At 59.8% G+C, this 55460-nt stretch carries 55 protein-coding genes and 1 pseudogene; 25 read left to right on the top strand and 31 right to left on the bottom strand.

From position 1 onward, the window contains the following. From ACIONG_RS03720 to ACIONG_RS03735, 4 genes are all read left to right on the top strand, one after another. A partial coding sequence (locus ACIONG_RS03720; protein ID WP_401296815.1) for a glutamine synthetase family protein occupies positions 1–768 on the top strand: 768 nt, incomplete at its 5' end. Positions 769–946: 178 nt separating this feature from the next. After that, positions 947–2437, top strand: coding sequence for an aldehyde dehydrogenase (locus tag ACIONG_RS03725; protein ID WP_401296817.1), 1491 nt, complete (start codon positions 947–949; stop codon positions 2435–2437). A gap of 51 nt (positions 2438–2488) precedes the next feature. Then, positions 2489–3772: an NAD(P)/FAD-dependent oxidoreductase gene (locus tag ACIONG_RS03730; RefSeq protein ID WP_401296819.1), complete on the top strand. Its 1284-nt coding sequence runs from the start codon at positions 2489–2491 to the stop codon at positions 3770–3772. A 424-nt stretch (positions 3773–4196) separates the two neighbouring features. Beyond that, positions 4197–4745: a cupin domain-containing protein gene (locus ACIONG_RS03735; RefSeq protein ID WP_007950154.1), complete on the top strand. Its 549-nt coding sequence runs from the start codon at positions 4197–4199 to the stop codon at positions 4743–4745. A 60-nt stretch (positions 4746–4805) separates the two neighbouring features. Here ACIONG_RS03735 and ACIONG_RS03740 read toward each other — a convergent pair whose 3' ends face one another. Continuing rightward, positions 4806–5270: a hypothetical protein gene (locus ACIONG_RS03740; RefSeq protein ID WP_401296821.1), complete on the bottom strand. Its 465-nt coding sequence runs from the start codon at positions 5268–5270 to the stop codon at positions 4806–4808. A 533-nt stretch (positions 5271–5803) separates the two neighbouring features. On the opposite strand from ACIONG_RS03740, the gene ACIONG_RS03745 reads away from it, so the two are divergent. Next, complete coding sequence (locus tag ACIONG_RS03745) at positions 5804–6223, top strand: hypothetical protein (protein ID WP_401296823.1); 420 nt, start codon at positions 5804–5806, stop codon at positions 6221–6223. A 5-nt stretch (positions 6224–6228) separates the two neighbouring features. Here the strand turns inward: ACIONG_RS03745 and ACIONG_RS03750 are convergent, their stop codons facing one another. The 3 genes from ACIONG_RS03750 to ACIONG_RS03760 all read right to left on the bottom strand — a co-directional run bounded on the left by ACIONG_RS03750 (position 6229) and on the right by ACIONG_RS03760 (position 7890). After that, positions 6229–6927 (bottom strand): DUF4225 domain-containing protein, encoded by a 699-nt coding sequence (locus ACIONG_RS03750; RefSeq protein ID WP_401296825.1) that lies wholly within the window; start codon positions 6925–6927, stop codon positions 6229–6231. Continuing rightward, positions 6920–7420 carry an Hcp family type VI secretion system effector gene (locus ACIONG_RS03755; RefSeq protein WP_103305924.1) on the bottom strand — a complete coding sequence of 167 codons (501 nt, stop codon included), beginning with the start codon at positions 7418–7420 and terminating at the stop codon, positions 6920–6922. Before ACIONG_RS03755 ends, ACIONG_RS03750 begins: the two co-directional genes overlap by 8 nt. A gap of 215 nt (positions 7421–7635) precedes the next feature. Beyond that, positions 7636–7890 carry a hypothetical protein gene (locus ACIONG_RS03760; RefSeq protein ID WP_401296827.1) on the bottom strand — a complete coding sequence of 85 codons (255 nt, stop codon included), beginning with the start codon at positions 7888–7890 and terminating at the stop codon, positions 7636–7638. Between the two features lie 202 nt (positions 7891–8092). Between ACIONG_RS03760 and ACIONG_RS03765 the strand changes: the two genes are divergently transcribed. Further along, a complete protein-coding gene (locus ACIONG_RS03765) occupies positions 8093–8506 on the top strand; it encodes a hypothetical protein (protein ID WP_212809276.1) in 414 nt (137 codons plus the stop codon). A 135-nt stretch (positions 8507–8641) separates the two neighbouring features. Here the strand turns inward: ACIONG_RS03765 and ACIONG_RS03770 are convergent, their stop codons facing one another. From ACIONG_RS03770 to ACIONG_RS03785, 4 genes are all read right to left on the bottom strand, one after another. Beyond that, positions 8642–9781, bottom strand: coding sequence for a merozoite surface protein 3b (locus ACIONG_RS03770; RefSeq protein WP_401296830.1), 1140 nt, complete (start codon positions 9779–9781; stop codon positions 8642–8644). Positions 9782–9833: 52 nt separating this feature from the next. Next, the gene (locus tag ACIONG_RS03775) at positions 9834–10154 is read right to left on the bottom strand and encodes a hypothetical protein (protein WP_212809274.1); all 321 of its coding nucleotides are present in this window, start codon (positions 10152–10154) and stop codon (positions 9834–9836) included. A 103-nt stretch (positions 10155–10257) separates the two neighbouring features. Next, positions 10258–11178 (bottom strand): DUF6384 family protein, encoded by a 921-nt coding sequence (locus ACIONG_RS03780; protein WP_401296832.1) that lies wholly within the window; start codon positions 11176–11178, stop codon positions 10258–10260. Between the two features lie 22 nt (positions 11179–11200). After that, positions 11201–12325: a DUF6384 family protein gene (locus ACIONG_RS03785; RefSeq protein WP_401296834.1), complete on the bottom strand. Its 1125-nt coding sequence runs from the start codon at positions 12323–12325 to the stop codon at positions 11201–11203. Between the two features lie 534 nt (positions 12326–12859). Between ACIONG_RS03785 and ACIONG_RS03790 the strand changes: the two genes are divergently transcribed. From ACIONG_RS03790 to ACIONG_RS03805, 4 genes are all read left to right on the top strand, one after another. Continuing rightward, the gene (locus tag ACIONG_RS03790) at positions 12860–13249 is read left to right on the top strand and encodes a hypothetical protein (protein ID WP_123528973.1); all 390 of its coding nucleotides are present in this window, start codon (positions 12860–12862) and stop codon (positions 13247–13249) included. A gap of 15 nt (positions 13250–13264) precedes the next feature. After that, positions 13265–13687: an HD domain-containing protein gene (locus tag ACIONG_RS03795; RefSeq protein ID WP_212809271.1), complete on the top strand. Its 423-nt coding sequence runs from the start codon at positions 13265–13267 to the stop codon at positions 13685–13687. Between the two features lie 27 nt (positions 13688–13714). Continuing rightward, positions 13715–14734, top strand: coding sequence for an AbrB family transcriptional regulator (locus tag ACIONG_RS03800; RefSeq protein ID WP_401296836.1), 1020 nt, complete (start codon positions 13715–13717; stop codon positions 14732–14734). Positions 14735–14858: 124 nt separating this feature from the next. Beyond that, positions 14859–15305, top strand: a complete 447-nt coding sequence (locus ACIONG_RS03805) for a hypothetical protein (RefSeq protein ID WP_401296838.1) — start codon at positions 14859–14861, stop codon at positions 15303–15305. Here ACIONG_RS03805 and ACIONG_RS03810 read toward each other — a convergent pair. From ACIONG_RS03810 to ACIONG_RS03820, 3 genes are read right to left on the bottom strand one after another with little or no spacing between them, the layout of a single operon-like run. After that, positions 15290–16315, bottom strand: a complete 1026-nt coding sequence (locus ACIONG_RS03810) for a DUF2955 domain-containing protein (protein WP_401296840.1) — start codon at positions 16313–16315, stop codon at positions 15290–15292. The genes ACIONG_RS03805 and ACIONG_RS03810 overlap by 16 nt on opposite strands. Then, positions 16305–17429 carry an HlyD family secretion protein gene (locus tag ACIONG_RS03815; protein WP_401296842.1) on the bottom strand — a complete coding sequence of 375 codons (1125 nt, stop codon included), beginning with the start codon at positions 17427–17429 and terminating at the stop codon, positions 16305–16307. The genes ACIONG_RS03810 and ACIONG_RS03815 overlap by 11 nt, the downstream gene beginning before the upstream one ends. After that, positions 17422–18975 (bottom strand): efflux transporter outer membrane subunit, encoded by a 1554-nt coding sequence (locus tag ACIONG_RS03820; RefSeq protein WP_401296844.1) that lies wholly within the window; start codon positions 18973–18975, stop codon positions 17422–17424. The genes ACIONG_RS03815 and ACIONG_RS03820 overlap by 8 nt, the downstream gene beginning before the upstream one ends. 120 nt (positions 18976–19095) lie before the next feature. Here ACIONG_RS03820 and ACIONG_RS03825 point away from each other — a divergent pair, with 120 nt between their 5' ends. Then, entirely contained in the window at positions 19096–19617 is a 522-nt protein-coding gene (locus tag ACIONG_RS03825) for a transporter suffix domain-containing protein (protein ID WP_103305705.1), read from the top strand. 87 nt (positions 19618–19704) lie between these two features. On the opposite strand, the gene ACIONG_RS03830 is transcribed toward ACIONG_RS03825, so the two are convergent. Next, entirely contained in the window at positions 19705–20481 is a 777-nt protein-coding gene (locus ACIONG_RS03830) for an NAD(P)H-dependent oxidoreductase (RefSeq protein WP_401296846.1), read from the bottom strand. Between the two features lie 84 nt (positions 20482–20565). Between ACIONG_RS03830 and ACIONG_RS03835 the strand changes: the two genes are divergently transcribed. Both ACIONG_RS03835 and ACIONG_RS03840 read left to right on the top strand, forming a co-directional pair. Next, a complete protein-coding gene (locus tag ACIONG_RS03835; RefSeq protein ID WP_212809264.1) occupies positions 20566–21459 on the top strand; it encodes a LysR family transcriptional regulator in 894 nt (297 codons plus the stop codon). Positions 21460–21712: 253 nt separating this feature from the next. Beyond that, positions 21713–22498, top strand: coding sequence for a DeoR/GlpR family DNA-binding transcription regulator (locus tag ACIONG_RS03840; protein WP_103305708.1), 786 nt, complete (start codon positions 21713–21715; stop codon positions 22496–22498). Between the two features lie 130 nt (positions 22499–22628). Here ACIONG_RS03840 and ACIONG_RS03845 read toward each other — a convergent pair whose 3' ends face one another. The 6 genes from ACIONG_RS03845 to ACIONG_RS03870 all read right to left on the bottom strand — a co-directional run bounded on the left by ACIONG_RS03845 (position 22629) and on the right by ACIONG_RS03870 (position 30338). Beyond that, entirely contained in the window at positions 22629–23912 is a 1284-nt protein-coding gene (locus ACIONG_RS03845; protein WP_401296849.1) for an NAD(P)/FAD-dependent oxidoreductase, read from the bottom strand. 148 nt (positions 23913–24060) lie between these two features. Next, positions 24061–25425 carry a glutamine synthetase family protein gene (locus tag ACIONG_RS03850; protein WP_401296850.1) on the bottom strand — a complete coding sequence of 455 codons (1365 nt, stop codon included), beginning with the start codon at positions 25423–25425 and terminating at the stop codon, positions 24061–24063. Between the two features lie 513 nt (positions 25426–25938). After that, positions 25939–27282: a chromate efflux transporter gene (gene chrA / locus ACIONG_RS03855; protein WP_401296852.1), complete on the bottom strand. Its 1344-nt coding sequence runs from the start codon at positions 27280–27282 to the stop codon at positions 25939–25941. A 92-nt stretch (positions 27283–27374) separates the two neighbouring features. Continuing rightward, positions 27375–28274: a bestrophin family protein gene (locus tag ACIONG_RS03860; RefSeq protein ID WP_103305712.1), complete on the bottom strand. Its 900-nt coding sequence runs from the start codon at positions 28272–28274 to the stop codon at positions 27375–27377. A gap of 35 nt (positions 28275–28309) precedes the next feature. Beyond that, complete coding sequence (moaA, locus tag ACIONG_RS03865; RefSeq protein ID WP_103305713.1) at positions 28310–29308, bottom strand: GTP 3',8-cyclase MoaA; 999 nt, start codon at positions 29306–29308, stop codon at positions 28310–28312. Between the two features lie 178 nt (positions 29309–29486). Further along, positions 29487–30338 (bottom strand): CAP domain-containing protein, encoded by an 852-nt coding sequence (locus ACIONG_RS03870; RefSeq protein ID WP_401296855.1) that lies wholly within the window; start codon positions 30336–30338, stop codon positions 29487–29489. A 199-nt stretch (positions 30339–30537) separates the two neighbouring features. Between ACIONG_RS03870 and ACIONG_RS03875 the strand changes: the two genes are divergently transcribed. After that, on the top strand, positions 30538–31158 hold the full coding sequence (locus ACIONG_RS03875) for a cell wall hydrolase (RefSeq protein WP_103305715.1): 621 nt from the start codon (positions 30538–30540) through the stop codon (positions 31156–31158). Here ACIONG_RS03875 and ACIONG_RS03880 read toward each other — a convergent pair. Beyond that, positions 31155–32042, bottom strand: coding sequence for a LysR family transcriptional regulator (locus ACIONG_RS03880; protein WP_401296857.1), 888 nt, complete (start codon positions 32040–32042; stop codon positions 31155–31157). The genes ACIONG_RS03875 and ACIONG_RS03880 overlap by 4 nt on opposite strands. 102 nt (positions 32043–32144) lie before the next feature. On the opposite strand from ACIONG_RS03880, the gene ACIONG_RS03885 reads away from it, so the two are divergent. Continuing rightward, on the top strand, positions 32145–33557 hold the full coding sequence (locus tag ACIONG_RS03885) for an MFS transporter (protein WP_315447280.1): 1413 nt from the start codon (positions 32145–32147) through the stop codon (positions 33555–33557). A 312-nt stretch (positions 33558–33869) separates the two neighbouring features. On the opposite strand, the gene ACIONG_RS03890 is transcribed toward ACIONG_RS03885, so the two are convergent. Further along, the gene (locus ACIONG_RS03890) at positions 33870–34583 is read right to left on the bottom strand and encodes a murein L,D-transpeptidase catalytic domain family protein (RefSeq protein WP_103305718.1); all 714 of its coding nucleotides are present in this window, start codon (positions 34581–34583) and stop codon (positions 33870–33872) included. 150 nt (positions 34584–34733) lie between these two features. Here ACIONG_RS03890 and ACIONG_RS03895 point away from each other — a divergent pair, with 150 nt between their 5' ends. After that, positions 34734–36350 (top strand): murein L,D-transpeptidase, encoded by a 1617-nt coding sequence (locus tag ACIONG_RS03895; RefSeq protein WP_401296859.1) that lies wholly within the window; start codon positions 34734–34736, stop codon positions 36348–36350. A 3-nt stretch (positions 36351–36353) separates the two neighbouring features. Here the strand turns inward: ACIONG_RS03895 and ACIONG_RS03900 are convergent, their stop codons facing one another. Then, positions 36354–36869: a DoxX family protein gene (locus ACIONG_RS03900; RefSeq protein WP_401296861.1), complete on the bottom strand. Its 516-nt coding sequence runs from the start codon at positions 36867–36869 to the stop codon at positions 36354–36356. A 199-nt stretch (positions 36870–37068) separates the two neighbouring features. On the opposite strand from ACIONG_RS03900, the gene ACIONG_RS03905 reads away from it, so the two are divergent. From ACIONG_RS03905 to ACIONG_RS03915, 3 genes are all read left to right on the top strand, one after another. Then, positions 37069–37953 carry a LysR substrate-binding domain-containing protein gene (locus ACIONG_RS03905; protein ID WP_401296863.1) on the top strand — a complete coding sequence of 295 codons (885 nt, stop codon included), beginning with the start codon at positions 37069–37071 and terminating at the stop codon, positions 37951–37953. A gap of 99 nt (positions 37954–38052) precedes the next feature. Further along, the gene (gene aguA / locus ACIONG_RS03910; RefSeq protein ID WP_315447684.1) at positions 38053–39177 is read left to right on the top strand and encodes an agmatine deiminase; all 1125 of its coding nucleotides are present in this window, start codon (positions 38053–38055) and stop codon (positions 39175–39177) included. Between the two features lie 2 nt (positions 39178–39179). Beyond that, positions 39180–40277: an extracellular solute-binding protein gene (locus tag ACIONG_RS03915; RefSeq protein WP_103305723.1), complete on the top strand. Its 1098-nt coding sequence runs from the start codon at positions 39180–39182 to the stop codon at positions 40275–40277. A 367-nt stretch (positions 40278–40644) separates the two neighbouring features. On the opposite strand, the gene ACIONG_RS03920 is transcribed toward ACIONG_RS03915, so the two are convergent. Genes ACIONG_RS03920 through ACIONG_RS03930 form a run of 3 tightly spaced genes read right to left on the bottom strand, consistent with a single transcriptional unit; the run spans position 40645 to position 43176 of the window. After that, positions 40645–41262: a DNA-3-methyladenine glycosylase family protein gene (locus ACIONG_RS03920; RefSeq protein WP_401296866.1), complete on the bottom strand. Its 618-nt coding sequence runs from the start codon at positions 41260–41262 to the stop codon at positions 40645–40647. A 1-nt stretch (position 41263) separates the two neighbouring features. Continuing rightward, positions 41264–42061 carry an isocitrate lyase/phosphoenolpyruvate mutase family protein gene (locus ACIONG_RS03925; RefSeq protein WP_401296868.1) on the bottom strand — a complete coding sequence of 266 codons (798 nt, stop codon included), beginning with the start codon at positions 42059–42061 and terminating at the stop codon, positions 41264–41266. A 32-nt stretch (positions 42062–42093) separates the two neighbouring features. Next, positions 42094–43176: a bifunctional transcriptional activator/DNA repair enzyme AdaA gene (locus ACIONG_RS03930; RefSeq protein ID WP_401296870.1), complete on the bottom strand. Its 1083-nt coding sequence runs from the start codon at positions 43174–43176 to the stop codon at positions 42094–42096. A gap of 112 nt (positions 43177–43288) precedes the next feature. Here ACIONG_RS03930 and ACIONG_RS03935 point away from each other — a divergent pair, with 112 nt between their 5' ends. After that, entirely contained in the window at positions 43289–43702 is a 414-nt protein-coding gene (locus ACIONG_RS03935) for a VOC family protein (RefSeq protein WP_401296872.1), read from the top strand. On the opposite strand, the gene ACIONG_RS03940 is transcribed toward ACIONG_RS03935, so the two are convergent. Beyond that, the gene (locus ACIONG_RS03940) at positions 43699–44319 is read right to left on the bottom strand and encodes a LysE family translocator (RefSeq protein ID WP_401296874.1); all 621 of its coding nucleotides are present in this window, start codon (positions 44317–44319) and stop codon (positions 43699–43701) included. The two genes, ACIONG_RS03935 and ACIONG_RS03940, sit on opposite strands and share 4 nt — an antisense overlap. 276 nt (positions 44320–44595) lie before the next feature. Here ACIONG_RS03940 and ACIONG_RS03945 point away from each other — a divergent pair, with 276 nt between their 5' ends. Together ACIONG_RS03945 and ACIONG_RS03950 are read left to right on the top strand one after the other, a co-directional pair. Beyond that, positions 44596–45210, top strand: coding sequence for a biliverdin-producing heme oxygenase (locus ACIONG_RS03945; RefSeq protein WP_401296876.1), 615 nt, complete (start codon positions 44596–44598; stop codon positions 45208–45210). Then, complete coding sequence (locus ACIONG_RS03950) at positions 45207–47444, top strand: ATP-binding protein (RefSeq protein WP_401296878.1); 2238 nt, start codon at positions 45207–45209, stop codon at positions 47442–47444. Before ACIONG_RS03945 ends, ACIONG_RS03950 begins: the two co-directional genes overlap by 4 nt. Positions 47445–47517: 73 nt before the next feature. Here the strand turns inward: ACIONG_RS03950 and ACIONG_RS03955 are convergent, their stop codons facing one another. Continuing rightward, a complete protein-coding gene (locus ACIONG_RS03955; protein ID WP_401296880.1) occupies positions 47518–48492 on the bottom strand; it encodes a TerC family protein in 975 nt (324 codons plus the stop codon). Between the two features lie 195 nt (positions 48493–48687). Here ACIONG_RS03955 and ACIONG_RS03960 point away from each other — a divergent pair, with 195 nt between their 5' ends. Then, a complete protein-coding gene (locus tag ACIONG_RS03960; RefSeq protein WP_401296882.1) occupies positions 48688–49650 on the top strand; it encodes a Dyp-type peroxidase in 963 nt (320 codons plus the stop codon). Here ACIONG_RS03960 and ACIONG_RS03965 read toward each other — a convergent pair. Both ACIONG_RS03965 and ACIONG_RS03970 read right to left on the bottom strand, forming a co-directional pair. After that, a complete protein-coding gene (locus ACIONG_RS03965) occupies positions 49647–50120 on the bottom strand; it encodes a hypothetical protein (protein WP_401296884.1) in 474 nt (157 codons plus the stop codon). The two genes, ACIONG_RS03960 and ACIONG_RS03965, sit on opposite strands and share 4 nt — an antisense overlap. Before the next feature lie 252 nt (positions 50121–50372). After that, positions 50373–51161, bottom strand: coding sequence for an AraC family transcriptional regulator (locus tag ACIONG_RS03970; protein WP_401296886.1), 789 nt, complete (start codon positions 51159–51161; stop codon positions 50373–50375). An 83-nt stretch (positions 51162–51244) separates the two neighbouring features. On the opposite strand from ACIONG_RS03970, the gene ACIONG_RS03975 reads away from it, so the two are divergent. Further along, entirely contained in the window at positions 51245–52243 is a 999-nt protein-coding gene (locus tag ACIONG_RS03975) for a bile acid:sodium symporter family protein (RefSeq protein ID WP_401296888.1), read from the top strand. A gap of 38 nt (positions 52244–52281) precedes the next feature. Here ACIONG_RS03975 and ACIONG_RS03980 read toward each other — a convergent pair whose 3' ends face one another. After that, positions 52282–52884 (bottom strand): LuxR C-terminal-related transcriptional regulator, encoded by a 603-nt coding sequence (locus ACIONG_RS03980; RefSeq protein WP_401296889.1) that lies wholly within the window; start codon positions 52882–52884, stop codon positions 52282–52284. 114 nt (positions 52885–52998) lie between these two features. Here ACIONG_RS03980 and ACIONG_RS03985 point away from each other — a divergent pair, with 114 nt between their 5' ends. Beyond that, positions 52999–54627, top strand: coding sequence for a hybrid sensor histidine kinase/response regulator (locus ACIONG_RS03985; protein ID WP_401296891.1), 1629 nt, complete (start codon positions 52999–53001; stop codon positions 54625–54627). A gap of 35 nt (positions 54628–54662) precedes the next feature. Here the strand turns inward: ACIONG_RS03985 and yecR are convergent. Then, positions 54663–54971: pseudogene (gene yecR, locus ACIONG_RS03990) on the bottom strand (YecR family lipoprotein). A gap of 33 nt (positions 54972–55004) precedes the next feature. Further along, positions 55005–55319, bottom strand: a complete 315-nt coding sequence (locus tag ACIONG_RS03995; protein ID WP_103305738.1) for a hypothetical protein — start codon at positions 55317–55319, stop codon at positions 55005–55007. Positions 55320–55460 lie beyond the last annotated feature (141 nt).

Raw genomic sequence — 55460 nt, forward strand, 5'->3', positions numbered from 1 at the left:
CCGGCTGACGCCATCGTCAAGGAAAGCGCCCCGGCGCAATTCGAAGTCAACCTGCATCACGTCTCTGACCCGATCAAGGCGTGCGACTACGCGGTCCTGCTCAAGCGTTTGGTGAAAAACATCGCCTACGACCACGAGATGGATACCACCTTCATGGCCAAGCCGTATCCGGGCCAGGCGGGCAACGGTCTGCACGTACACATTTCGATTCTGGACAAAGAAGGCAACAACATCTTTGCCAGCGAGGATCCCGAGCAGAACGCCGCGCTGCGTCACGCGATCGGCGGTGTGCTGGAGACCCTGCCTGCGCAAATGGCGTTCCTGTGCCCGAACGTCAACTCGTACCGTCGTTTCGGCGCACAGTTCTACGTGCCGAACTCGCCGAGCTGGGGCATCGACAACCGCACCGTGGCCGTGCGCGTACCGACCGGTTCCGCCGACGCCGTGCGCATCGAGCATCGTGTTGCCGGTGCCGACGCCAACCCGTACCTGTTGATGGCATCGGTACTGGCCGGTATTCACCACGGTCTGACCAATCAGATCGAGCCGGGCGCCCCGGTGGAAGGCAACAGCTACGAGCAGAACGAGCAGAGCCTGCCGAACAACCTGCGCGATGCACTGCGCGAACTGGACGACAGCGAAGTCATGGCCCGCTACATCGACCCTCTGTACATCGACGTGTTCGTCGCTTGTAAAGAAAGCGAGCTGGCCGAGTTCGAGAACTCGATCTCTGACCTTGAGTACAACTGGTATCTGCATACCGTTTAAAGCCCAGCACCATTCTCTGTAGGAGTGAGCCTGCTCGCGATAGCGTCGCCACATTCAAAAGTGATGGTGACTGATCCACCGCTATCGCGAGCAGGCTCACTCCTACAGGGGATCGGTTACCAGATTTTGATCGGCGGCGTTCGTCCGCTGCTCACCAACCCCTTGTCGAGCCACAACAATGACTACAACCCGCAACGACTGGGAACAACGCTTCCAGTCCCTGACCATCGAATCCCGCGCCTTTATCAACGGCGAATACCGCCCGGCGATCAGCGGCGACACCTTCGAATGCCTGAGCCCCGTTGACGGCCGTTTCCTCGCCTCCGTGGCCAGCACCGACGAAGCCGACGCCGACCTCGCCGTGGAAGTCGCGCGCCAGTCTTTCGAGTCCGGCGTGTGGGCAAAAAAAGCCCCGGCCGAGCGCAAACGCATCCTGATCCGCTTCGCCGATCTGATCCTCCAGAACCAGGAAGAACTGGCGCTGCTGGAAACCCTCGACATGGGCAAACCGATCAGCGACTCGATGAGCATCGACATCCCGGCGACCGCCAACGCGATCCGCTGGAGCGCCGAAGCCATCGACAAGATCTACGACGAAGTGGCGGCCACCCCGCACGATCAACTCGGCCTCGTCACTCGCGAGCCTTCCGGTGTCGTCGCGGCCATCGTGCCGTGGAACTTCCCGTTGATCATGGCCAGCTGGAAATTCGCTCCAGCGTTGGCAGCTGGCAACTCGTTCATTCTCAAACCTTCGGAAAAGTCGCCGCTGACCGCCATCCGCATCGCGCAGTTGGCGTTGGATGCCGGCATTCCAAAAGGCGTGTTCAACGTTCTGCCAGGCTTCGGTCACACCGTCGGCAAGGCGTTGGCGTTGCACATGGACGTCGACGTGCTGGCCTTCACCGGCTCCACGGCGATTGCCAAACAGCTGATGATTTATGCCGGCCAAAGCAACATGAAACGCGTCTGGCTCGAAGCCGGGGGCAAGAGCCCGAACGTGGTGTTTGCCGACGCACCGGACTTGCGCGCAGCAGCCCAGGCCGCCGCCGGCGCCATCGCCTTCAACCAGGGCGAAGTGTGCACCGCCGGTTCGCGTCTGCTGGTCGAGCGTTCGATCCGCGAGCAGTTCATCCCGTTGCTGGTGGAAGCACTGCAAGCGTGGAAGCCGGGTCACGCACTGGACCCGGCGACCACCGTGGGTGCCGTGGTCGATCAGCGTCAACTGGACAACGTGCTGCGCTACATCAGCATCGGACGTGAGGAGGGCGCCGAGCTGATCGCTGGTGGCCAACGTACCCTCGAAGAAACCGGTGGCCTTTATGTGCAACCGGCGATCTTCGACGGCGTGACCAATGCGATGACCATCGCCCGCGAAGAAATCTTCGGCCCGGTGCTGTCGCTGATCACCTTCGACACCGCTGAAGAAGCGCTGCAGATCGCCAACGACAGCATCTTCGGCCTCGCCGCCGGTGTCTGGACCAGCAACCTGAGCAAAGCGCACACCTTCGCTCGCGGTTTGCGCGCCGGCAGCGTGTGGGTCAACCAATACGACGGCGGCGACATGACCGCGCCGTTCGGTGGCTTCAAACAGTCGGGCAACGGTCGCGACAAATCGCTGCACGCGTTCGACAAGTACACCGAGCTGAAAGCGACCTGGATCAAGCTCTAACTCTTTTACAACGGTGGTCGCTTTAACCGGCGACCCTCGGAGAACAATAAAATGAAACAACAACACGTCAACAGCTACTACGCCGCCACCCGCAACGAAGTCATCGACTTCCCGACTCTTGAAGAGTCGGTCGAGTGCGACGTCTGCATCATCGGCGCCGGCTACACCGGTCTGTCCTCGGCGCTGTTCCTGACCGAAGCCGGCTACAAGGTGACCGTACTGGAAGCGGCAAAAGTCGGCTACGGCGCCAGCGGTCGCAACGGCGGCCAACTGGTCAACTCCTACAGTCGCGACGTCGATGTGATCGAAGAACGCTACGGCGACAAAACTGCGGAAATCCTCGGCAGCATGATCTTCGAAGGCGCCGACATCATCCGTTCGCGCATCAAGGACTACGACATCAAATGCGACTACCGCCCGGGCGGTATCTTCGCAGCGATGAACAAGAAACAACTCAACGGTCTGGCAGAGCAAAAGCGCAGCTGGGAACGTTACGGCAACCGCAATCTGAAGATGCTTGACGCTGCGGATATTCGTCGTGAAGTCGGTTCCGATGCCTACGTCGGCGGCTTGCTGGACATGCAGGGCGGCCACGTTCACCCGTTGAACCTGGCCCTCGGTGAAGCCGCCGCGATCACGCGTCTGGGCGGCAAGATCTACGAGCAATCGGCAGCGGTGGAAATCACCTACGGCGAGCCGAATGTCATCCGCACCGCCAAAGGCCTGGTACGCGCCAAGTACCTGCTGATCGCCGGCAACGCTTATCTGCCGCAAGGCCTCGACAACCGCGTGACCGCGAAAAGCATGCCGTGCGGCTCGCAGATCGTCGTCACCGAACCGTTGACTGAAAAACAGGCGCGCAGCCTGATCACCAACAACTACTGCGTCGAAGACTGCAACTATCTGCTCGACTACTACCGTCTGACTGCCGACAACCGCCTGCTGTACGGCGGCGGCGTGGTCTACGGTGCGCGTGAGCCGGACGACATCGAACAACTGATCCGCCCGAAGATTCTCAAGACTTTCCCGCAGCTCAAAGACGTCAAAATCGACTACCGCTGGACCGGCAACTTCCTGCTGACCATGTCACGCATGCCGCAATTCGGCCGCATCGAGAAAAACGCCTACTACATGCAAGGCTACAGCGGCCACGGCGTCACCTGCTCGCACCTGGCCGGCAAACTGATCTCGGAAATGATCCGCGGCGACGCCGAACGCTTCGATGCGTTCGCCTCGTTGCCGCACATGCCGATGCTCGGCGGCCGCACGTTCTCCGCACCGCTGACAGCCCTCGGCGCCGTCTACTACTCGCTACGCGACCGCTTCGGCATCTAGGTTACCTCCCCGGCGGCGGCCCCCAAGACCCCGCCGGTTTTTTACCTGACACCAAAGCTCAAACTGTAGGAGTGAGCCTGCTCGCGATGAGGCCAGCCCGGGCACCATCACTTCTCCAGAAACACCACAAACCCTGTGGGAGTCTGGCTTGCCAGCGATGGCGGTCAATCAGCAAAAAGTAATGTTGAATGTGCCACCCAATCGCTGGCAAGCCAGCTCCCACAGGTTTTGTATTCAGCCCGGAATTACCACCGGCAGGCTCATTTGATCCACCGTCCATCGAACCTGCTGAGCAACATCAGCAAACGTGATTTAATAGCCGCCTTTCACGGTTCCGGGACACGGGAGCAACGTGATCCGCGCCCTCGGCGCGTCACCCGCCACCCACCCCCATTACCCTTAAGTACCTCAACATAAGGCTGTCATGGATACGGGTTCTCGACTCAAACTAGTACGCGAAAGCTACAAACTCTCCCAGCGCGAGCTGGCCCGGCGTAGCGGCGTGACCAATGCCACCATTTCCCTGATCGAACAGAATCGCGTCAGTCCCTCGGTCAGCTCCCTGAAAAAGCTGCTCGAAGGCATCCCGATGTCCCTGGCCGACTTCTTCACCTTCGACCAGCCGCCGCGCGAGCATCAATACGTCTTCCGTGCCAACGAACAGCCCGATCTTGGCCGCCATGGCCTGCGTCTGCTACTGATCGGCGCCTCGGTGCCAAGCCGCCAGATGCGCTTGCTGCGCGAGCAATACGCCCCAGGTGCGAGTTCCGGGGAAGAGCCGATTGTGCATGCGGAAGGTGAGGAGTGCGGGCTGGTGACGCGTGGGACGGTTGAGTTGACCGTGGATGGGTCGGTGAGTGTTTTGAATGCGGGGGATGGGTATTACTTTCCGACGACGTTGCCGCATAAGTTTCGGAATATTGGAGCGGATGAGGCTGAGATTATTAGTGCGAATACGCCCGCCAACTTCTGATTACTGACCGATGCCAGAAGCGGCGGATGGCCGCTTCATGCGGATTCGATGACAGCGCCCTCAGGGCGTTGGCATGCTTAACCGATCCAGAGCACAGTTGTTGGCCGGTGTCTGCTCAGCCAGAACCAGTCGAGCTCCGGAATCCAGATCAACGATGTTGATCTGGCAGCTACTGATGACAGTCGGGCCATCGCTGATTCCACCTTTGACCACATATCGTGCGCCCGGCTTGAACTCGGTGACAAATTCGACCGAGCACCTGCGTTGCGCTGTGGCCGCACCCTCAAGCACCAGGCGGATCGGCTTGCCGGCCTCAATGGCTCGAAAACCCTGATGCTCCGTTGGATATCCCCCTCTGACCGAAAATAATTGTCGCTCGGGTGTCACCGGGACTGATCTGCCGTACTTACAGGCAATGGTCGGCGCTGCGCTGAGGGCGATGTAGTTGTGACGGCTGAGCAATGCGTCCATCTCACTGCGAATCTGCGCTTGAGGTCCGTTGGCCGGGGGTTCGTATTGCGGCATTGGCGCGCAACCTGCGATCAAAAGCAGGGCCGAGCCTGCGTACAACAGTTTCATGGCATTTCTGTCCGTAGTGGTTTGAGGTGGGTCATGAAGGTGACGGGATTACTTGCAGGGGGCTGCCTGACAGAATGACTTCTTTTGAGCACGTCTGCGTCATCTGGTCATTCGAGGCTCATCCAGCGGTCGGTGGCAGGATAATCGGCGCTGAAGCTATCAAATTGACACTATCTATTCCAGAGCCATTTTCGAGATGCGCAAGGTAGTTTTTTTGCGCCGTAGCGGAGATTCGTCAAGTAGCGTGGAGTGCGGGATTCCTTTTGGGGGGCGTAATTTCTTGATGGAAGGAAAAGTTTGTAGGCTCGATAGTATTGCTTTGTAAGAAAGCTCTGAGCAGGTACCTGATGACGCGGCATCCATGAAGCTATTGTTCTTCTGGCATGTTTGAATTGCATGACAGATATTCTTTATAGTTGGCAGGGCGTGAGGGGGAGTAGAAGTTCTCGAGATGTGTGTCTTGTGAGTGTGGGCTCTATATGTTGATTCGAGAGTTTTGTGTAGTTGTTGGTCTTTTTATCCTCACTATTCTTCTCAGTGCGTTGTATGGTGCGTTAATGGTACATAACCTTGGTAAGGTTTTTCCTTTGGATGGAGTTGTCAAAAAGGTTGTTTTGGGTTTTGTTTTTTTGGGGATGTTGTTTGTTAATTTTCGTTATTTCTTTGTTGAACAGCTTGCGGAGTCGCTTGGTCGAGATACCAAGGTAGAAAAAACTCCAGTGATTGTCGGTTATCTTTATATCTTTATTTCTGCATTGTTTTGCGCTGAGGTTATCGTTCAATTCATCGCTCAGATTGTTGGTGAAGGATTCGGTTTTACCGATCTTTATCGGGGTGTTATAGGTGTGGTAGCGTTTGTGATAATTTCTATTTGGTTTTGGTTGCGTACAGAATTGTGATACAACTAATTTGATGTTGGATTATTTGTGTCGTCTTTGTCTGTCATGCTTTTTATTGTAAATGAGTTAACCAGGGCTTCAAATGCTAAAGCCGCTTTTCCCATCTGATGGTAGACGTGCTCATAGTTTATCGGGTCTCGAATAAACAGTTCGGTTGAGTCGGTTTTGCGAGTCAGTCTAAAGATGCCAATGATAGAAAGGCTTAAGTCGGCTGAGTAATAACTTATATTTCCATCGCTTTCTCCTAAAAAAACTTGGTAGAGCTGTCTAGTAGGGCCGGTGATACCTTCTTTGCCTGGGCCGTTGTAAATATTCCCTAGACCCTCGTAAATATTGTTAACGCCATGGGCGTAGTACGCTACCCCCAGTGGCAGATTAATACCTCTCCGTTGCCCTATTAATATCGTACCTGTTTGTGCCTGCATTAATCCCGCCGCTACACCAACGCCATTTTGCGCATAGAACAATACTTTTTCCGATAAGTCAGCGTACTCATCTTTCAGTGCCAGCAACCCTTGCTTCGCACTAATGACACCTTCATCCACCGCCCGAATAATCTCATTCGCATAAGACGAAACGAACTCGCCAAATCTGAGCTGACTGAAACTGTCATACAGCTGAGTAGCGCCAATCTGGCAGCCGAAGGCGACCAGATCAGCAGCAGCCCGTGTGACATCGTTAATGTCACACGAATCCTCATTCATCCTCGTTGCCCCAAGTGCTGTAGCCGCAGGTGCCCGCCTGAATGTGCGTCCAACTGATCTCTCGGTAAGTGAATGACACCAGTTCCTGTGGCTGTGCGTCGTTCAAATGGATGGCGTGGGGGACCTGGAGGTTGATGTGGGCGACTTTTGCACCGGCGATGTGGATTTTGAAGTATTTGTCCTGAGTACCAGCGGGAGAGGTTCGGTAGAAGAAAATGGTGCAGTCGAGCACTTCGCGTTCGTGAAGTGCGGAGGACAGGAGGGGGGAGGATTTATCGATGTTCTTGGTGATCATGATCGGTAAGTGCTTGCCACGGTCGGCAGTGACGCCGCCGTTATTGTCGGTAGTCATGTTGTGGGAGTAGGCCAGGACCATGATTTCGTCGAGGTGACCCAGTTGGCATTTGTTGCCGATCGAATTTGTGTCGGAGCAACCGGCCGAGATCAGACCTTGTCGGTTTCCAGTAATGCTCATATAGCTGTGGTTGGCCATGGATGCTCTGCTTTATTGAATGGAGAACTCTTGTTTGAAGAGTAACCGTCGACTAAAGCCGGAACAGTGAGGTGCGGGTTCGCTGTGGGTGATGTTCAGACGTGTCTTACAAGGGGCGCGGAAGTCGGGAGATGATTATTCCGAAGTGCCAACGACGTTATCGCTGATTGGGTGACCGGGCTTTTATGAAGTTGGCACTTTTTGCAGTGTGTTGGTTATGAGGTCGGCGCTTCGAAACCTCGCTGCTCGATTACCCGAAACACGTCACTGACATCCTGGACCATGATTCGGGCGATGTTGGTGACGGTGTTGATGTCGTGCTCGGCGTAATCGGGGAGGCTGGTGCAGGCGATGAGGTCGAGGTATTTGAGGACGGCGTTGAGGCGTCGGCGAGGCAGGCTTCGTAATCCGTGGCGTGCGGCGTATCTGGAGAAATGAGCTCGCTGGTTTGGGGCCGCTTCGTAGCCCATCGGGGATGAATCCCCTCGCCGCAAGGGGTGTTTTCCTACGCGTTTTTCAGACTTCAAATTTGGTCGAATCTCAAATCATGGCTTTGCGTGCCGTTGGGAACTTTCCTTTAAATTGATGTCAATTTGATGGCGTGTCGCGACGCTCATTTCGAACGGATCAAGCAGTGCCAGGCTGTTTCCTGGCAACCCAAGGAAGTGTGAGATGAAATTGATTCTTGCGATGTTGTTGCTGTTCAGCGGTTACGTTTCCGCCAGTTGTGCCAGCATCAGTGATCCTGTCAAACGCAACTATTGCCAGGCCACGCAGGAAGGCAGCAGTTGTTATTCCATCGACAATTACGATTTGCGCACGGCCTGCGAAGCGGAGAGGGGCGGTTCATGCGCCAGTATCGAGGATCGTGACCAGCGCGCCTATTGTGACGCCAAGAAAGGCGCTAGTTGTTCTTCCATCGACAATTACGATTTGCGCACGGCCTGCGAAGCAGAGAAAGGCGGTTCATGTGCCAGCATCGGGGATCGTGATCAGCGTGCCTTCTGCGAGGCGAAGCAGGGCAGTAGCTGTGCGAGCATCGGCGATGGGGACCTGCGCAACCAGTGTGAAGCCATGAAACGTTGATTGATCTGCTTGCCCCAAAGGCAAAAAAGGGACACCCAATGGCGTCCCTTTTTCATGTGCGTGATTCTTCAACGTCAATCGACGTAGACGAACGCCGATGCCCAGGCGGGCATCGGCGTTTTTGCATTGGAAACGTCAGGCAGCCTTGCTCAGCAGCGCTGCAAACTTGCGCTTGGCATCTTCCACGGCATCGGCAATGTCACGGGCGGCATTGCTTGATTCGGCGCGGTAGCTGTCGGTCAGGCTCTGCATGTCGGTCTGGAAGCTCAGGGTCGCATCAGCAAGCGCACGAACCGAATCGACCTTGATGGTCGAGCCGTAGCTGGCTTTGACCGCCGCTTCAATCTGTTGATTGCCGGCAGAGCCCAACGCTTCGAGCCCTTTGCTGATGCCTTCGGTCGTGGCATTGAGTGTGTGGGTCGCTTCGGCCAGGCCGCTGTTGCTGATGAAGGATACGGCGAGGCCGGTGAGTACCACTTCGTTGGTGGAGAAGAACGAGACCATGCGCTGATACTGGCGCTCCTTGATCACGTGCACCTGATTGATTCGGGCAAATATCATTTCGGCGGTGTTGTACCCGACCTTGAGGTCATCGGCGATGTCCTTGACGATCTGGTAGCGCTTGTCTTCATCCTGCAGGGCACGCACGGCTTCATCGCGTTGCAGCTCCAGGCTGGCGCGCAGGGCCGGCTCGGAAGTCTCGGCAGCGCTGACCTGAGCACTGGCGTCGTTCAGCGCCTGAGTGCGTTGCTGCAGCGCTTTGCCGGCCACTGCCAGAACTTGCTGGGCGTCGACTTCGGCGGCTTTCATCGCCATCCGGAAGTCCATGTACGCCTCAAGCACCACGCTTTCCCGGGCAATCTGGTCATTGGCCGACTTGCACACCTGCAAGTAGCTTTCGCGGATGTCATTGAAGCGGCTGGGAATCGAGCCGCGACGCAGGTTCATCCAGCTCAGCTTGAGTTTTTCCAGAGTGTCGAGGCGACCGTCGTCCATCCATTCGGCCATGGCCGAAGCGTCTTCACGGATCGAGGTGAAGCGCTGGGTGATGTCCATGAAGCGCGTGGAAATGTCCATGCCTTCAATCTGCTCGCGGACCATACTGTTGAACGCGGTCGACTGCTGTAGTACCGAAGCGATGGCGGTAACTTTGCTGTTGTCGTACTGAGCGACGCGGTCGAGCAGTACCAGCACCGGTGCATCATGAACGGGTTGAAACAGGTTGATGCCGATCGTGCGCAGACCAGTGAGTGCCCGTTCGAGGTAGTTGGTCATCGAGTGTCCTTACGTGGTGTCGTCTGTTCTGGGTGTGGGCAAGCATTAACCCTCAGCGGGCAGGCTTGCCGTACAGCTCTTCATTGCGCGCCTGCATCGCCAGCAGCATCAACTCGTTCTGGCGATTGCCAGCGTAGTTGATGCGCTTGGCCAGCAGGCCGTCGAGCCAGCGCTGGAAAAAACCGAACGCGTATTGGTCGGTGCCATAGGCCCGATCACGCAGGAAGACATAGGCTTCGTTTTCACTGTAGGCGCGCAGTTTTTCCCTGCATTCCTGGCGGATGTCTTCGTAGTCTTTGGCACTGTGCGCCGGCGTCTGTCTGGCGGTCGATTGACTGGGCGATGACGCCTGGTTCTGGGTGGTTGAGGTCATTGCAGTACCTGTTTTTGATGAGAGCCATTACCGCCATTTGCTCGGAGAGTGGAATGTTGCGCATCAGGTGTCCTTTCGTGAGGCTGGCCAGGCAGTCGGTGGTTTATTGACCGATGCCAAACAGCTCGTCGTCGATATCACGGAACGTGGAGAACGCGTCGTCGTGAGTCGTCTCGTTATCGATGCGATCAAGCTGTTGCCCGAGCAGGGTCATTTGCTGTTTCAGACTGCCGGATTGTTCGATCCTGGCGGTACTCTTCGGATCTTCGCTGATGTCACGCAGGCTCTGGCGCATCCAGATGATTGCACCGGCGTACTTCATGTCGTTGTAGATTTGGTTAGAGTCGGTTTCGAACCGCAGTTGCTGGGCTTTGAGTGTCATGACTTGCAGTTCCACCGAGTCCAGATTGTCTTTGGTGATTTTTAAATCCACACCAAGATCCGTGCGAAAAGCGCTGGTTGGCATTCTGGATTGCGCACGCTGGAGCAAACGGCCGACGTTCGCGTTCGGGTGCTCCGCGTTGCTCTTGCCCAACGCCGCGAGACGTTTGGTTATTGACTGCACTTGCTCGTTCAACGTGAAGCTTTTGTCGCGTATCGGCCAGGCATTTTTGACGAGGTAGTCAACTCTCCCGGCATCCTTGTTGTGGTGAGTCGCCCACAGAATTAGCGCACTGAATAACAGGATCAGCAGAATGAGTGGCGACAGGCGTATGGTTCCCGGTTTGTCGCTCGCCGGCGAAGCGCCACGGCGGCTGAGCCACTTGACCAGCCACGTATCGAATCCATTGAGTGCCGGGGTCTCCAGCTTCAGGCGATGGGCGAAAAACTGCCGCACACCTTGTTCTATCAGGTTGTCATCGAACTCGATGGCGTTACCGATGTAGTAGGCGCGGATGCGCTCGGCGATATCCGCGCGACGGCGGGGCAGGTCCAGATGATCCTGAATCTGCTTTTGCTCATGGCGCAGTTTGTCGATGAACGCCATCGCCGTCAGTTGATCGGAGAGTGCGGTGCTGCTCATGGGGGGCGTCCTTCTCAATCTGTCATTCTCCCGAACCACCCCAGCGGCGCCAGTAGCCTGCATCTTTCATCGAGCTGATCAGATGATTGATTTTTCGTTCGGCGGCCGCCGAGTCACCGGCTTCAAGGAACTGGTGGATGACTTCGACTTTTCTGCGCAGTTGGGGGCGGATTTCATCCGGTACCCTGCGGGAGGTGATGCGCTCTTTCAGCGAGCGGTAGCGCATGGACTGCAGTTCGAGCATGTCTTGTTCATAGCTCCAGAGATCGCTACGCAGATCGTTGTACGCCGTTGAAGCCTCCTGGGCACTGTCGTAGTCGGTGACTTGCTTGAGCAACTGGTCGACTTCCGCCAGACGCTGGTCCAGATTGCTGGAGTGGGCAATCCCGAGGGCAAACTTCGGGTCTTGCAGCATTTCTTTGAGTTGATTACGAGTGTCGAGGATACGTCCGGCATACTTCACATTGCCTTCAACATCGTACAGAGACCGGTTGACTGCATACCGGCCCTCTTCGAGTTCTTTGACCCGAACTTCGATCGCGGCTGCGTTTGCCGATGTGACGGGCTCGGAAAGACCGATAGACGTGCGTACGTCGGTAGCCGGCAGCGCGCTCCGGGCGCGCTGCAGCAATACGCTGGCCTGCGGGTCCGGTTGTTCGGCCAGCCTGCGAGCCAGGGCCTCCACGGCGCCACGCTGCTTGTCCACCTCCCGGAACAGCTTTTTGCGATCATCGCGGACAATCGCGGCGTCAGTGCTGATCTCGCTCACTTCGGCTGGGCTGTAAACCGTCGGGCTAGTGAATTTGTAGACCACGAAGGCAATGCCCAATAGCACCATGGCAGAGGTTCGCAGCGTTTTGATCACACCGGAGCGCCGGACTAACGTGTTGATCAGCCAGGTGTCGATTGCACCCACGGGCGGCATTTCCAGCAGCAGGCGACGCGCGAACACCTGACGCACGCCTTGTTCGATCAGGTTGTCATCGAATGCGATGTTGTGGTTCTGGTAATAGCTGCGAATGTGCTCGGCAATTTCGGCTCGGCGTCGCGGCAGATCGAGGTGTTCCTGAACCTGTTTCTGCTGATGGCGCAACTCATCGACCAAGGCCATTGCGCCCATCTGTTCGGAGAGTGGAATACTGCTCATCGGTGTCCTTTCCAGGTTGAGGCGTGATGCGGGGCAAGCATGGCGGGGGGAGTATACCGAACGGTCAATCCCGAGTGCCCGCCTCGTGCCAGAGGCGGGCAAACATTATTCGCGAGATGGCCGGGCCGAAACGACTCTTGGGGACAGTGGCGTCGGTGGCACCCATCAGCCATTGGTCGTGGCTCTGCAGTCCCTGCGCATGTCATCGTTTTTGATGTTTTCACAACCGGCGTGCGCGTAGCCGCTCAACATCAATAACATCAAGAGAATCAGTCTCATCGGGGGTACTTCCATGATTGTCAGGAAACAGCCTGACGCTGAGTGATGCCGCATGATTAAAGACAATTAGCGATATCGCATTGACATCACTTTAAAGAAAAGTTCATGGCCGGCCTATGCGCAGGACAAAAATTCGAAGCGTCTTCGGATGTTGATTGGTGCGATTCAGTTGATTTTTGATTTGCCATGGTTGGGTGAATCCGTGATGGTATGCATGAAACAGTTTGTAACGCCTCGCCACGGACGGACCCACACATGATCGAAATCGGCGGTCGCAACAACGCCCCCACGCCGCAGCACAAGACCCACGACGTCTACTTCTTCAGCATCGACTTGACCCGAGCGGCCACGCCTTTTTGTTTCGAACAATCGATTGGTGGCGGGCATGCCGAGCAGGGCGGCGCGATCTGGTTGGCGCTGGATGAGCTGGAGGCCTGGCCCGGTGAGTGGCGTGAGCATTTGAAGAAGTCTGATTGTGCCTGGGTCGCTGAGTTGATCGATGCACATCCTGGTGTGGATCAAGTGACATTGGTGTCGATGATTCTCAAGCGTCACTCCGAGCCAGCGAAGCCAGTCGGTCGCTTGAAGGCCATTGGCGCTTGGCTCAAACGCAATATCCACGTTGGCGGCCGGTATGGCATTTAACTTGGGGAGATTCTCATGACTCAGACGCTTGAACGCGCAATCGCCATCGCCGCTGCGGCCCACGCTGGGCAGGTGGACAAGGGCGGGGCGCCGTACATTTTGCATCCGCTGAAGGTGATGCTGCGCATGACCACGCTGGAGGAGCGCATCGTCGCGGTGCTGCACGATGTGGTCGAGGATTGCGCTATCAGTCTCGACGACTTGCGTAAGGAAGGCTTCAGCGAAGAGGTGCTGACGGCGATCCAATCGGTGACCAAGGTGCCGGGCGAGTCCTATGAGGATTTCGTCGAACGCGCCGCACAGAACCCGATCGGCCGTGTGGTGAAACTGGCGGATCTGGAAGAAAACAGCGACCTGTCACGGATCGCCTCGCCGAGTTGGGAGGATCTGGAGCGGATCGAGAAGTATCGGCGCGCGATTGGACGGTTGCGCGCTTAAGCCATTTGAATTGCCAGGAAGGCGAATATGAAATCCATTCTGTGTCTGTTGATCGCCGCCGGGTTTGGCGTTGCGTTGCAATCCCTCGGCGTGCCTCACGGCTTGTTGCTGGGTTCGATCCTTGTCACGGCACTGGTCGTCACCCGATCAGGTTTCGCACCCGCAACGCCTTATGGGCTGGGTTATATCCAGGTCTCGCTGGGCATCGCCACCGGGCTGATGTTTGAGGCGTGGGACAGTGCGACGGCGTCGACCATGCTCCCAAGCCTTGGCGTTTTGCTGCTGTGTCTGACGGTGCAGATTGCCCTGGCCGGTTGGTGGCTGACGCGTGGGGCAGGGTGGAACCGCACGGATGCGCTACTCGCGGTGTATCCGGGGGCACTGGCGGCGGTGTTTGATTTGCTCGAGTCGGAGAAGGCGTCGAGCAAAGTGATCATCGTGCATCTGATGCGGTTACTGCTGATCACGGTGTTGGTGAGCTTTTTGATTCCGGGGCAGGTGTCAGTGGCTGCTGTTGAAAGCGATCCGTTGACCACCGGCATGGCGCTGACGGTTTTCTCGGTAATCGGCTTGAGCGTCGTGCTCGGTCGATTGCTGCTGGTAATTGGCGTGCCGGCGCCCTTCATGCTCACGGCGATCATCATCACCGCAGTCTGTGTAAAAGCAGGCTGGTTGCACGGTTTTCACATGCCCGACTGGAGCTTGAATCTGGCGGCGCTGATTCTCGGCGTGCGCATCGGCTCGCGGTTCCAGGGTTTGGGCTTCAAGGAATTGGGCCTGCATGGCCGCACGGCGCTGGTCTCGGTCGGGTTGATGATCGTGGTCGCGGCGGCATTTGCCGAAGTGGCGGCGCGATTCCTCGGGAGTGATCCGTTGTCGTTATGGCTGGCGTACATGCCGGGGGCGATCGAGACGATTGCGATTGTCGCGTTTGCCGGTGGGCTGAACGTGGTGTTTATCCTCACTCACCACTTAGCGCGGATGGTGCTGCTGCATTTTGCGCCGGCGTTGTTGGTGCAGGTGCGGCGGGTGCGGGAGGGGGCCTGACTACGCATCATCCGTCGTGGTGAGGGAGTTTGCTCCTTCACCACGCAAATGAGATTGCTGCTGTTGAACTACACTTCCCGATTACCCCGCCTCACAGCCAATCCAGGCCCCGCCGGAGGTAATCATGAACCGTTTATCGTCCACCGCTCTCTTGATCGCCGCTCTTTGCGCCACGCAAGCCAATGCGCAAACCGTCGTCCCGCTCAAGGGCCAGACCTCGCAACAAACCCAGATCGACATCAACGACTGCCACTCGGTCGCCGCCAGTTCCACCACATCAACCCCGCAAACCGGCGGTCGCCTGAAGGGCGCTGCCGTGGGTGCTGCGGCCGGTGCAACAGCGGCTGAGGTGCGCGGTCGCCAGCACGACGGGTTGTACGATGCGGTCGACGATGACCGTAAGCAGGATTACCGGCAGAACCGCGCCAGACAGACGGCAACCGCCGGCGCTGTAGTCGGTGGCGCACGGCAGCGGCAGGAGCGACGCGCGCAGAGCAAAACCGATGCGGCAGCCAGTTCCAGTGCCTACACCGGGTGTCTGCAAGGGCGCGGCTATCAGGTCACGCCTTGACGCTGGGGTTTGTGCGCTTCGAGCAGGTGCATCATCAGCGCGCTGTACAGCGTCACCAGAATGAACAGGCCCATGCGCACGGCGAATGCGGTGTAGACGTCTTTGCCGGCGGCGCTGTCCTGCACTGATTGGCCGAGCAGGATGATCATCGTCACCAGGGTGTTGAGCCAGAAGCCCGGACTGAACCGCGTCGCACTAAGGCGATAGAGTTTGCGCGCCAGCCATAACCCGAACAGCAGCATCCACAGAAAGAACATCCACAGGTGCACGAACAGGCTCAATCCGCACCACAGCAGTACCGCCAGCACACCCGCGAGCAGGGTCGAACCGAGCAATTCGCGCCCGGCGTGGTGGGTGTGAGTGGTGGAGCTTTGCTGGCCGAGGCTGACAGCTTTGAGGATGATCGGCAGGTAACTGGCAGGGTCGCTCAGGGCCAGCAAAAAGGTTGGCAGCACGATCAGCGTGGCGCGCAAGGCCACACGCGGGACTTCGTCGGCGGGCATCGCGGGTGGCTTCGGGGGCACAGGGCTGTCGGGCCGTTCCGGAAACAGTGCGTGACTGATACCGACCACCGCGACCGCCAGTAACAGGCCTTTGACCAACGCGCCAATCACCGCCATCGCCAGATCAAACTCGGCGAACCCGGCGGCAGAAATCATGGTCATGCCGATCATCAGAAAGGTCACGATCAGCGGATTGCCGCCACGCAGGCCAAAGCGAAACACCACAAACAAACCGGTGCCGATCAACAACACGCCGCTCACCGGGTAATAACGCAGCAACGGCACCAACAGCAGGCCAATGCTCGTGGTGAGCGCCGCCGCCAGCGCCAATACCAACGCACCTTTGAGCGGTAATGGCCGGGGCATACTGGCCAGCAGCAACACCGCCAGCACTGGCGAGATAAACGCCAGCGGCAGCGCCAGCGCATAACTGGCGGCGGTGCACAGCGCGGTGCCGAACGCCAGGCGCAAGGCCCGCTGCGCCGGGACGCTGCGTTCAGTAGGCATACGACAGCCAGCTCATCAGACCGACAAACAGCCGCCCCAACGGGTTGAGCGGATTGCCCTCGGTAGGAAAGGCCATGACTTCAGCCTGGCCGCCGGCACGGATCGCGCGACTGTCGACGAGGCGTTTCTTCGCCTCTTCCGTGAACTCGATGATCACCGGGAAACGCTGCGCCGGACGCAACCAGTCGCGGCTGTTCTGGATGCTCGGCAGGGTGCCCGGCGCCGGGGTCTGGCCGACGCTGACACCATAGCCGACGCTGCGCACCCGGCCGTCGAGGACTTCGCCGGGCAGCGCATCCAGAACGATCGATACCGGCGTTCCAGGCTGCACGCGGCCGAGGTTGTTCTCGGTGAGGTCGGCGCTGATCCACACGTCATGGATGGCGATCAAAGTCATCAGTGGACTGCCGGCGGCGGTGAACTGGCCGACATCGGTGCGCAGGTCGGTGATCAACCCGGCCGAACGCGCGCCGATGCGGGTGTTGGCCAGATCCAGTTCGGCTTTGGCCAGTGCCGAGGCAGCGCTGCGCAATTGCGCGTTGGTGTCGGTATTGCCGCCTTCCTGCTCTTGTGCGCGCTGTACTTCGGCGCGGGCAGCGGCGACTTGGGCGACCGCTTGTTCGCGGTTGGCTCGCGATACCTCAAGAAGACGGACAGAGACCGTGCCAGGGTCCTGTTTATACAAACCTTCAAGCCGCTGATTGTCCTGCCGCGCCTTGAGTTCGTTGGCTTGGGCTGCGCGTAATGAAGCTTGCGCCGAAGCGATTCCGGCAGTGCTCGCACCGACCTGACGGCGGGTCGATTCCAGATCGGCTTTCGCCCGATCGACCGCTATTTGCAGTGGCTGTGGGTCGAGTTCAAAGAGGACATCGCCAGCCTTTACATCCTGATTGTTGCGCACGTTGACGCGGATCACCCGACCCGCAACTTCCGCCGCCACCGGAATCACGAATGCGCCGACCCGCGCTTGTTGGGTATAGGGCGTGTAGCGGTCGGCGAGCAGGTACCAGGCCAGGCTCAGTACGATCAACAAAAGCACCCAGCGGATGCCTTTTTTTGCAGGATCGGGCTGGGCAGGCGCGGGGGCCGGGGCGGGTGGCGCGGCTTCAGTCATGACGGGTTACCTGCGATGGGAGGGGATACGCCGGTTGGGCGGGCGGCGCGCTGAGCAAATCGCCCCAATTAGTGCGTTGTTGCATTTGTTGCCGTGTCGGCTCATCGACCTGCGGCGCGTTGCTTTGCCAGCCGCCGCCGAGGGCTTTGTACAGGGCGATCAGGTTGCTCACGGCGTTGCTACGGCTGACCAGATAGTTGTCTTGCAATTCGAGCAGGGCGCGTTGCGCGTCGAGCACCCGCTGAAAGTCGGAATAACCTTCGCGGTATTGGGTGTTGGCCAGCACCAGTGAACGTCGCGCAGCGCCTTCGGCCTCGCGCAGAATGCGTTCGCGCTCAAGCGCTTTGCTCAAGCCGCTGGCGGCATCGTCGGCTTCGCGCGCAGCTTGGCGGACCTTGTCGCGATAGGCTTCGATCAGTTGCTGCAAACGCGCGTCCTGCACCCGTATGTTGTTGCGGATACGGCCGTAATCGAAGATGTTCCAGCGCAGGCTCGGGCCGCCGATCAGATCGAGGCTGCGCGGCGTCGCGCCGAGGGAATCGCTGGACCAGACGATGCTGCCGAGCAAGGTCAGCGACGGATACAGATCGGTTTCGGCGACACCGACCAGCGCCGATTGCGCGGCGACATTCAGTTCCGCCGCGCGTATATCCGGGCGACGCAACAGCAGGTTGGCCGGGACGTCTTGCAGCACGGCGCGATCGAGCAATGGAATCAAACCCGTTTGCTCGGCCAGCAACGCCGCGCCACCGGGTGGCTGGCCGACTAAAACTGCCAAAGCGTTGCGGGTGCGCAGGACTTGATCTTCGAATGCGGGGAGGCTGCTGAGCGTGCCGAGGTATTGGGTTTTCGCCTGTTGCAGGTCGAGTTCGGCCGTCTGGCCGCTGTTGAAGAGTTTTTCGGTGATTTCGAAATTGCGCTTCTGCTGGACGGCGTTCTCCCGGGCGACGCGCAGGCGTGCTTCGGTGGTACGCAGGGAGAAATAGGTGTCGGCGACTTGCGCGCGCAGCAGCACGAGGGCGTCTTCGTAATTGGCCTGCGCGGCAAAGTAGCTGGCGTCGGACGACTCGATGGCACGGCTGAAACGACCCCAGAAATCCAGCTCCCAACCGACATCGAACGCGGCGCTGTGTTGCCAGAAATGCAGATCCTGCGGGTTGTTGCCGCCAGATTGATGGCGATCAACGTACAGGCTGTCGACACCGAGCTGTTGCAGTTGCGGATAGCGCCCGCTTTCAGCTATGCCCAATTGGGCGCGAGCTTCAAGCACTCGCAGCCCGGCGATTTTCAGGCTGCTGTTGTGCGCATCGGCTTCGCTGATCAGGCGATCGAGTACCGGGTCGGCGAACACCTGCCACCACTGGCGCAGATCCGGTTGGTTGGCCCGTGTGCTGGCTTGTTCCAGCGCCAGGCTGTTCCATTGCTTGCTCCACATCTCGGCGGGAGGCTCAAAGTCCGGCCCCAGACGAACGCAGCCACTGAAACTCAAGGCGCCAAGCAACAACAGATATCCGGGCCGTGTCAGCAGGGCTGTCGTTCGTGGCATTGCGTTATGTCTCTGACCCGCAAATATCAGTGGAGCATAGACGGCAAATTGCAAATTGTTCGGGCGAATCTGCTGCTACGCTTTTCAGGCATCAGCACCCACCCAAACAGGTACGTATTCATGGACACAGCACAAGATCCGATGACACCGCCTCCCGCTGCCACCTGGCGCTTCAAGGTCGGCGTCGGGATCATCTGCCTGATGCTTGGCTCGTGGCTAATGGTGCCGTTGGCCGCCGCTCTCGATGTACCCGGCTCGAAAGTCGCGGCGCTGACGGGGGTGCTGTTTATCAGTAACAAAGTGCTGTTGCTGCTGGTGATCGCGGTGATGGGCAAGGCCGGATTCGCTGAACTGAAACGCACGATTGGCCGACATGTCTCGGGGATGCTTCCGACCCCTGTCGCCGAAGTCTCGCCGCTGCGGCATCGGGTGGGCGTGGTGATGTTTTGCCTGCCGTTGCTGACGTCGTTTCTGGAACCGTATTTCGATAACTTCTGGCCGGGGTTGCGGCCCAATTTGTGGCAGTTGCAATTGCTTGGGGATTTGATGTTTGTGGGCAGCTTTTTTGTGCTCGGCGGCAACTTTTGGGACAAGGCCCACGCGTTGTTTGTGCGCAAGGCGCGGGTGGTGGTTGCTGATTAAGATCAAAAGATCGCAGCCTGCGGCAACTCCTGCGTTGGGATTGCGTACCCCCGGTAAGAGCTAATGCAGGCTGCGATCTTTTTGGGCTTAAAGAATGTGTGCGGCGAAACCTTCACTGTCCGGGGCAATGGCATCTTTGAGCGTCAACGCCGGAATCTCGTAATCCCCTGCATTCTGATGTCGAAACGCAATTGGCCGCGTGCTCCACAACTCATCCAGACGCCGTCCCAGTTCATCAGTCGTCTGGGCATACCGCGCTTCATCCATGCGACTGGTGCGGTAAATCAGGAACGGCGGCAGCACCTCAAAACCGGGGTAGTGCAGAATCCCGTGCTGGATCGGAAACAGCAAATCATCCATCGGCCCATTGATCCCGCGCGGGCTGTAATGCGATTCCCAGCCACCGGTGGTGACCATCAACATCGCCCGTTTGCCTTTCATCTTCCCTTCGCCATAACGCTCGCCCCAACGACTGTCGGAGTGTTCACCCACGCCGTAGGCAAACCCGTAGGCGTAAACCCGATCGACCCAGCCCTTGAGGATCGCCGGCATCGTGAACCACCACAGCGGGAATTGCAGGATCAGCGCGTCGGCCCACAGCAATTTTTCCTGCTCGCGGGCGATGTCGGCGGCTTGTGTGCCTTGGGCGTAGGCGATTTTCGAATCGAGAGAGGCGTGGAACGGTTGGTTTTTATCGCGCTCGGGGGCGTCGTCGGCGTCGAGGGTGGCTTTCCAGTTCATCGCGTAAAGGTCGGAAACCTGCACGCTGTGACCGGCGGCTTCGAGGCGCTGGACGGTGAAGTCCCTGAGCGAGCCATTGAGGGAGGTGGGTTCGGGATGGGCGTAGACCAATAGCACTTTCATGGGGGAACTCCGTGGCTGAATGGCAGCAGGATCGGCGCTCCACAGGTATATTGGAAATGAATGTCTGATATGTCTGGTATAGCCATGAATAATTTGAGACGGCTGGATATCAATCTGCTGTTGACCCTCGACGTGTTGCTGTCCGAGCACAACGTCACCCGCGCGGCGCAACGGTTGAACCTCTCGCAGCCTTCGGTGAGCGTTCATTTGGCCAGGCTTCGTGACATCTTTGGCGATCCGCTGTTGCTCCCCGGCCCACGCGGCATGCGTCCGACGGCGCGGGCCGATGAGTTGCGCGAGCCTTTGCGCGAGGCGCTGCAAGCACTGGAACGGGCGGTGGCGCCGGCTGCTGCGTTCGACCCCGCACTGGCGACCCAGACCTGGAAAGTCGCGGCGACGGATTACGGCGAATCTACCGTTCTCCTGCCAGCCCTGAGTGGTTTGCGTACGCAGGCACCGGGCACTCGGTTGGCGGTTATCGACCTGATGCCAGCGCAATTGGTCAAGCAAGCGGAGCAGGGTGTGTTCGATCTGGCGCTGCACATCACCGAAGACGCGCCGCTGGACCTGCATCAACGGGTGCTGTTTACCGAGCGCTATGTGTTGGCCGGGCGTCTCGGGCATCCGGATTTGACGGGCAAACCGAGCCGCGAGGAATTCTGCGCACTGGAACACGTGATGGTGTCGCGTGAAGGCGGGGGCTTTTTCGGGGTGACAGACAAGGTGCTGGCCGACGTGGGGCTGTCGCGCAAAGTGGTGCTGTCGGTGCCGCACTTTTTGATGGTCATGTCGGTGCTGGCGAGCACCGATCTGGTGGCGATGCTGCCGTCACGGCTGGTGCGCGGTAACCCGGCGTTGCAAGTGGTCGAGGCACCGCTGCAGGTGCCGGGCTACGAAATGGCGATGTTCTGGGGCGAGCGACTGCACCGTGATCCCGCGCACAAGTGGTTTCGCGAGCATCTGGCAGCGTCGGTTTGATGCCTCAGGCGTGGCCCAAGGCAATCGCGAACGACACGACGATCATGCAAGCGAAAGCGAAATTGAGATTCATAAGGTGTTCATCCTGAAGCCTGTTGAGAGTGGGGCCATTCTGAACAGGCTGAATGCAAAGGAAAAATTCCCCTTGCTGATTCCAAGGATCGAAGCAATTGATACCCGCCCGTTTGTGTTTGCCCGAGGCTTTGGGTAATCTCGGCGAAACCTGCAGTTACAAGCATAAACAGGCATAACCATGCACGATCATTCGGTTACCGAGCTCCCATCCCTGCGTCGGCAGAAAATCCTCCTGATCCTCGAACGCGACGGCAAGGTCATGGCATCCGAGTTGAGCCAGCACTTCGCCGTGTCCGAAGACACCATCCGCCGCGACCTCGCCGAACTGGATAATGCCGGTCTGGTGCAACGGGTACACGGCGGTGCTTTGCCAAGGCCGAAGGACACCGGCAAGGACTACTTCACCCGCATCAGTGAAACCGATGAGGTAAAGACACGCCTGGCGCAACTCGCCGCCGGGCGGGTGAAGGATGGCCAAATTGTGCTGTTCGACTCCGGCACTACCACGTTGCAGATTGCGCGGTCCTTGCCAGCGGATATCCGCATCACAGCGGTGACCACCTCGCCGATGACCGCCATCACCCTCGCCGAGTACAAGGGCATCAAGGTGATTCTGGCGGGCGGGCAGTTGAACCTGGCGACCATGTCGGTCAGCGGTCACGAAACGGTGCGTCTGCTGCAAAGCATCAAGGCTGACCTGCTGTTTACCGGGGTGTGCGCGATTCATCCGGAGGTGGGATTGAGTTCGCTGTATTTCGATGAAGTGCCAGTGAAGCAGGCGCTGTTCGAAAGTGCTGCACAGGTGATCGCGGTGACCACGGCGGACAAGCTTGGCGCGGTCGAGCCGTTCGTGGTGACGCCGTGCACGCGGGTGCATACGCTGATTACCGAGCGACATCTGGCGTCGGGTAGTGTTGAGGATTACCGGCGGTTGGGGATTGAGGTAGAGCAGTTGCCTGATTGAGATTTATATAGCGGCTTAGGGCCTCATCGCTGGCAAGCCAGCTCCCACAGTTTCCGCGTCGTACACATAATCCATGTGCGCCACCAAAAACCTGTGGGAGCTGGCTTGCCAGCGATGGGGGTCAGTCCAGTCAACGCAATTTTTCAAGCATCTGGTAGTACCACATCCCCGCCGCCAGTAACGGATTGCCCAGCAAATCCCCCATCGGCACGCGAATGTGCTGGCACGCCGCAAACGTATCGAACTGCGCCATCTGCCCGGTGATCGCCCGGCTCATGATTTCGCCCATGATGTGGGTGGTGGCGATGCCATGCCCTGAGTAGCCCTGGCAATACCAGACGTTGTCCGAGAGCTTGCCCAGTTGCGGGATGCGGTTGATGACGATGCCCATCGCGCAGCTCCACTGGTAATCGATCTGCACGCCTTTGAGCGCCGGGAAGGTCTGTTCGATGCACGGGCGCAACTCGGCGGCGATGTCGCGTGAATCCTTGCCGCTGTAGTTGGCGCCGCCGCCGAACAGCAGGCGGCCGTCGGCGGTGAGGCGGTAGTAGTCGAGGACGAAGCGGCAGTCATAGACGGCGAGGTCTTCGGGGTTGATCTGTTTGGCCAGATCGCCCAGCGGCTCGGTGGTGACGATGCCGCCCATGGCCGGGAAAATCTTGCCCTTGAGCTGGCCCGGTTCGAGCTTGTGATAAACGTCGCCGGCGAGCATCACCTGATTGGCATCGATCTGGCCGTGGGCAGTGCGCACACCCGGTGTGTCGCCGTGGATGATTTCCAGCACTTCGCTGTTTTCGAAGATCAGGGCGCCGAGACTTTCCGCCGCCCGCGCTTCGCCGATGCACAGATTGAGCGGGTGCAGGTGCATGTTGCGGGTGTTCTTGATCGCACCGTGATAGAGATCGCTTTGCAGCAAATCGCGCACCTGGCTGCGGTCGAGCAGACTGACTTCATCGCCCATGCCTCGGCGCACGGCTTCTTCGTAATCGTTGCGCAAATCAGTCATATGGCTGGGCTTGTACGCGGCATGCAGGTGACCGTGTTTGAGGTCGCACTGGATGGCGTATTTTTCCACGCGCTGCTTGATGATCTCGTGCCCGCGCCAGCGCAAGTGCCAGATGAAATCATCGACCTCGTCGCCGAGTTTCGGGCGCATCTGTTTGCGCATCGCAGCGTCGCCGGAGAGGCTGCCGGTGACTTGGCCACCATTGCGCCCGGTAGCGCCCCAGCCGATTTTGTTGCTCTCGACGATGGCGACTTTCAGGCCTTTTTCGGCAAGTTCGACGGCGGTGGCGACGCCAGTGAAACCGCCGCCGATGATCACCACGTCGACTTTGTGCCGGCCTTGCAGGGTCGGGTAGTCGGTGTCCTGGTTGAGGGTGGCGGTGTAGTAGGAATTGCAGCGTTCAGTCATGTCGGTGTCCACACAAATTCGGGAGTCAGTACGCGGTCCATGTGGGAGCTGGCTTGCCAGCGATGGCGGAGTGCCAGCCAACAGAAATGCTGAATGTGCCGGCCTCATCGCTGGCAAGCCAGCTCCCACAGGGTTGGGTGTTGGATGCTCAGGCTTCGGTGAGATACCAGCGCCAATCCTGCTCACCCACCTCGGCCATGAACTGCCGGTACTCGGCACGCTTCACCGCCAGATACACACCAAGAAATTCCTGCCCCAGGGCATCACGGGCCCACACCGAATTTTCCAGCGCCTGCAACGACGTCAGCCAATCGGTCGGCAGTAATTCCTTGGCTTGCGCATAGCCGTTGCCCGCCACCGGTTCGCCCGGGTCGAGATCTTCGCGAATGCCGCGATGAATACCCGCAAGGATCGCTGCTGCGGCCAGATACGGATTGGCATCGGCGCCGCAAATGCGGTGTTCGATGTGCCGGGTGTTGGCCGGGCCGCCCGGTACGCGCAGGCTGACGGTGCGGTTGTCGACGCCCCAGGTCGGCGCCAGCGGTGCGTAGCTGTTGGCCTGAAAGCGCCGGTAGGAATTGGCGTTGGGGCAGAACAGCAGCAGCGAATCGAGCAACGACGCGAGCATGCCGCCAATCGCCGTGCGCAGCAGCGGCGTGCCGGCCGGGTCTTCGGAGGCAAATAGATTGCGCCCCTCGGCGTCGGCGAGGCTGACATGCATGTGCATGCCGGTGCCGGCCAGATCATCGAACGGCTTGGCCATGAACGTCGCTTGCATGCCGTGTTTGTGCGCGATCGCTTTGACCAGCCGTTTGTAACGCACCGCCTGATCCATGGCTTGCAGCGCATCGCCGTGTTCAAGGGTGATTTCCACTTGCCCCGGCGCGTATTCCGAGATCGCCGTGCGCGCCGGAATGCCGTGCAGTTTGCAGGCGCTGTAGAGGTCGGCGAGGAAGGGTTCGATCTGTTCCAGTTCGCGCAAACCGTAGACCTGAGTATGTCGCGGTCGCCCACCATCGGCATCCAGCGCCGGTTGCGGTCGGCCGTTGTGATCGCGTTTGGCGTCGAGCAGATAGAACTCCAGTTCGCACGCCATGACCGGGTGATAGCCCTCGGCCTTGAGGCCGTCAATGATCTTGATCAGCAGGTGACGCGGGTCGGCAATGCTCGCTGGCAAGCCTTCGGTCGGGTGCATGCTGACTTGCACCGCTGCGGTCGGAATCTGCCGCCACGGCAGGCGCACCAGACTGCCTTCGAGCGGATAGGCGCGGCAGTCGATATCACCGACGTCCCAGACCAGACCTGAGTTTTCCACGTCTTCGCCCTGCACGGTCAGGCCAAGGATGGTACTGGGCAGCGGGCGACCGCTTTGGTAAACGGCGAGCAGTTCTTCGCGGTGCAACAGCTTGCCGCGTGGCACGCCGTTGGCGTCGAGGATGAACAGCTCGATCATGTCGATATCGGGGTTCTGTTCAAGGAACAGGCGTGCGTCTTCGATGGCTGCGAATTTCATAATCAATCACTCACGATGGCCGTGCAGGCGCGCAGATTCGGGCCGGACGCAGCTATGGGCGTCCCGGCAGGAATATCAAATGGAGATCAGTCAGACGAGATACAAAACCTGTGGCGAGGGGATTCATCCCCGATGGACTGCGCAGCAGTCCTGATTTTTGGGGCCGCTTCGCGCCCCAGCGGGAGCAAGCTCCCTCGCCACAAATGGATCTTTTCCGGCTGACAGAAATCAGCAGGCGATATCCGGCGGGCGTGCGGAGTGACGCAGCTTGGAACGGCGCAGGGCCATGGGGAGATTGACGATACGATTCATACGCCGCCCCCGGGAGAGAGGGTGCGCAGTGCAGAGACGTTCAACGTTTTTCGTTGTTGTGGTGACGTACTCATAACGCGTGTTTCCGTTGGCGGAAAACGTCGGTGGCGGGCCTGACCCGCCGACCGGTGTGCCCGGATAGTAAGGGGCAATCTGCGGGCGTGTAAACGACTGATTCCGAATCGGTCGCGCTCGCGGCATTCAGCGCAGCAGATGAAAGCCCAGCCCGACAAGGGCGCAAACGATCAACTCTTCAATCACGCCGCGTTTGAAAACGAACAGCGCCAGCGCCGCCATGACCGCCAGCACAATCGAAAAAACATCGGCTTGTCCCGCGAAACCTGTCGGCCAGAACACGTGATAAGCGAAGAAACACGCCAGATTGAGGATCACCCCGACCACCGCTGCGGTGATGGCTGTCAGCGGTGCGGTGAACTTCAATTCGTTGTGGGTCGATTCCACCAACGGCCCGCCGGCGAGGATGAACAGAAACGAGGGCAGGAAGGTGAACCACGTCACCAGTGTCGCCGCCAATGCACCGGCGGCAAAGGCATGTTCCACACCGAATATCGGTTGCACGTAGGCGCCAATGAAACCGACAAACGCCACCACCATGATCAGCGGCCCCGGCGTGGTTTCGCCCAGCGCCAGACCATCAATCATCTGTGTCGGCGTCAGCCAGCCGTAATGCCCGACCGCGCCTTGGTAGACATAGGGCAGCACGGCGTAAGCGCCGCCGAAGGTGAGCAGCGCGGCTTTGGTGAAGAACCAGGCCATTTGCGTGAAGGTGCCATCCCAGCCGAACAGGGCTGTCAGCAGCGCCATGGGCAGACACCACAGCGCTGCGCCAATCAATAGCAGCCGCCACAACTTCGGCAGACTGAATCGTGCATGTTCGGGAGTTGGCGTGTCGTCATCGATCAATGCCGGGCCGAAGGATTTTTCGCTGCTGCGCTGCCCGCTATTGTTGAAGCGCTGCGGGGCCAGTCGCCCACCGAAATAACCGAGCAATGCCGCGCCGAGCACGATCAGCGGGAACGGCAGATTGAAGGCAAAAATCGCCACGAATGACGCACCGGCGATGGCCCACAGCCAACTGTTTTTCAGCGCCCGCGAGCCGATGCGGTGGGCCGCGTGCAAGACAATCGCAGTTACCGCCGGTTTGATCCCGTAGAAGATCCCGGCCACCACTGGCACGTCGCCGAACGCGATGTACACCCACGACAGCGCAATCAGGATGAACAGCGAGGGCAACACAAACAGCGCACCGGCGATCACACCGCCCCAGGTCCGGTGCAGCAACCAGCCGATGTACGTCGCCAACTGCTGAGCCTCGGGGCCGGGCAACAACATGCAGTAGTTGAGGGCGTGGAGAAAGCGTCGTTCGGAGATCCAGCGCCGGCGCTCGACCAGCTCCTGATGCATGATCGCGATTTGCCCGGCCGGGCCGCCAAAGCCGATACAGCCCAGTTTCAGCCAGAAACGCCAGGCCTGTCGCAGGCTGACGGGCTCGGGGCGGGATAGATCATTCGGCGTTGTGCTCAAGTGCGGCTCCTGAGTCGAATCATGGCGGAGCCACTATCTAATCAGGCTTTTGTTCAATGCAATAGCGTTCAGGTGAGGCTGTGAATAACGGATCAACTCAAGACGTAATCGACGGGCATCAACGCCGGTGGCAGTTGCGCAACACCTAGTTCAGCCAGGATGTCGCGTTCGATCGTGCGTACCAAGGCATCGGTTGGCAGGTCGTTTTCATCGCGGCCGAATGGGTCTTCCAACTCATCGGCAATCGCATCCAGTCCGAAAAAGGTATAGCTGACAATCGCGGTGAACAACGGCGTCAACCAGCCCAGCGGTTCGGCCATGGCGAACGGTAGCAGAATGCAGAACAGGTAGATCGTGCGGTGCAGCAGCAACGTGTAGGGGAAGGGCAGTGGTGTGTTTTTGATCCGCTCGCACACGGCTTGCGCTTGCGTAAGGCTGGTCAGGTGATTGGCCAGCAGCATGTAGCGCCATTCGGTCAGTGCTCCGGCCTGTTGCAGATCGGAGCACTGTTCGCCGATCCGGTGCAGGATCCGGGCGCTGTAGTCCGGCACTTGTGCGTCGGGTTTCGGGTTGACCCATGCGCTGCTGGCCGCCGCTTCATCTTCACGTCGCAGCCGCGCGTTGAGGGCATGGGCGAAGCCGCACAGGTTGAACAGCAAGTGCCGGCGTTGAGGCGATTCGCGGATGATGTGGGTTTCACGAAGGATCGAGCGAATATGCACGATCACTTCGCCCCAGGCCTTGCGCGCCTCGTACCAGCGGTCATAGCAGGCGTTGTTACGGAAACTCATGAAAATCGACAGCGATAAACCCAGCAGCGTGAACGGCGTGGCGTTGACCTTGGTGAAACTGCTGGGATGGAGGATTTCCACCAGCACGATGGCCGACGCCAGCAGGGTAACCATCAGAGTGCGCAAGGCGATTCGCTTGGCAATCGAACCCTTGAGGGTAAACAGGATGGCGAACTGACTGACCTTGGGTCTGATAATCATGCTGGGTGATCCCGATTACGTGTGGACGTGACGCATCAACCGCCGGTCATGTTCATGAATCGCACGACCTGCACGTCGTCGCTCACTTCGAAGTTGTGCCTGTAAGGCTTGAGCTTCATTGCTTCGATGATGGCTTTTTCCAGACGTTGCGGTTGCCCCGGATGCGCGCGCAGCAGCGCTTTCAAGTCCACCGAATGCTCGTTACCCAGACACAGTAGCAAACGCCCTTCGACGGTCAGCCGCACCCGGTTGCAGGTGCCGCAGAAATTGTGGCTGTGCGGCGAGATAAAACCGAGGCGAATATCCGGTGCTTCGGCCAGCCGCCAGTAGCGCGACGGGCCTTGAGTCGATTCGGCAGAGTCGATCAGGGTGTAGCGCTCGGCGATCTTTTCCCGTACCTGCGCGCTTGAGAAAAATGACTCGGCGCGGCTGTGCTCATTGATGATCCCCAGCGGCATTTCTTCGATGAAGGCGATGTCGAGCTGGCGGTCGATGGCAAAACTCACCAGATCGTTGATCTCCTGATCGTTGCGACCCTGCATCACCACGACGTTGAGTTTGGTGCGGGTAAATCCGGCCTTGTGCGCGGCATCGATGCCGTTGATCACCAGCGCCAGATCGCCGGTGCGGGTCATCTGCTTGAAGCGCTCAGGGTCGAGGCTGTCGAGGCTGACGTTGAGGCGCTTGACCCCGGCGTCGAACAACGGCGCGGCAAATTTGCCGAGCTGCGAGCCGTTGGTGGTCATGCACAGCTCACGCAAGCCGGGCAGGGCGGCGATCTGCTCGCACAGCTTGACCACGCCGGGGCGAATCAACGGCTCGCCGCCGGTCAGGCGGATCTTGCGCGTGCCCAGTGCGACGAAGCTCTGCGCCAGTTGATAGATCTCTTCCAGCGTCAGCACTTGTTGGCGTGGCAGAAACTGCATGTCTTCAGCCATGCAATAGACACAGCGAAAGTCGCAACGATCGGTCACCGACATGCGCAGGTAGTCAACGCGGCGGTTGAAGCCATCGATCAAGATGCGCTCTGACATGACAGCCTCGCTGTGGGGAAAACCGCTGACAGCGGATCTGGACGGCGCAGGGTAGGGGCAATGTCAGGCACCGTCCAATCACTCTTAATGACCGGTTGATTGATGCCGTCGATGATCAGCAGAATGACGGCTATCGCTGGCAAGCCAGCTCCCACAGGTCTAGTGGTGAGCTTGAGATTTACTGCGCACCAAACATCGCCGTCCAATAGATCCCCGCGCTGCTTTTCGGGTCAGTCGCGTACGCGGCGCCGAGTTCCTTGTATTGAGGGTTCATCAGGTTGGCGCAGTGGCCGGGGCTGGCGAGCCAGCCTTCGACGACTTTGTGCACGGTGTCTTGCCCGGCGGCGATGTTTTCGCCGACCAGTTGGCCGCCGTAGCCAGCGAGTTCAGCGCGATCGCCCGGGGTGCGGCCGTCGCGGTCTTTGTGATCGAAGTAATTGTTGTTGGCCATGTCGCGGCTGTGGTCCTGGGCGATCGTGCCCAAAGTCGCGTTCCAGGCCAGCGGTGCAGCAGCGGCAAACGCTTGGCCACCGCACTGACGCGGCTGGCTGCGGGCGACATTGAGTTCACTCAGCAGCTTCTGCCCTTCACTTTGCGCATCGCCCAGCTTGGCCGACAGTAATGGCCGCGCCAAGACGATGCGCCAGTCGCGGTCGTCACGGCTGACACCGACATCGACGAACTGCGGATCGAGCACCACCTGACAGAAACTTTCCTGAATCGCTTTCATCGCCGACGCCGCATCACGCGGGCCGTTGAGCGTAATCGCCTGGACATTGACCATCGGGTAACTGGCGCTGGCCATGGCCTGTTGCAGATCGACAGCGCCAGTTGCCCGTAACCTCAGCCGTGGATCAGCTGACAGCGGTGCCAGTTCATTCGAGGCCTGAGTGCCGCAGCGCTGCGGTTGGCTGCGGTAACTGTTGATCGACTCGATCAGTTGCGACTCATCGCCGGCCATGGCCGGGATAGCCAGCAACACGCCTGCGGACAACGCGGCGCAACGCAAAACGGATGGCATGAAGCGCATGGAAATCTCCCTTGAGCTGAATGCGCCCATGATGCGCGAAAGGCCCCTGGTGAGTGCAATGTCTTTTTCTTTATCAGACGTTTTTTTCGCGCAACTTTTTGCCCGGATTTGCCGTCTACACTCACCGAAGACCCCCGGAATCCGGGTGTTTCCCCGACGTAACACCTTGCCCGACTCGGGCCCTGCCGGAAGAACAGACATGGGATTGAAATGGTTGGCTGGCTGTTTCGCATTAACCCTGTTGGCCAGCGCTGCGCTGGCCACCGATCAAGCGCCGATCAAGGCCAAGGCTGAAGAGAAAGCCCAGGTGCTGGAAGAGAAAGCGGCGGACAAAGTCAGCACGGCCCCGGCGCCGAAGTCCGAGGCGATTACTCCGACCGAAGTGCAAGCCGTGGACCCGGCCGGCGCCGCGCCGCTGGATGATCCGATCACTTGTCTGGCGCGGAGTATCTACTGGGAAGCCAAAGGCAAGGACACCCCCGAAATGGAAGCCGTGGCCAGCGTGGTGATGAATCGCCTCGGCCATGAAGGTTTTCCCGACACCGTTTGCGCCGTGGTCAAACAGGGTTCTGAAAGCAAAAGCTGCCAGTTTTCCTGGTGGTGTGACGGGCGTCCGGATCAGGTCAAGGAAGACGCTGAGTACGCGCTGGCCAAGGAAATCGCCGGCAAGGCGTTGAATCGCCAGCTCAAGGATCGCACCAACGGCGCGTTGTATTTCCATGACCGCAACGTGCATCCGAGTTGGGCCAGGGAATACCGGAAAACCGCCGAGACGAAAAAATTCCTCTTCTATAAACCTGCCGGCGGCGATGCGCGCTAGGCGCAGACTTCCCGCACGCAATTGCGCAACCAGCGATGCGCGGGGTCGGCGTCCATGCGCGGATGCCAGAGCATGGACACGCTGATCGCCGGCATCTCGAAGGGCAGGGCAAAACTGTGCAGGCCCGTGCGCAGCTTGCTGGTATGACGTTCGGGAACGGTGGCGATCAGGTCGGATTCACGCACCAGCGTCAGCGCCGCCGAAAACCCGCCGAATGAAGTGACGATGTCCCGCGTCAGCCCCACGGCGAGTAACGCTTCGTCCACCGGGCCGCTGCTGCGTCCGCGTCGTGAGATGAGAATGTGCTGGGCGCCGGCGAAGCGTTTGCCAGTGACTTTCCCCGTGCTCAACGGATGCCCCTCACGCACCACGCCAATCCACTGATCCTGAAACAGGATGCGGCTGTGCAGCGCCGGATCGGTGCTGTCATCGACCACCCCGGTTTCCAGATCGACGCGGCCTTCGCGCAGCGGCGTGCTGTCCTTGTCGGCCTTTTGCACAAAGCGCAGGCGCACGCCGGGTGCCTCTTCGGCGATGCGCGCGAGCAGGGCGGCGGCGAAGGTTTCGACAAAACCGTCGGTGTTGCGCAGGGTGAACGTACGGTGCAACTGGCGAGGATCGAGCACTTCGGCGGGACGCAAAACCGCCTCGGCTTCCTGCACCAGATGGCTGACGCGCTCGCGCAGTTCCAGCGCTCGCGGCGTCGGCACCAGACCCCGACCGGCCCGGACCAGCAAAGGATCTCCGGTGGTTTCGCGCAAACGGGCCAGCGCGCGACTCATCGCCGAGGGGCTCAGGCGTAGAGATTTGGCGGCGCGGGCAACGCTGCCTTCGCGCAGCAACACGTCGAGGGTGATCAGCAGATTCAGATCCGGTACAGACATGACATGGCGTTCCGTGCAGGTATCAAGTGCAAAGCATGCGTCTTGCGCCTTGTGTTGTCGAGACTCAAGCTATGGCGCATGAACTTGCAGCGTGAGCGCCCCATGTCCCGAGAATCCTTGAGCACCACCGCCCGCTGGGCTTTGACCAGTCTGGCGCTGTCGATGTTGATGCCGTCACTGGACACCAGCATTGCCAACGCCGGGTTGCCCGTACTGGCGGCGGCGTTTGAGGCGACGTTTCAGCAGGTGCAGTGGATTGTCCTGGCCTACCTGTTGGCGATCACCACGTTGATTGTCAGCGTCGGGCGTCTGGGTGATGGCTTCGGGCGGCGCCGCCTGCTGTTGATCGGGATCGGCATTTTCACCAGCGCTTCGTTGGCTTGTGCGCTGGCCCCGGGACTGGCTTGGCTGATCGGCGCACGGGCGGTGCAAGGCGTGGGAGCGGCCATCATGTTCGCGTTAACGGTGGCATTGGTCTCCGATGCAGTGCCCAAAACGCGGGCGGGCAGTGCGATGGGGTTGCTGGCGACGATGTCAGCCACCGGCACCACCCTCGGGCCGTCGCTGGGTGGGCTGCTGATGGCGCATGTCGGCTGGCAGTCGATATTTCTGCTCAACGTGCCATTGGGTTTGCTCAATGCGTGGCTGGTGTATCGCTATCTACCGGCAGATCGGACGGCACGCACGAGGGTTGCATTTGATTATCTCGGTTCCGGGGTGCTGGTGTTGACGCTGGCCGCCTATGCGCTGGCGATGACGCTTGAAGGTTTCACGTTGGCGTTGCTGCTGGTCAGTCTGTGCGGTGTGGGAGTGTTCGTGATTGTCGAGATGAGAGCCAAGGCGCCGCTGATTCGTCTGTCCTTGTTCGCCGATCTGCGCCTGAGCGGCAGTCTGCTGCTGACGTTGCTGGTGACGACCGTGATGATGACCACACTGGTAGTCGGGCCGTTTTACCTGAGTCGCGGATTGGGTCTGAGCAGTGCCATGGTCGGGGTGGCGTTGTCGGCGGGGCCGTTGTTGTCGGCGCTCAGCGGCGTGCCCGCCGGTCGTCTGGTGGATCGCTTTGGCGCGCGGCGGGTGGTACCGGGGGCCTTGCTCGGGTTGATTGGCGGCTGCGGATTACTGGCGTTATTGCCGATGAGTTTCGGGCTGCCTGCTTATTTATTGCCAGTGGCGGTGGTCGCCATCAGTTACGCGCTGTTCCAGGCGGCCAACAATACCGGGTTGATGGCAGGGGTAGCGCAGGATCAGCGCGGCGTGGTGTCGGCGCTGCTCGGATTGGCGCGCAATCTGGGCTTGATCACGGGGGCGGCGGCGATGGGCGCGGTGTTTGCCGTGGCCACCGGGGGGCCGACTCAGGCCCCGGCCGATGTCATTGCCAGCGGATTGCACATCACCTTCGGCGTCGCCACGGCGCTGATGATCATGGCCCTGATCATCAGCCGAACCCAGATCAACAGTGGGAACTGCTTGCCTGCGATGAGGCCGGCAGACATCGATATTGATGTTGACTGACCCACCGTCATTGCTGGCAAGCCAGCTCCCACAGTTTTTACAGTGTGCATGCAGATTTCGGGAACACCACGAAACCCTGTGGGAGCTGCTTGCCAGCGATGAGGCCGGCAGACATCGATATTGATGTTGACTGACCCACCGTCATCGCTGGCAAGCCAGCTCCCACAGTTTTTACAGTGTGCATGCAGATTTCGGGAACACCACGAAACCCTGTGGGAGCTGGCTTGCCAGCGATGGCGGCGGGGCAGTCGATGAAGATATCCACTGTGCCGACCCTTCGCTGGCAAGCCAGCTCTCAGTGTGTCTTGCGCCTTAGCTGGCGTGGGTACTCAGGATGCTCGCCACTTGCTGCGGCTGGCAGTTCAGGTACGGCGACTTTTTCAGCCAGCGCTGATCCGGGTACCACGAGAACATGAACTGACCGTCCTTGAGCTTATCGATCACCTGCTTCGCAATCTGTGGCCGAACGGCCGGGCAACCCTGGCTGCGACCGATGCGGCCCTGGCGTTTGCTCCATAACGGGTTCACATAGCTGGCGGCGTGAATGACGATGGCGCGATCGCGAGCCATGTCATTGAAGCCCGGTTCCAGACCGTCCATGCGCAACGAATAACCGTGGGTGCCGCTGTAGCTTTCCTGAGTGCGGAAGAGGCCGAGACTGGACTGATAACTGCCTTCGACATTGGAAAACTGCGTGGCGAAGTTTTCCCCGGAGTTGGAGCCATGGGCGACCAGATCGCGCAGCACCAGTTTTTTCCGGTTGAGGTCGAAGATCCAAAGGCGACGTTCGGTGGACGGTTGCGAATAATCAATGATTGCCAGATGACGGGACGGCTTCGCGCCGTTGTTGACCGCACATTGCATGGCACTCAAGGCACCTTTCAGCGCCTGGGGATTGAGTTCTGGCGCGGCGTGCGCGAGGCTGGTGAAGAGAACCGGCGATGGTTTGCCGGCGGCGAAAGCTGGGCTGGTCACGGCGACAAGGGTCGCAGTGGTCAGCAGAAGTCGGCGCAAAAACGTCAACATTTAAAAAGTGTCCTCACTTGCTACTTATTTGGCACTTTGGCTCCTGACTCCCAGTCGTAACCTGCAAGCTCGCAGATCGAGCCTGACTGTTCAGCGCACCTGATGTAAGGTTGGCCATCATCAAGAAGGCCATGGATTGGAGTAAAGCAGTTGTTCAAAAAGTACGCATGCTACTTGAGCATTTGTTTGCTCGCTGCGCCGTTTGTCGCTTGTGCCGATGAACCGCTGCCGCCGTTGCAGACACTGCCGACGCCGCCGGCAGAAATGCCCGTCGAGCCGCAAAGCCCTTTGCAGGCCGTGCTGATCAGTCTGCCGCAGGCCTGTCCGGCGATTGCCGCGCACCTGGCTGGCCCGGCGCTGGAACAGTTGCAAGCGTTTTACCAACAGCAGGACTGGATGCCGGTGTGGGCCCGCGAGTCCGGACGATTGCAAGCCTTGCAGGGGCAGTTGCAGCTGTTGGCCGATGATGGCCTCAGTCCGAAACGCTACCCGGTTGCGACGAATCCGCCGCAGGACGGCGAGCTGTGCGCCGATATCGACATCAGCCGCTATTACCTGCAAGCCCTGCAGGATCTGCATTACGGACGCCTGTTGCAATCGCACTTCGAACCGCTGTGGCACGCCGACGAGGCACCGCGCGACCGTCAGGCCGAACTGCTCGCCATTGCTGTGCCGGGCATGCATGACATCCCCGCCGCATTCGACCTGGCCCGCCCGCGCCTGGCGCAGTATCAGAACCTGCGTCAGCTCTACGCCACGCAACGGCTGAAGGCCTTGCCGCAATGGCAATCGGTGGGCAACGGGCCGCTGCTGCGCCCGTCGATGGAAGACAGACGCGTGCCGGAACTGGCGCAACGTCTGTACAGCGAAGGCTATCTGACCCACGCCGCCGGCGCGCCCGGCAATGCCTACGAGGGCGTGCTGGTGGACGCGGTGAAAAGCTTTCAGGCCAACCATTCGTTGCAAGCGGATGGCGTGGTCGGGCCGGGGACGATTGCCGAACTCAACATCAGCCCGCTGACCCGCCGCGAACAACTGCGGGTCAATCTCGAGCGCTTCCGTTGGCTGGCCCAGGACATGGAACCCGATGGTTTGCTGGTCAACGTCGCCGCCGCCGAACTGACCCTGTATCAGCGCGGCGAGCCGGTGTGGCAGACCCGTACCCAGGTTGGCCGTGCCGAGCGCCAGACACCGTTGCTCAAATCCCGTGTCACGCGATTGACCCTCAACCCGACCTGGACCGTGCCACCGACCATCTGGAAGGAAGACAAGTTGCCGGCGATCCGCAAGGACCAGACCTTCCTCAGCCGGCAGAATCTGCAAGTGCTCGACGCCAACGGGCAACCGCTGGCGGCGGCGGATATCGACTGGGACAACCCGGGCAACATCCTCCTGCGTCAGGACGCCGGGCCGCGCAATCCGCTGGGGCAAATGGTCATCCGCTTCCCCAATCCGTTTTCGGTGTACCTGCACGACACGCCGAGCAAAGCGTTATTCGACAAGGGGCCACGGGCGTTCAGCTCGGGCTGTGTGCGGGTCGAGCACCCGATGCAACTGCGCGACTTGTTGCTGAGCCCGGCAGAAAAGGCCCGAACCGAGACGTTGCTCGCCACCGGCACCACCCATGAATTTCGCTTGTCGGCGCCAGTGCCGATCCTGATGACTTACTGGACCGTGCAAGTCGACAACGCCGGCCACGTGCGTTACTCGCCAGATATCTACAGCCGTGACAACGCGTTGTTGGCCGGACTCGATCGGGCACATTGAGCCTCAACGGGCGCGGCGATTCCAGAACCGCCGCGCCAGCCACGCATCGACGCTCAATTTGCCCGCCCCGGCGAATACCAGCGGCACCAAGGCTGCCAGGTAAATCGCCGGCAACTTGAAGTTGCCGAAGCCCTTGTTGGTGATCGCGTAACCCTGGGCCAGCTCGCTCAGCGATGACCAGTCGGCAGGCCAGTGCACGGCAGCGGTGGCGACCACGGTCACCACGATCAGCGACACCGCCGAGATCCGCGTGCCGAGGCCGACCAGAATCGCCAGCGCGCCGATCAGTTCGGCCCACATCGACAGTTCCCAGTTCAACGTCGCCGGCAAGTGATCGAAGGGAAACGGGAACCGGCTCTGAATGTCCTCGAACCAGTTCTGGCCGTTGAATTTTTCCAGTCCTGATTCGAAAAACTCCCAGGCGATGAACAGGCGCAGGGTCAGTGGTGCGAGCCAGGTGCCGGCGCGGTCGAGGTTCAGGTGTACGGCTTGGGTGGCGGTTGAAAGGTTGCTGGGCATGATGAGTCTCCGGACGATGGGGGAATTAAATCGACCGGGTTATTTGAGCTTTGGGGTGTATCGACGATGTGTCGCGGGCGGGTGGAATTGTGAGCTTGGTGTGTCTGCGGTGGGGCGATATACAGTGCGATACAGTCGACCAAACTGGACGCACGCCCTCGGCCCAGTCAGCATGGCCCAAAAAAAGCGGATCCCCCTCATGCGAAGACTCCCCTCACTGCCCGCCCTGCGTACCTTCGAATGTGCCGCCCGCCACGCGCATTTCGGCCGGGCCGCCGCCGAGTTGTGTGTCACCGACAGTGCCGTCAGTCATCAAATCCGCCAGCTCGAAGAACAACTCGGCGTCCCGCTGTTCATCCGTGAAGGCCGACAAATTCGCCCGACCATCGCCGCCGGACGCCTGATGCAAAGCCTGCAACAGGCCTTCGAACTGATCGGCGAGGCTTGCGATGAACTGCGCGACCCGTCTTCGCTTGCCGTGTTGCGTCTGGCCGTCACCGCTGAGCTTGCGCAGAAGTGGTTGATGAGCCGTCTCAGCGATTTTTATGCGCGTTATCCGCACATCACCTTGCACCTCTACGAACAACCCATCGACGCCAGCGCGCCGGGCGAAGACATCGATCTGGCCATCACCTACGGCACCGGCCCGGCGGACAGCAGCGCCTACTTCGTCCGGCCGTTGCCAGCCCTGCAATTCTTTCCGGTGTGCAGCCCCGGCCTGTTCAACCAGGGCACGTTGAAAACGCCGAAGGATCTCGCGCGACACTGTCTGCTGCACGACGATCAGGACGGCAAGACCTGGACCGCCTGGCTGACCAGCCACGCCGGAGATCAGCGCCCGCAACGCCAGTTGTATTTCGCCCACGCCGGGTTGGCGCTGGAAGCGGCGGTGCAAGGGCAGGGCGTGGCGATGGGCGACAACCTCACCGCGCAGGAAGACTTGCAGAACGGCCGACTGCTTCGGCCATTCACCGCCAGCATGACCGCGCTGGGTCAATACGCGCTGGTCTGCGAGCGTGTGCGCCTGGAGCGCCCGGCCGTGACGCAAATGCTGGAATGGTTCAATGATCAACTGGCCGATTGATGAGTTGAATTCAACTGTTCCGCAATAATCATCGTTGGCGAGCGTGAGGCCTGCGACCGTACCTTGTGGTCATTCCCATCGCGAAGACGAGGTTTGACCATGGCACGTTTGCTCGACTCCACCCCGAAACACGACGGCTTCCGTCTGCCCGGCGAATTCGAAGCCAAGTCCGGTTGCTGGCTCGGCTGGCCTGAGCGCACCGATGTCTGGCGCAACGGCGCCAAGCCTGCGCAGAAAGTCTGGGTGCAGATCGTCACCGCCATCTCCCACAGTGAACCGGTCACCGTCTGCGCCTCCGCCGCGCAATTCGCCACCGCCCGCCGCCAGTTGCCGGCGCAAGTGCGCGTGGTGGAAATGACCTGCAACGACACCTGGTTTCGCGACAGCGGCCCGTGTTTTGTGGTCAACGACCAGAGCGGTGAAGTGCGCGGTGTCGACTTTGAATTCAACGCCTATGGCGGACTCGACGGCGGACTGTATTACCCGTGGGACAAGGACGATCAGATCGCCAGCAAGATCCTTGAGATCGAACGTTTCGACCGTTATCGCGCACCGTTGATTGCCGAGCTCGGTGGCATCCAGAGTGACGGTCAGGGCAGTATCCTCACCACCGAGCAGTGCCTGCTCAACCGTAATCGCAACCAGCATCTGGGCAAGCAAGAAGTCACTCGCAGGCTCACCGACTACCTCGGCGCCGAGCAAGTGATCTGGTTGCCTCGGGGCTGCAAGTTCGACGAAACCGATGGTCACGTCGATGATCTGGCGTGCTTTGTCCGCCCCGGCGAAGTGGTGTTGCAATGGACCGAAAACCGCGACGATCCGCAGTGGGAGATCTATCAAGAGGCCTACGACATCCTGCGCAGCACCCGTGACAGCCGTGGCCGCGAACTGATCGTGCACAAACTGCCACAACCGGACGTGCTTGAATGGACCGCCGAAGAAGCCGAAGGCCTCGACCAGCAGGACAGTACCCACACCCGTCAGGCCGGTACGAAAATCTGTGCGTCGTACATCAATTACTACGCCGGTAACAGCTCGATCGTGGTGCCGCTGTTTGGTGATCGCAACGACAAGGTGGCCATGGCGACCCTGGCCGAGCTGTTTCCGCAACACAAAATCGTCGGCATCGAAAACTCCCGGGAAATCCTCCTCGGCGGTGGCAACGTCGCGTGCATCACCATGCCGCAATACGCCGGCACGCCTGACCACAAAAAGGGAGTGTGATGATGGGCCTGCACAAACTGACTCAAGCGTTGTTGCTGGTGCTTGCACCCTTGTGTGTGCAGGCCGCCGACACCGCGCAACCGGTGGTCAATCTGTACATCTGGGGTGAGTATCTGGCGCCGGATACCTTGAAGAATTTCGAGGCGAAAACCGGTATTCATGTGGTCGCCGATCACTTCGATTCACTGGAAACGGTGGAGACCAAACTGCTCACCGGGCGCAGCGGATATGACCTGGTGCTGACCGCCGGCCAGCATCTGTCGCGCGCCATCGAGAGCGGTGCGATTCAGCCGCTGGACAAGGCGCGAGTGCCGCATTTTGCTGGCGTGGGTGAGGAGTTTCGTCAGCACATGGCGGTGTTCGATCCGGGTAACCGTTATGCCGGCATTTATGCGTGGGGCACCACCGGTGTGGGCTATCAGGAAGAGGCGATCAAGCAGCGCCTGCCGAATGCGCCGACCGACAGCTGGGCGATGTTGTTCGATCCGGCAGTGGTGTCGAAATTCGCCGATTGTGGGGTGAGCCTGCTCAACGATCCCAACGAAGTGTTTGCCGCCGTCATGAAGTACATGGGGCTGGATATCAACCGGCAGAACCTCGATGACCTGAAACTCGCCGAGCAGCAACTGGCGAAGATCCGTCCGTACATTCGCTACTTCGACAACGACCTGAACATCAGCGATCTGGCCAACGGCAACACCTGCGTGGCGATGTCGTGGAACGGCAACGTTGCCATCGCGGCAGGGCAGGCGCAGGCGGCCAACAAACCGTTCAGGCTCAGTTACCGGATCCCGAAGGAGGGCACGCTGATCTGGTTCGACGCCATGGTCATTCCCAAGGATGCCCCGCACCCGCAGGCCGGGCTGGCGTTGATGGATTACCTGATGACTCCGGAGGTGATTGCGCCGATCACTGACACCATCCACTACGCCAATGCGATCACGGCGGCGGACGGGTTGGTGGATGCGGCGATTCGCAATGATCCGGGGACGTATCCGTCCGAGCCGGTGCGGACCTCGCTGTACAGTAAGAATGACAATGGCAAGGCGTTCAATCGGGCGTTGATCCGTGCGTTCAGCCGTTTGAAATCCGGCCTTTGAAAGGGTGTTGAATCGAATGACGCCTTCGCGAGCAGGCTCGCTCCCACAGGGGAATCGATTCCAAAGGTGGGGAGCGAGCCTGCTCGCGAAGGCGTCGGCGCAGCTTGAATCAATGTCATCTGACCCACCGCCATCGCTGGCAAGCCAGCTCCCACAGGACTTGTATTGATTGATAACTCTGCATTCACCACCGATCTTGTGGGAGCGAGCCTGCTCGCGAAGGCGTCGGCGCAGCTTGAATCAATGTCATCTGACCCATCGCCATCGCTGGCAAGCCAGCTCCCACAGGACTTGTATTGCTTGAGGACTCTATATTCACCACCGACCTTGTGGGAGCTGGCTTGCCAGCGATGAACGATAACGCGGTCTAAACCTTAGGTACCCGCCACAAATACCAGGCCGCCACCGTCCGATACGGACTCCACGCCAACCCGATCTCAACCATTTGCTTGCGCGTCGGCTGCACCGCCAACCCCTTCAACCGGCGATAGCCCTCACGCACGCCAAAATCATCCGCCGGCAAGATATCCATCCGCTCCAGGCTGTAGATCAACAACATCTCCACGGTCCAGCGGCCAACCCCGCGCAGGCTGACCAACCGCTCGATCAGTGCTTCATCCGCCATCGCCAGCGCCGTCGCGTAATCCGGCACCACACCGTCCAGCGTCGCTTGAGCGATCCCCTGAATGGTCGCGATCTTGCCCGCCGAAAACCCGCAGCTGCGCATTCGATCAAAACCCGTCGCGAGGATTTGTTCAGGTCGCGGAAACGATTGCCTGGGAAACAGGCCCACCAGCCGCCCGACAATTGCATCGCCAGCCTTGGCATGCAGCTGCTGATAGGCAATCGCCCGCACCAGCGACTCATACGGATCGCGCGCCGGATGCGGCTGATGCAGGCAAGGGCCGACAGCGGCGACATGCTGCTGCCAATCGGCATCGAGCGCGGCCAGAAAAGCGCTGGCCGCTTGATAAGTGTCGGCCATGCTATTTCAGCAAGCCGTTGACTTCGCCGTAGGTGAACGCCTTCAAGTCGTGGGTATCGAGCTTGCCCGTGGCGAGAAAGCTTTTCACCAGTCCGCCCATCGCGCCATAGAGGAACTCGGCGATGCCGGAACCGGCGCTCAAGCGGCGTACGCCCAGCGCTTGCAGCTCGGCAGGCGAGGGCAGGCAAGCGAAGCCCAGCACGTTGACCGGCATCGAAGTGCCTTTGCAGATGGCTTCGATCTCGTAGGCGGCGGTGACACCAGCGGCGAACAAGCCATCGGCACCGGCAGCCTGATAAATCGCCGCGCGGCGCAGGGTTTCGGCGACGCGATCCTCGGCCGGTACCAGGCTCTTCAGATAGACATCGGTGCGGGCATTGATGAACAGTTGGATATTGCGTTTGTCGGCCACTTGTCGCGCCACTTCGATCTTGCGCGCCAGCAGCTCGGGATCCGCGGAACCGTCCTCGATATTGATCCCGACAGCGCCGGCGGCGATCACCGCATCCAGCACTTCGGCCACGCGCCCGAGATCATCGGAATAACCAGCCTCGACGTCGACGGTCAGGGGAACACTGATCACCCGGGCAATCGATTCCACCGTCGAAACCAGACGTTCGAGGGGCAGGGTGTTGCCGTCCGGGTAGCCGTGCGCCCAGGCCACCGCAGCGCTGCTGGTGGCAACGGCTTTGCAGCCCAGATGTTCGACCAGTCGCGCGCCGGTGGCGTCAGCGATGTTGGTCAGGATCAGCAAGTCTTGCTGGTGCAATTGGTGGAACCGAGTGTCGAGCGCGTCCATCGAAATCCCTTCTTGTGGTTTGAATCAAATCGTCAGAAAGCCAGTTGTTGGGTGAGCTGCACCGCAGCGTTTTCCAGTCTCAACAGAAACGCCTTGCGCGGCTGTCCTCCACCATAGCCGGTGAGCGAACCATCCGCGCCGATCACCCGATGACACGGCACCACAATCGCCAGACGGTTGTGCCCGTTGGCCAGGCCCACCGCACGACTGGCGCCGGGTTTGCCCAGACCGGCAGCAATGGCGCCGTAGCTGCGGGTCTGTCCATAGGGGATGTGCAACAGTGCCGACCAGACCTGCCGGGCGAACTCGCTGCCGGGCAGGTGCAAAGCCACCGTGAACCGCGTCAAGCGGCCGGCGAAATACTCCACCAGTTCGCGCTCGATCTGCTGCAGGTGTGCGTTGTGCCCCGGCGCGACCACGTAACCGTAACGGTTCTGCAACTCCTCGATTTCCCGGGTCAACGCCGGCCGATCAAGAAACTCCAGCAACACCAGTCCACGCCGTTCAGCCATGGCGATCATCGGCCCCAGCGGCGTGGTCAACCGGGTGAACAACAGCGGTTCACTGTTGGCGGCGCGGCCGGGGGTGATGTGGAATGACTTCTGGAACGCATCGCGAAAGCCGCTGAGGGATTCGTAGCCGGAATCGAACGCCGCATGATCGATCGAGGCGCCTTGCTTGATCCCGCCCAGCGCCATGCCGAGCCTGCGGGTGCGCAGCCACGCGTGGAAGGTCATGCCGAAATGCTGCTTGAACCAGCGCCGCAGTTTCAGTGGCTCGATGCCTTTGGTCAGCAACTGCGCGTCACTCCAGCGGATTTCCGGATCCGCTTCGACTGCCGCGAGTAACCGTTGCACCCAATCCGGCGCAATCGCCGCAGCGTCCAGCGGTTTGCAGCGCAGACAGGCGCGATAACCGGCAGACATGCACTCGTCGGCATGGGCGAAGAATTCGACATTCTCCGGTTTCGGTTTGCGCGCCGTGCAGCTCGGGCGGCAGAAGATCCCGGTGGTTTTCACGGCCGTGAAGAACACGCCTTCATAGGCAGTGTCGCGTTCGAGCATGGCGCGAACCATCTCGGCATGGGGCGGCAGGACAGCGGTTTGTATGTTCATGAGCTGAGAGTAAAACCAGATTCTCGATGGCTCCACCGAAAAATCGACAATGAATTTCGCAGTCCCTTGGACTACCGTGTTGAAGCTGCCGAATGTGTGAGGAGGTGGGTTTATGCATCCGTTTTCGATTCAACATATTGATCACATCGTGCTGCGCGTCGCGGACCTGCAACGCAGCATCGATTTTTACGCCAAGGTGTTTGGCGCCGAAGTGGTCAAGCACAACGAACCGCTGGGTCTGGTGCACTTGCGCGCCGGGACGTCGATGATCGATCTCGTCGACCTGGCGGGCGAACTCGGCCGCAAGGGCGGCGGGGCGGCCGGTGTCGAGCGGCGCAATGTCGATCACTTCTGTCTGCGCATCGAACCGTTCGATGAAGCGGCGTTGACCGCGCACTTGCAGTCTCAGGGCCTGCCCGTCGAAACAGCCGCCACCCGCTTCGGTGCCGAGGGCTTCGGCCTGTCGCTGTACTGCTTTGATCCGGACGGCAATCAGGTCGAGCTCAAAGGCCCGTCTTCGGCTTAGGCCCGCTTCGCCATCAACAACACCGAAGCCGCCACCGACAACAGCCCCGCGCAGCAACGATTGAACAGGCGCTTGCCGCGCGGTTCGGCAAACCAGCGGCGCATGTGCAGGCCCATCCACGCGTAGGCGCTGATGGCGATCCATTCCAGCAGCAGAAACAGTACGCCGAGCACGGCGAATTGCGCCGGCACCGGCCGGGCAGGGTCAACGAACTGCGGCAGAAACGCGGTAAACAGCAGGATCGCTTTCGGATTCCCTGCTGCGACGAGGAACTCCTGTCGGGCCAACGCGAAGAAGCCGACCGCCGCGCCCGTCACCTGTTGCTCGGCTTCGGTATTGGCCCGCCACAATTGCCAGGCCAGGTACAACAGATACGCCGCGCCAATGATCTTGATCGCATGGAACAGCCATTCAGATGTTTGCAGCACCACCGACAACCCGGCACCGGCGAGGGCGATCATCCCGGCGAACGCCAGAATCCGCCCGATCCCCGCCGAGCAGGCGCGACGAAAGCCATAACGGGTGGCGTTGCTGACCGATAGCAGGTTGTTCGGCCCGGGGGCCATGTTCAAGGCGAAACAGGCCGGAAGAAACAGCGAAAGCGTGGCGAGATCCATGTGGCGGGCTCCGGTGACGGGAGACGTATTTTTATCACGGGCCTACGGCGCCTGACCCGTACAGTCATGCAGCGCTGTCGCGGTAAAGCAGCCGTCGATGATTGGGCAATCAGATCGAACTTTCTGTGCAGCGCTGAACTCTGAAAAGTCCGAGGGCAATGGTTTCGTCAGAAAAAACCATCCATACGGTCAGAAATGTCGTTTGCCGTGTAACATTTCACCCGACATTCAACCGACCCCGAATGGCCCCAGGCGGCCCCACCAAGAGCGATATACATGCAAGCAAAGGCCCGTGAAGTTTATGTGCCACCGGTGCTTCAGGATTTGCGAGCCGGCACTGCCGAACTGCACATCGCACTGGAAAAACGCCTTCCTTTTTTCTCCGATACCCTCGATACACCCGCATTCGTGCGCCTGATGCAGGCTTATTACGGCTTCTATCAGCCGCTGGAAAACGCCTTGCAGCGCAGTGGTTCAGTCCCCGACGATTTCGACCTGACGCCACGTCTCAAGACCCAGACTTTGCGCAGCGATCTGCAAACACTGGGCGTTACCCCTCAAATCCTCGAAAACCAGCCGTTCTGCGATCAACTGCCGCTGATTGACTCGAGCGCTGCCTGCCTGGGTGTGCTGTACGTGCTCGAAGGTGCAACGCTGGGCGGGCAAATTCTGCGCCGGGAAATCTCCGCACGCCTGGGCCTGGAAGCCGACAACGGTGCGGCATTTCTCGACATCTACGGTGCCGCCACCGGCCGCCGCTGGCGTGATTTCATCGAATACCTGGGCAATCGTCCAATGGCCGCCGCCGAGCGCGAAGCCGTCGTGCAAGCTGCACAAACCACATTCAGCTGTTTCGAGCGCTGGCTCGAGAGCCGGGAGGTACTGGCATGACCCCGCAAGACAAAGAAGCGTTTGAAGAGTTGCTGGCCAACTGTGCCGACGAGCCGATCCGGTTTCCCGGCGCGATCCAGCCGCACGGCTTGTTATTGACCGTGAGCGAGCCTGCGCTCGCGATCATTCAGGTCAGCGCCAACGTCGAAACCCTGCTGGGCCGTACGCCAGAGGCGCTGATCGGCCAACCGCTGCAAAGCCTTCTCGGCGACGAGCACACCGGCCAGGTGCGTGAGGCCTTGCAGCAACCGGCGTTTTTCGATGCGCCGCCGCTGCATTTCCATCTCAACGGCAGCGCGTTCGAAGGCTTGCTGCACCGGCACCAGGGTGTACTGATTCTGGAGCTGGAGATCCACGTCGAGAACTTCCAGCCGCGCAATGTCGCCGGCAACCAGACGAACCTGGGGCGGATGCTCCAGCGTTTGCAAGCAGCCACGTCGCTGCAAGCGCTGTACGACATCAGCGTCAAGGAAATCCAGGCCATGACCGGGTATGACCGGGTGCTGATCTATCGTTTCGAGGAGGAGGGCCACGGCCAGGTCATCGCCGAAGCGTCCGATCCGTCGATGGAAGTGTTCAATGGCTTGTTCTTCCCGGCCTCGGACATTCCCGAGCAGGCCCGCGAGTTGTACCGCACCAATTGGCTGCGGATCATTCCCAACGCCGACTATCAACCGGTGCCGCTGCTGCCGAAGCTGCGTCCGGACACGCAAACGCCGCTGGATCTGAGCTTTGCGACCCTGCGCAGCGTTTCGCCGATCCACTGCCAGTACATGAAGAACATGGGGGTGTTGTCGTCGATGAGCATTTCCCTGCTCAAGGGCGACAAACTCTGGGGCCTGATCAGTTGCGGCAATCGTCAGCCGCTGCATGTGCCGCATGAACTGCGCACCGCGTGCCAGACCATCGGCCAGGTACTGTCGCTGCAGATCAGCGCGATGGAGGCGCTGGAAGTCAGTCGTCAGCGCGAGGAAAAAGTCGAGGCGCTGGCGCTGCTCAATCAGGCGATGATCGATTCGCCGCAGAATGTTTTCGATGGTCTGGCCAATCAGCCGCAAGTGTTGATGGCGCTGGCCAATGCCGGCGGTATCGCGATCATCGAAGACAAGCAGTTGCACCGTTACGGCAACTGTCCCGAGCCGGATGAGATCCGCGCACTGCACAAATGGTTGCAGGAAAGCGGCGAGGCGGTTTTTGCCAGTCACCATCTGGCCAGTGTGTTCCCACCTGCCGCGCAATATCAGCAAGTCGCCAGCGGCGTGCTTGCCATGAGCCTGCCCAAACCGGTGGATAACGGCGTGCTGTGGTTCCGTCCGGAAGTGAAGGAAAACATCAACTGGAGCGGTGATCCGCGCAAGCCGCTGGATCTGGAAAACTCCGATGCCGGCCTGCGCCTGCGTCCGCGTACGTCGTTCGAAATCTGGAAAGTCGAGATGGCCGGGATCTCCACCAAGTGGAGCCATGGCGACGTGTTTGCGGCCAATGACTTGCGCCGCTCAGCGCTGGAAAACGACCTGGCGCGTCAGGTGCGCCGCGAGCAGGAGGCGGTGCGCGCCCGTGACGAACTGGTGGCGGTGGTTTCCCACGACCTGCGCAATCCGATGACGGTCATTTCGATGCTCTGCGGCATGATGCAGAAGGCCTTCAGCTCCGACGGCCCGCACACCTCGCGGCGCATCTCCACGGCCATCGACACCATGCAACAGGCCGCCGGGCGCATGAACACGCTGCTGGAAGACCTCCTCGACACCTCGAAAATCGACGCCGGGCGCTACAGCATCACGCCGCAGAAGCTCGACGTCAGCCAGATGTTCGAAGAAGCGCAGGCGCTGCTCGCGCCGCTGGCGGTGGACAAGGACATCAGCATTTCCTTCGCGGCTGACCCGGATCTGCGCATCCATGCCGACCCGGAACGGCTGTTTCAGGTGCTGTCGAATCTGGTTGGCAATGCCATCAAGTTCACCCCGCGCCTGGGCACGGTCGGCGTGTATGCCACGTCCGTTGGCGATGAAATCGTCTTCACCGTGCGTGACAGCGGCGAGGGCATTCCCAAGGAGCACCTGCCGCATGTGTTCGACCGTTACTGGACGGTGAAGGAAGGCAACCCGACCGGCACCGGCCTCGGCTTGTACATCACCCAAGGTATTGTCGAGGCTCACGGCGGACAAATCGTCGCCGAAAGCGAGCCGGGGCAGGGCAGCGAGTTCCGCTTCACCGTGCCGCGACTGGACTGATCGTCAGTCAGAGGGCGGCACATTCAGCATGGATGTGCCTGCCCCGACGTCTTCGCGAGCAGTCTCAAACCTGTCATTGCGTGTTGCGTTGTGCGTTTTTGCTCACCATCAGGCTTAACAGCACCGAGCCGAGAATCACGCTTCCCACCACCGCCAGCGACCACTCCACCGGCAGGTGGAACCACGGCATCAGCGTCATCTTGCCGCCAATGAACACCAGCACAATCGCCAATCCGTACTTGAGCAAATGAAAGCGCTCAGCCATGTCCGCCAGCAGGAAGTACAGCGCCCGCAGGCCCATGATCGCGAAGATATTCGAGGTGAACACGATGAACGGGTCGGTGGTTACCGCGAAGATCGCCGGGATGCTGTCCACCGCAAACATCAGGTCGCTCGCCTCGATCAGCACCAGCACCAGAAACATCGGCGTGGCCCAGCGCACGCCGTTTTGCCGGACGAAAAACCGTTCGCCATGAAAACCGCCGGTAATGCGTAAATGCCCGCGCACCCAGCGCAGTAACGGGTTGTTGTCCAGATCCGGTTGCTGATCGGCAAACACCAGCATCTTGATCCCGGTGATGATCAGGAATACGCCGAAGGCATACAGCAGCCATTCGAACCGGGAGACCAGCCAGACGCCGGCGAAAATCATCACCGCGCGCATCACGATCGCCCCGAGCACCCCGTACAGCAGCACTCGACGCTGTAACTCCGGTGGCACGGCGAAGTAGCTGAAGATCATCACGAAGATAAACATGTTGTCGATAGACAGTGACTGCTCGATCAGATAACCGGTGAGAAATTCCAGGGTTTTCTGCTGCGCGATTTCACTGCCAAACGTACCGTTCAGGTACCACCAGAGCAACGCCGCAAAACTCAATGCCAACAGGCACCATGCAATGACCCAGGACAAGGCTTCGCGCACGGACACCCGATGCGCCTTGCGTCCGCCGAACACAAACAGGTCCAATGCCAGCATGGCCAGAACGAAAACGATGAAGGCGCCCCACATCCATGGTTCGCCGATATTGATGTGGGTGGCTGGCATGTTCGCGCTCCCTGTCTTGTTCGATGAGGGTCAGACGAAGCCATGCTAGCGACGGGTTCGCGGCAAAGAAAAATCGTTTATTTCTGGGGCAGAGTTCGTTAAAAACGAAGTGTCGGCCGCCAGCGGCAATCCGACCCTTCCTCTTTCACCGGGGCGAGCCCTTGGCGCACCCCTTGCGCAGCGGTACTTTCAGCGATGACCGATGACACTCTGGAACCGCAAGCGGTGTGCAGCCCGATCACCAGTAGCGCGATTTTTATCGTCGCGACGCTCAATGCCGGCACCGCAGCGAACGACACCGTAAAGAGCTGGTGCGCTGATCTCGCCGGGCTGGTGCGCTCGGTGGGCAAACGCGTACCGGCAGGCAATCTGTCCTGCGTCTGCGGGTTTTCCTCGAATGCCTGGGATCGTCTGTTCGGCAGCCCGCGTCCAGCGGCACTCCACGGTTTCCGTGAATTTGGCGCGGCCGGGCGCCACGCCCCGGCGACCCCCGGCGATTTGCTGCTGCACATCCGCGCTGATCAAATGGATCTGTGTTTCGAGTTGGCCACGCAGATCATGGCAGCGCTGGGCGATGCCGTGACCGTGGTCGATGAGGTCCAGGGTTTCCGCTATTTCGACATGCGCAGCATCATCGGTTTTGTCGACGGTACGGAAAACCCGGTCGGGCGCAAAGCCGTGAACTTCACCATCGTCGGCGATGAGGATCCGGACTTCAGCGGCGGCAGTTACGTGCTGGTGCAGAAGTATCTACACAACATGAGTGCGTGGAATGAACTGAGTGTCGAGGCGCAAGAGCGCGTGATCGGGCGCAAGAAATTGTCCGATATCGAACTGGATGACTCGGTCAAACCGAGCAACTCCCACAGTGCGCTGACGACAATCACCACAGCGGACGGCGAGGAGGTGAAGATCCTCCGTGACAACATGCCGTTCGGCCGGCCGGGAGCCGGGGAGTTCGGTACGTTCTTTATCGGTTATGCGCGTTCGCCAGCGCCGATGGAACAGATGCTGGAAAACATGTTCGTCGGCAAACCACCGGGCAACTACGACAAGCTGCTGGATTTCAGCACGGCGGTGACCGGTAGCCTGTACTTCGTGCCATCAGCCGATTTATTGGAAGAGCTGGCAGCCAGGTGCTCTAAGGAAGAGTGCTAAAGAGGGCCGGTAGCGACGACGAATAGCTCCCCGTTTACTTTATATGTGTCACCTGCGTAGGTGATGTCGAAGTTGAAAGTTGCGTGGGCTGTATTTCGGTTTTTATCTTGAGTTATCGTCAGTTCTCCGTCGCGACCGTCGTACGGCACGGTACTTGTCGCAACCAGGGCGCTTACTCCGCCTTCGCCCCATTGGACGATTGGGTGTGTTCCATTTTTCAGGTCTCGGGGTAGAACAAATGAGAGGAAATCCATGGATTCGTCGAAAACGTGGCGGCCGATGATGCTGATTGTATCTTCACTCAAAGAGCCATAGATAAATCTGTTGGCGTTGAACTTATCTATTGCAGGCAGGGGGGGCGTGAATGTTGCGTTGAAATACACGTCTTCTGTGGTGTGTTTTTCTGTGAGCGGCAGTCGGCGCATGTCTTTATCAACGCCGAGCGTAATATGTTTATTGGAATAGTTCATGTTACGAACTCCTGAGGATTCGGTAAGCGTTCGGAGATACAACTGCATGACATTTAGAATTTAGGCATGCAGTTAAAAACTACTTTCTGCCGATTCATTGCACAACTGTCAGTTATGACAGTTGTATTTTGGTGGTCGGTGTGTAGGCACCGAGGTATTAAGGGGCAGTCTTGATAAAAGAATATCGATCAAACCCTGAATGGGCTTGATTTAACGAGGTTGAAGGAGGCTAGAAAGAAGTGCCTTGAATATTCAACGAAAAAACTCTCCCGGCGTTTCCCCAAACTGTTGGCGAAACGCCGCGATAAACGCCGACGTCGAGTCGTAACCGCAGGCCAGCGCGACGTCGGTGACGCGTTCGCCTTTCTCCAGTGGCGTCAGCGCACCGAGCAGGCGCAAGCGCTGGCGCCAGGCACGGAAGGTCAGGCCGGTATCGCGCAGAAACAGACGCGTGAGGGTCTTTTCGGTGACGCCGAATTTCTCGCTCCAGTGGCTCAGCGTGGTCTGTTGTTCCGGGTGTTGCTCCAGGCTCTGGTAGATCTGGCGCAAACGGGCGTCCTGGGGCAGCGGCAGCATCAGGTCGATGTGTGGTGCGTCGGCCAGTTGATCGAGGATCACTTGGGCGAGACGCCCGTGAGCGCCGCGCTCATCGTATTCCACCGGCACCTGGCTGAAGGCGCGGATCAGCTCCCTGAGCAGATCGCTGACGCCGAGCACATGACAGCGCTCGATCTGCCGCGAGGCGACGTTGCAATCGATGTACAGGCTGCGCATCTCGGTGTGCGGCGAACTGAATACCCGATGCGGTACGCCGGCCGGAATCCACACCGCGCGTTCCGGCGGCGCAACGAAACGCCCCGCGCTGGTCTGCACCTCAAGTACGCCTTGAATCGCATAGGACAATTGCACCCACGGGTGGCTGTGACGCCGGGTCAGCGCGCGATTGGGCAGCGATTCGGTGCGCCCGTACAGCGGGCGCGGCAGGCTGGGCAGCCCGGGAATGCTGCGTCGAAAGCTTTTGTCCTGTCCTTTCGGCGGCATCTGCAGGCTCTTCGGCGTTAGTCGGTAATTCCCTGTCACGTTAAAGTCGCTGGCACGCCCTGGCAACCCCGGATGAACACATCATGACGCGCCCTAGATTCCTTCCCGATAACTTCACCCTGACGCTGATCGGCGTTGTGCTGCTGGCCAGTTTTCTGCCAGCCAGCGGTCAGGTCGCGGTCGGCTTCGGCTGGTTGACCAACATCGCCATCGCGCTGCTGTTTTTCCTCCACGGCGCCAAGCTTTCCCGCGAGTCAATCATCGCCGGTGCCGGTCACTGGCGCCTGCATCTGCTGGTGTTCGGCCTGACCTTTGTCTTGTTCCCGCTACTGGGGCTGGCGCTGAAACCACTGCTGTCGCCGTTGATCGGCGACAAGCTGTACATGGGCATGCTCTACCTGTGCGCATTGCCCGCCACCGTTCAGTCGGCGATTGCCTTCACCTCGCTGGCGCGGGGCAATATCCCGGCTGCGATTTGCAGCGCTGCGGCGTCCAGCCTGTTCGGGATTTTCCTCACGCCGTTGCTGGTGACCCTACTGCTCAACGTGCATGGCGACGGCGGCTCGACCCTCGATGCGATCCTGAAAATCAGCGTGCAACTGCTGCTGCCATTTATCGCCGGGCAGATCGCCCGGCGCTGGATCGGTGCGTGGGTAGGGCGCAACAAGAACTGGCTGAAATTTGTCGATCAGGGCTCGATTCTGCTGGTGGTCTACGGCGCGTTCAGTGAGGCGGTCAACGAAGGCATCTGGCATCAGATTCCGCTCATCGAGCTGCTGGGGCTGGTGGTGGTCTGCTGTATCTTGCTGGCGCTGGTGTTGCTCGCGTCGACCCTGCTGGGCAAGGCGTTCGGTTTCAACCAGGAAGACCGCATCACCATCCTGTTCTGCGGCTCGAAAAAGAGCCTGGCGACCGGCGTGCCGATGGCGCAGGTGTTGTTTGCCGTCAGCACCATTGGTGTGTTGATCCTGCCGTTGATGTTGTTCCATCAGATTCAATTGATGGTGTGTGCGGTGCTTGCGCAGCGTTATGCGAAACGTCCGGAATCGGTGCCTGAGTTGATGGCGCAAGTCGATCCATAACGCTGACTTGCAGGAGCTGTCGCAGCCTGCGGCAGCTCCTACAGAGAGCGACTCTTCACGGCTGCGGCAGCACGTGAGGGTACGTTCAGTATGCGCAGCAATGAAGACACATGAATCCTGACCGTAAACGGCGAAATATCCAGTTCACGGGCGATTTCCTTGTTGGTCTTGCCTTGCGCGATCAGCCGCAACACCTCTTGCTGACGGGGCGTGAGCGCCGCACCGGTCTCCAGCGGCAATAAGCCCGACGGTGCAAACTTCACCAGCACTTCACCTTCGCGAATTGCCAGGATCGCCTGGCCGATTTCGTCTGGTGCGATGTTTTTGCCGATGAAGCCATCGATGCCCGCCGCCATGACGTCGCTGATCAACGCCTCGTCATCGACCATCGACACCACGATCAGCGTGGTGCGCGGCAAGCGGCGACGCAGTTCGGCGAGCTGACTGACGCAGGTCAGGCCGGGAAAGCGCAGATCCAGAATCAGGCTATCCGGCTCGTCGCCACACGGCAGCAGAGCCAGTACGGCGTCGAGGTCGCCAGCCTGTTCAATATTTGCGTCGGGGAGCAGGCGCTGCACCGTGCGCAACATCGCCTCGCGAAACAACGGGTGATCGTCGGCTATGATAATTCGGCATGTCATGGCGTGACCCTCCCTGGGCCGGGTGTTGCTGATGGCATGCACCTTAGCACCCGGTGCGGGCATTGCCTGTCGGTTTGTGCTGAATATGACGATTGCGGCACAAGGACGTTCACCATGAAGTTCGAGAAAAACACCGAGCTCGATCAGGCCAATCTGCGCATTATCATCGCCAGCATCGCGTTGGTTTACATCGGCGTACTGGGCGTCTTACCGGCCCAGCGCTTCGATACCTATCTGCCGGTGGTCACCTATATCTGCCTGTTTTTGCTGGCCTCGATTGTGCTGCGCCAGACGATTGTGCGTTGGCCTGGGCATTATCCAGCGCGGCGGATTTTTGCCATGGTCCACGATTACACCGGCACCTGCTTCGGTCTGGTGGTCGGTGGCGAAGCGGCATTGCCGCTGTATGCGGTGATTATCTGGGTCAACCTCGGCAACGGCATGCGTTACGGCTCGCGTTATCTGGCGATTGCCACGGTGTTGGCATTGCTGGCGTTGCTCGCGGTTTATCGGCTGACGCCCGTGTGGCAGGCGCAACCGTTCATGGTGTTGATGCTGATGATCACCAGCACGGTGATTCCGTTCTATGCGCACTTGTTGCTTGAGCGCACGCGCAAGGCGTCCGAAGAAGCGGTCGCGGCCAATCTGGAGAAGTCGCGGTTTCTCGCCCAGGCCAGCCATGACCTGCGCCAGCCTATCCACTCCATCGGCCTGTTTACTGCGTGCTTGCGTGAGTCGCGATTGGGTGAGGAAGAGCGACGCTTGGTCGACAACATCGACCGTTCACTGCTCAACGTGTCGCAGTTGTTCCGTTCGATTCTCGATCTGTACACCCTCGATAACGGGCGGATCCTGCCGAAATTGCAAACCGTGCATCTGGGCGAATGGCTCGCGGAGCTGATTCGGCAGAACGCCGAAGCGGCACGCTGGGCGGGCGTGGAGTTGCGTTTGCGACCTTGTGAATACTGGGTGCGCACCGATCCGGCGCTGCTGGCGACCATGGTGCAGAACGTGCTTTCCAACTGCTTCAAGTACGGCGCGCAGCGACCGGTGCTGATCGGTGTGCGCAGGCGCGCAGCCGGGCTGGCTATCGTCATTTACGATCAGGGCAATGGCATCGCCGAGGAGCATCTGCCGAAGGTATTCGAGGAGTTTTACCGGGTTCGCCAGCTACGTGACAAAGACGTCGAGGGTGTGGGGCTGGGCCTGTCGATCGTCAAGCGTCTGGGGCAATTGATCGGGTTGGAGGTCGCGCTGCGCTCACGGCTGGGGCGCGGGACGGCGGTCACTTTGTCCGGGTTGCCCATGGCGGCACCACCGCTGCAATCAGTCATTCGCGATGATGCGCGACAGGTCGGTCTGCTGACCGGGTTGAAGGTGTGTCTGGTGGAGGATGATCGCAACGTGCTGATGGCCACGTCGGCGTTGTTGGAGCGTTGGGGCTGTGTGGTGCAGGCCGAACTGACGGGGCGCGACTTGGTCACCGATTGCGACATCATCGTCGCTGACTATGATCTCGGTACCCATGCCACGGGCATCGAATGCATTGACGATGTGCGGCGCCAGCGCGGCTGGGCGGTGCCGGCGATGATCATCACCGGGCATGACATCGAAAAAATACAGGCGGCCTTGCACGACCGCCAAATTGCCATCCTGTCCAAACCGGTACGCCCGGCCGAGCTGCGCACGACCTTGCGAACCCTGCGCGACCGGCAAGCAGCGCCCGTCGCGGAAACGCTGTAGGCGCTGCGGCACGCTGCGCCTACATGGGGCAAGCGTCAGCGTTTGCAGAGATAGTCCTGAGTGATGGTGGTTTGCAGGCAGTTGTACTGGCCCATGGTGCGGCAGATGTTTTTCTCCGAGCCGGTGACCTCGGCGTTTTAGTAGCCCCAGGTCTTGCAGCGTTGTGCGGCGACGGTCAGGCCTTGTTCGGCGCTGGTCTGGCCGCTTTCGAATTGACCCAGCTCATAGGAGACCTGGACGACGCCATCGTTTTTGCTGCCGCCGGTGGCTTCCCATTGTTTCGGGGTGGCGCAGCCGGTGAGGAACAGGGTGGCGAGGGTGAGTGTTGCGATCAGGGTTTTCATGATGGAACGCAGTCCTTTACCGAGGAAGTGGGATTATTGGAATGGAATCGGCGAGGCGCCTTTGGGCAGGCATGACAGCGGCGGCGTCATGATGCCCATGCTCGCGACCGCGATGATGGCGCCGCTTGGCAATTCGCAGTTGTACTCACCGGCCGGGGTGTAGGCGGTGTAGTAGGTGAGGGTGCTGTCGCTGCGGACGTTGTCGATTTTCGACACTGGTTTGCCGATGACGGTCTGAGCGCGCTCTTTCATGCTGGCTTCGCTGGGCTTGACGGTCTGGCAACCGCCGACGCCGATCAGGAGGGCGCCGACAACGGCGACTTTGCAGAGCTGGGTATGCAGTTTCATGGTGTTTCTTCCTTGGTGTTGTTCTGATTTCCAGGCACAACGGTCCCGCACGCTGCGAGAGGGCAACGTTGGGGAACATCGGGGGTTGCAGGGGAATATAGCGTCGGGTGGCGCAGCGGTCGATTAGCACAAATGTGCTAC

This window comes from Pseudomonas sp. NPDC087817, from assembly GCF_044742875.1.
In the GTDB taxonomy this organism is placed as follows: Bacteria; Pseudomonadota; Gammaproteobacteria; order Pseudomonadales; family Pseudomonadaceae; genus Aquipseudomonas.

Bases quoted from the DNA above. Each gene is read 5' to 3' on its own strand.
- ACIONG_RS03780 (WP_401296832.1), bottom strand. From the start codon at position 11,178: ATGAGCAGCACCGCACTCTCCGATCAACTGACGGCGATGGCGTTCATC.
- ACIONG_RS03975 (WP_401296888.1), top strand. From the start codon at position 51,245: ATGACGCGCCCTAGATTCCTTCCCGATAACTTCACCCTGACGCTGATC.
- ACIONG_RS03905 (WP_401296863.1), top strand. From the start codon at position 37,069: ATGCGAAGACTCCCCTCACTGCCCGCCCTGCGTACCTTCGAATGTGCC.
- ACIONG_RS03765 (WP_212809276.1), top strand. From the start codon at position 8,093: ATGAAATTGATTCTTGCGATGTTGTTGCTGTTCAGCGGTTACGTTTCC.
- ACIONG_RS03880 (WP_401296857.1), bottom strand. From the start codon at position 32,042: ATGTCTGTACCGGATCTGAATCTGCTGATCACCCTCGACGTGTTGCTG.
- ACIONG_RS03790 (WP_123528973.1), top strand. From the start codon at position 12,860: ATGATCGAAATCGGCGGTCGCAACAACGCCCCCACGCCGCAGCACAAG.
- ACIONG_RS03815 (WP_401296842.1), bottom strand. From the start codon at position 17,429: ATGACTGAAGCCGCGCCACCCGCCCCGGCCCCCGCGCCTGCCCAGCCC.
- ACIONG_RS03750 (WP_401296825.1), bottom strand. From the start codon at position 6,927: ATGAATGAGGATTCGTGTGACATTAACGATGTCACACGGGCTGCTGCT.
- ACIONG_RS03875 (WP_103305715.1), top strand. From the start codon at position 30,538: ATGGGATTGAAATGGTTGGCTGGCTGTTTCGCATTAACCCTGTTGGCC.
- ACIONG_RS03940 (WP_401296874.1), bottom strand. From the start codon at position 44,319: ATGGATCTCGCCACGCTTTCGCTGTTTCTTCCGGCCTGTTTCGCCTTG.
- ACIONG_RS03740 (WP_401296821.1), bottom strand. From the start codon at position 5,270: ATGCCGCAATACGAACCCCCGGCCAACGGACCTCAAGCGCAGATTCGC.
- ACIONG_RS03860 (WP_103305712.1), bottom strand. From the start codon at position 28,274: ATGATTATCAGACCCAAGGTCAGTCAGTTCGCCATCCTGTTTACCCTC.
- ACIONG_RS03985 (WP_401296891.1), top strand. From the start codon at position 52,999: ATGAAGTTCGAGAAAAACACCGAGCTCGATCAGGCCAATCTGCGCATT.
- ACIONG_RS03980 (WP_401296889.1), bottom strand. From the start codon at position 52,884: ATGACATGCCGAATTATCATAGCCGACGATCACCCGTTGTTTCGCGAG.
- ACIONG_RS03920 (WP_401296866.1), bottom strand. From the start codon at position 41,262: ATGGCCGACACTTATCAAGCGGCCAGCGCTTTTCTGGCCGCGCTCGAT.
- ACIONG_RS03950 (WP_401296878.1), top strand. From the start codon at position 45,207: ATGACCCCGCAAGACAAAGAAGCGTTTGAAGAGTTGCTGGCCAACTGT.
- ACIONG_RS03800 (WP_401296836.1), top strand. From the start codon at position 13,715: ATGAAATCCATTCTGTGTCTGTTGATCGCCGCCGGGTTTGGCGTTGCG.
- ACIONG_RS03915 (WP_103305723.1), top strand. From the start codon at position 39,180: ATGGGCCTGCACAAACTGACTCAAGCGTTGTTGCTGGTGCTTGCACCC.
- ACIONG_RS03840 (WP_103305708.1), top strand. From the start codon at position 21,713: ATGCACGATCATTCGGTTACCGAGCTCCCATCCCTGCGTCGGCAGAAA.
- ACIONG_RS03785 (WP_401296834.1), bottom strand. From the start codon at position 12,325: ATGAGCAGTATTCCACTCTCCGAACAGATGGGCGCAATGGCCTTGGTC.
- ACIONG_RS03805 (WP_401296838.1), top strand. From the start codon at position 14,859: ATGAACCGTTTATCGTCCACCGCTCTCTTGATCGCCGCTCTTTGCGCC.
- ACIONG_RS03965 (WP_401296884.1), bottom strand. From the start codon at position 50,120: ATGAACTATTCCAATAAACATATTACGCTCGGCGTTGATAAAGACATG.
- ACIONG_RS03890 (WP_103305718.1), bottom strand. From the start codon at position 34,583: ATGTTGACGTTTTTGCGCCGACTTCTGCTGACCACTGCGACCCTTGTC.
- ACIONG_RS03775 (WP_212809274.1), bottom strand. From the start codon at position 10,154: ATGACCTCAACCACCCAGAACCAGGCGTCATCGCCCAGTCAATCGACC.
- ACIONG_RS03845 (WP_401296849.1), bottom strand. From the start codon at position 23,912: ATGACTGAACGCTGCAATTCCTACTACACCGCCACCCTCAACCAGGAC.
- ACIONG_RS03960 (WP_401296882.1), top strand. From the start codon at position 48,688: ATGACCGATGACACTCTGGAACCGCAAGCGGTGTGCAGCCCGATCACC.
- ACIONG_RS03955 (WP_401296880.1), bottom strand. From the start codon at position 48,492: ATGCCAGCCACCCACATCAATATCGGCGAACCATGGATGTGGGGCGCC.
- ACIONG_RS03935 (WP_401296872.1), top strand. From the start codon at position 43,289: ATGCATCCGTTTTCGATTCAACATATTGATCACATCGTGCTGCGCGTC.
- ACIONG_RS03870 (WP_401296855.1), bottom strand. From the start codon at position 30,338: ATGCGCTTCATGCCATCCGTTTTGCGTTGCGCCGCGTTGTCCGCAGGC.
- ACIONG_RS03770 (WP_401296830.1), bottom strand. From the start codon at position 9,781: ATGACCAACTACCTCGAACGGGCACTCACTGGTCTGCGCACGATCGGC.
- ACIONG_RS03830 (WP_401296846.1), bottom strand. From the start codon at position 20,481: ATGAAAGTGCTATTGGTCTACGCCCATCCCGAACCCACCTCCCTCAAT.
- ACIONG_RS03925 (WP_401296868.1), bottom strand. From the start codon at position 42,061: ATGGACGCGCTCGACACTCGGTTCCACCAATTGCACCAGCAAGACTTG.
- ACIONG_RS03825 (WP_103305705.1), top strand. From the start codon at position 19,096: ATGGACACAGCACAAGATCCGATGACACCGCCTCCCGCTGCCACCTGG.
- ACIONG_RS03760 (WP_401296827.1), bottom strand. From the start codon at position 7,890: ATGGGCTACGAAGCGGCCCCAAACCAGCGAGCTCATTTCTCCAGATAC.
- ACIONG_RS03970 (WP_401296886.1), bottom strand. From the start codon at position 51,161: ATGCCGCCGAAAGGACAGGACAAAAGCTTTCGACGCAGCATTCCCGGG.
- ACIONG_RS03885 (WP_315447280.1), top strand. From the start codon at position 32,145: ATGTCCCGAGAATCCTTGAGCACCACCGCCCGCTGGGCTTTGACCAGT.
- ACIONG_RS03850 (WP_401296850.1), bottom strand. From the start codon at position 25,425: ATGAAATTCGCAGCCATCGAAGACGCACGCCTGTTCCTTGAACAGAAC.
- ACIONG_RS03755 (WP_103305924.1), bottom strand. From the start codon at position 7,420: ATGGCCAACCACAGCTATATGAGCATTACTGGAAACCGACAAGGTCTG.
- ACIONG_RS03730 (WP_401296819.1), top strand. From the start codon at position 2,489: ATGAAACAACAACACGTCAACAGCTACTACGCCGCCACCCGCAACGAA.
- ACIONG_RS03995 (WP_103305738.1), bottom strand. From the start codon at position 55,319: ATGAAACTGCATACCCAGCTCTGCAAAGTCGCCGTTGTCGGCGCCCTC.
- ACIONG_RS03900 (WP_401296861.1), bottom strand. From the start codon at position 36,869: ATGCCCAGCAACCTTTCAACCGCCACCCAAGCCGTACACCTGAACCTC.
- ACIONG_RS03795 (WP_212809271.1), top strand. From the start codon at position 13,265: ATGACTCAGACGCTTGAACGCGCAATCGCCATCGCCGCTGCGGCCCAC.
- ACIONG_RS03945 (WP_401296876.1), top strand. From the start codon at position 44,596: ATGCAAGCAAAGGCCCGTGAAGTTTATGTGCCACCGGTGCTTCAGGAT.
- moaA (WP_103305713.1), bottom strand. From the start codon at position 29,308: ATGTCAGAGCGCATCTTGATCGATGGCTTCAACCGCCGCGTTGACTAC.
- ACIONG_RS03745 (WP_401296823.1), top strand. From the start codon at position 5,804: ATGTTGATTCGAGAGTTTTGTGTAGTTGTTGGTCTTTTTATCCTCACT.
- ACIONG_RS03735 (WP_007950154.1), top strand. From the start codon at position 4,197: ATGGATACGGGTTCTCGACTCAAACTAGTACGCGAAAGCTACAAACTC.
- ACIONG_RS03820 (WP_401296844.1), bottom strand. From the start codon at position 18,975: ATGCCACGAACGACAGCCCTGCTGACACGGCCCGGATATCTGTTGTTG.
- ACIONG_RS03930 (WP_401296870.1), bottom strand. From the start codon at position 43,176: ATGAACATACAAACCGCTGTCCTGCCGCCCCATGCCGAGATGGTTCGC.
- ACIONG_RS03810 (WP_401296840.1), bottom strand. From the start codon at position 16,315: ATGCCTACTGAACGCAGCGTCCCGGCGCAGCGGGCCTTGCGCCTGGCG.
- ACIONG_RS03835 (WP_212809264.1), top strand. From the start codon at position 20,566: ATGAATAATTTGAGACGGCTGGATATCAATCTGCTGTTGACCCTCGAC.
- aguA (WP_315447684.1), top strand. From the start codon at position 38,053: ATGGCACGTTTGCTCGACTCCACCCCGAAACACGACGGCTTCCGTCTG.
- ACIONG_RS03725 (WP_401296817.1), top strand. From the start codon at position 947: ATGACTACAACCCGCAACGACTGGGAACAACGCTTCCAGTCCCTGACC.